The organism is Nocardia aurantia (genome assembly GCF_009604425.1).
Classification (GTDB): Bacteria; Actinomycetota; Actinomycetes; order Mycobacteriales; family Mycobacteriaceae; genus Nocardia; species Nocardia aurantia.
This window is the reverse complement of sequence record NZ_WEGI01000003.1, coordinates 572987-630086: the sequence shown is the minus strand read 5'-3', so window position 1 is coordinate 630086 and position 57100 is coordinate 572987. Positions and strand designations below refer to the sequence as shown.

The 57100-nt window shown below is 70.4% G+C and carries 55 protein-coding genes and 1 riboswitch (2 of these 56 cut by a window edge); of the genes, 28 read left to right on the top strand and 27 right to left on the bottom strand.

What is annotated here, in order from left to right; all coding sequences use genetic code 11:
- Positions 1–215, top strand: partial view of a serine hydrolase gene (locus NRB56_RS09235; protein ID WP_319942757.1) — the end only. 670 nt of this gene lie to the left of the window's left edge; the window shows 215 of its 885 coding nt (coding positions 671–885); its start codon lies beyond the left edge, outside the window; the stop codon is at positions 213–215.
- Here NRB56_RS09235 and NRB56_RS09230 read toward each other — a convergent pair.
- From NRB56_RS09230 to NRB56_RS09210, 5 genes are all read right to left on the bottom strand, one after another.
- Positions 212–994 carry an N-formylglutamate amidohydrolase gene (locus tag NRB56_RS09230; RefSeq protein WP_153340289.1) on the bottom strand — a complete coding sequence of 261 codons (783 nt, stop codon included), beginning with the start codon at positions 992–994 and terminating at the stop codon, positions 212–214. The two genes, NRB56_RS09235 and NRB56_RS09230, sit on opposite strands and share 4 nt — an antisense overlap.
- Before the next feature lie 23 nt (positions 995–1017).
- On the bottom strand, positions 1018–2481 hold the full coding sequence (locus tag NRB56_RS09225; protein WP_153340287.1) for a cytochrome P450: 1464 nt from the start codon (positions 2479–2481) through the stop codon (positions 1018–1020).
- A 127-nt stretch (positions 2482–2608) separates the two neighbouring features.
- Positions 2609–2914, bottom strand: coding sequence for a hypothetical protein (locus tag NRB56_RS09220; RefSeq protein WP_153340285.1), 306 nt, complete (start codon positions 2912–2914; stop codon positions 2609–2611).
- A 61-nt stretch (positions 2915–2975) separates the two neighbouring features.
- Positions 2976–4208, bottom strand: coding sequence for a hypothetical protein (locus tag NRB56_RS09215; RefSeq protein ID WP_227837380.1), 1233 nt, complete (start codon positions 4206–4208; stop codon positions 2976–2978).
- Between the two features lie 11 nt (positions 4209–4219).
- Positions 4220–6100: a hypothetical protein gene (locus tag NRB56_RS09210; RefSeq protein WP_153340281.1), complete on the bottom strand. Its 1881-nt coding sequence runs from the start codon at positions 6098–6100 to the stop codon at positions 4220–4222.
- A 45-nt stretch (positions 6101–6145) separates the two neighbouring features.
- Between NRB56_RS09210 and NRB56_RS09205 the strand changes: the two genes are divergently transcribed.
- The 5 genes from NRB56_RS09205 to NRB56_RS09185 all read left to right on the top strand — a co-directional run bounded on the left by NRB56_RS09205 (position 6146) and on the right by NRB56_RS09185 (position 10741).
- Positions 6146–6445 (top strand): hypothetical protein, encoded by a 300-nt coding sequence (locus tag NRB56_RS09205; RefSeq protein ID WP_153340279.1) that lies wholly within the window; start codon positions 6146–6148, stop codon positions 6443–6445.
- 59 nt (positions 6446–6504) lie between these two features.
- Positions 6505–7200, top strand: coding sequence for a TetR/AcrR family transcriptional regulator (locus NRB56_RS09200; protein ID WP_194290776.1), 696 nt, complete (start codon positions 6505–6507; stop codon positions 7198–7200).
- A 126-nt stretch (positions 7201–7326) separates the two neighbouring features.
- Entirely contained in the window at positions 7327–8730 is a 1404-nt protein-coding gene (locus NRB56_RS09195; RefSeq protein ID WP_153340275.1) for an NAD(P)/FAD-dependent oxidoreductase, read from the top strand.
- Positions 8731–8846: 116 nt separating this feature from the next.
- Entirely contained in the window at positions 8847–9743 is an 897-nt protein-coding gene (locus NRB56_RS09190) for a hypothetical protein (protein ID WP_153340273.1), read from the top strand.
- A 377-nt stretch (positions 9744–10120) separates the two neighbouring features.
- Complete coding sequence (locus NRB56_RS09185; RefSeq protein ID WP_153340271.1) at positions 10121–10741, top strand: hypothetical protein; 621 nt, start codon at positions 10121–10123, stop codon at positions 10739–10741.
- Positions 10742–10990: 249 nt separating this feature from the next.
- Here the strand turns inward: NRB56_RS09185 and NRB56_RS09180 are convergent, their stop codons facing one another.
- From NRB56_RS09180 to NRB56_RS09165, 4 genes are all read right to left on the bottom strand, one after another.
- A complete protein-coding gene (locus NRB56_RS09180) occupies positions 10991–11695 on the bottom strand; it encodes an urease accessory protein UreD (RefSeq protein ID WP_153340269.1) in 705 nt (234 codons plus the stop codon).
- Entirely contained in the window at positions 11685–12386 is a 702-nt protein-coding gene (ureG, locus tag NRB56_RS09175; protein ID WP_153340267.1) for an urease accessory protein UreG, read from the bottom strand. The genes NRB56_RS09180 and ureG overlap by 11 nt, the downstream gene beginning before the upstream one ends.
- Positions 12387–12455: 69 nt before the next feature.
- Positions 12456–13088, bottom strand: a complete 633-nt coding sequence (locus NRB56_RS09170) for an urease accessory protein UreF (protein WP_153340265.1) — start codon at positions 13086–13088, stop codon at positions 12456–12458.
- 256 nt (positions 13089–13344) lie between these two features.
- On the bottom strand, positions 13345–14835 hold the full coding sequence (locus tag NRB56_RS09165) for an MFS transporter (RefSeq protein WP_153340263.1): 1491 nt from the start codon (positions 14833–14835) through the stop codon (positions 13345–13347).
- Between the two features lie 90 nt (positions 14836–14925).
- On the opposite strand from NRB56_RS09165, the gene NRB56_RS09160 reads away from it, so the two are divergent.
- Complete coding sequence (locus NRB56_RS09160) at positions 14926–15609, top strand: TetR/AcrR family transcriptional regulator (protein ID WP_153340261.1); 684 nt, start codon at positions 14926–14928, stop codon at positions 15607–15609.
- On the opposite strand, the gene NRB56_RS09155 is transcribed toward NRB56_RS09160, so the two are convergent.
- The 5 genes from NRB56_RS09155 to NRB56_RS09135 all read right to left on the bottom strand — a co-directional run bounded on the left by NRB56_RS09155 (position 15594) and on the right by NRB56_RS09135 (position 19347).
- The gene (locus NRB56_RS09155; protein ID WP_153340259.1) at positions 15594–17315 is read right to left on the bottom strand and encodes an urease subunit alpha; all 1722 of its coding nucleotides are present in this window, start codon (positions 17313–17315) and stop codon (positions 15594–15596) included. The two genes, NRB56_RS09160 and NRB56_RS09155, sit on opposite strands and share 16 nt — an antisense overlap.
- On the bottom strand, positions 17315–17662 hold the full coding sequence (locus NRB56_RS09150) for an urease subunit beta (RefSeq protein ID WP_153340257.1): 348 nt from the start codon (positions 17660–17662) through the stop codon (positions 17315–17317). The genes NRB56_RS09155 and NRB56_RS09150 overlap by 1 nt, the downstream gene beginning before the upstream one ends.
- Before the next feature lie 8 nt (positions 17663–17670).
- Entirely contained in the window at positions 17671–17973 is a 303-nt protein-coding gene (locus tag NRB56_RS09145; RefSeq protein ID WP_153340255.1) for an urease subunit gamma, read from the bottom strand.
- A gap of 80 nt (positions 17974–18053) precedes the next feature.
- Positions 18054–18494: a PaaI family thioesterase gene (locus NRB56_RS09140; protein WP_194290775.1), complete on the bottom strand. Its 441-nt coding sequence runs from the start codon at positions 18492–18494 to the stop codon at positions 18054–18056.
- Between the two features lie 145 nt (positions 18495–18639).
- Complete coding sequence (locus NRB56_RS09135; protein WP_227837378.1) at positions 18640–19347, bottom strand: hypothetical protein; 708 nt, start codon at positions 19345–19347, stop codon at positions 18640–18642.
- Between the two features lie 119 nt (positions 19348–19466).
- Here NRB56_RS09135 and NRB56_RS09130 point away from each other — a divergent pair, with 119 nt between their 5' ends.
- The 11 genes from NRB56_RS09130 (at position 19467) to NRB56_RS09080 (ending at position 34147) form a co-directional block, all read left to right on the top strand.
- Positions 19467–20519, top strand: coding sequence for a FecCD family ABC transporter permease (locus NRB56_RS09130; RefSeq protein WP_319942756.1), 1053 nt, complete (start codon positions 19467–19469; stop codon positions 20517–20519).
- A gap of 496 nt (positions 20520–21015) precedes the next feature.
- Positions 21016–22128 (top strand): FecCD family ABC transporter permease, encoded by a 1113-nt coding sequence (locus NRB56_RS09125; protein ID WP_153340253.1) that lies wholly within the window; start codon positions 21016–21018, stop codon positions 22126–22128.
- A 500-nt stretch (positions 22129–22628) separates the two neighbouring features.
- Complete coding sequence (locus NRB56_RS09120; RefSeq protein WP_319942755.1) at positions 22629–23504, top strand: ABC transporter ATP-binding protein; 876 nt, start codon at positions 22629–22631, stop codon at positions 23502–23504.
- 78 nt (positions 23505–23582) lie between these two features.
- Positions 23583–24005, top strand: a complete 423-nt coding sequence (locus NRB56_RS09115; protein WP_153340251.1) for a BlaI/MecI/CopY family transcriptional regulator — start codon at positions 23583–23585, stop codon at positions 24003–24005.
- A gap of 53 nt (positions 24006–24058) precedes the next feature.
- The gene (locus tag NRB56_RS09110) at positions 24059–25000 is read left to right on the top strand and encodes a M56 family metallopeptidase (RefSeq protein ID WP_153340249.1); all 942 of its coding nucleotides are present in this window, start codon (positions 24059–24061) and stop codon (positions 24998–25000) included.
- Positions 24993–26579, top strand: a complete 1587-nt coding sequence (locus tag NRB56_RS09105; protein ID WP_319942754.1) for a DEAD/DEAH box helicase — start codon at positions 24993–24995, stop codon at positions 26577–26579. Before NRB56_RS09110 ends, NRB56_RS09105 begins: the two co-directional genes overlap by 8 nt.
- A gap of 266 nt (positions 26580–26845) precedes the next feature.
- Positions 26846–28282 (top strand): GuaB1 family IMP dehydrogenase-related protein, encoded by a 1437-nt coding sequence (locus NRB56_RS09100; RefSeq protein ID WP_319942753.1) that lies wholly within the window; start codon positions 26846–26848, stop codon positions 28280–28282.
- A 244-nt stretch (positions 28283–28526) separates the two neighbouring features.
- Complete coding sequence (locus NRB56_RS09095; RefSeq protein ID WP_153340247.1) at positions 28527–29900, top strand: hemolysin family protein; 1374 nt, start codon at positions 28527–28529, stop codon at positions 29898–29900.
- Positions 29893–30957, top strand: coding sequence for a hemolysin family protein (locus NRB56_RS09090; RefSeq protein WP_153340246.1), 1065 nt, complete (start codon positions 29893–29895; stop codon positions 30955–30957). The genes NRB56_RS09095 and NRB56_RS09090 overlap by 8 nt, the downstream gene beginning before the upstream one ends.
- On the top strand, positions 30954–31850 hold the full coding sequence (locus NRB56_RS09085) for a 3-methyladenine DNA glycosylase (protein WP_153340245.1): 897 nt from the start codon (positions 30954–30956) through the stop codon (positions 31848–31850). Before NRB56_RS09090 ends, NRB56_RS09085 begins: the two co-directional genes overlap by 4 nt.
- A 113-nt stretch (positions 31851–31963) precedes the next feature.
- On the top strand, positions 31964–34147 hold the full coding sequence (locus NRB56_RS09080) for a malate synthase G (RefSeq protein WP_153340244.1): 2184 nt from the start codon (positions 31964–31966) through the stop codon (positions 34145–34147).
- A gap of 154 nt (positions 34148–34301) precedes the next feature.
- Here the strand turns inward: NRB56_RS09080 and NRB56_RS09075 are convergent, their stop codons facing one another.
- Genes NRB56_RS09075 through NRB56_RS09065 form a run of 3 tightly spaced genes read right to left on the bottom strand, consistent with a single transcriptional unit; the run spans position 34302 to position 36119 of the window.
- Positions 34302–34607, bottom strand: coding sequence for a DUF3349 domain-containing protein (locus NRB56_RS09075; protein ID WP_153340243.1), 306 nt, complete (start codon positions 34605–34607; stop codon positions 34302–34304).
- A 10-nt stretch (positions 34608–34617) separates the two neighbouring features.
- A complete protein-coding gene (locus NRB56_RS09070) occupies positions 34618–34926 on the bottom strand; it encodes a hypothetical protein (protein ID WP_153340240.1) in 309 nt (102 codons plus the stop codon).
- An 11-nt stretch (positions 34927–34937) separates the two neighbouring features.
- Positions 34938–36119, bottom strand: coding sequence for an inorganic phosphate transporter (locus tag NRB56_RS09065; RefSeq protein WP_319942752.1), 1182 nt, complete (start codon positions 36117–36119; stop codon positions 34938–34940).
- A gap of 692 nt (positions 36120–36811) precedes the next feature.
- On the opposite strand from NRB56_RS09065, the gene NRB56_RS09060 reads away from it, so the two are divergent.
- From NRB56_RS09060 to NRB56_RS09050, 3 genes are all read left to right on the top strand, one after another.
- Positions 36812–37381 carry an HNH endonuclease gene (locus tag NRB56_RS09060; protein ID WP_153340236.1) on the top strand — a complete coding sequence of 190 codons (570 nt, stop codon included), beginning with the start codon at positions 36812–36814 and terminating at the stop codon, positions 37379–37381.
- Positions 37378–37638 carry a WhiB family transcriptional regulator gene (locus NRB56_RS09055; protein WP_153340234.1) on the top strand — a complete coding sequence of 87 codons (261 nt, stop codon included), beginning with the start codon at positions 37378–37380 and terminating at the stop codon, positions 37636–37638. The genes NRB56_RS09060 and NRB56_RS09055 overlap by 4 nt, the downstream gene beginning before the upstream one ends.
- Before the next feature lie 102 nt (positions 37639–37740).
- Positions 37741–39429: a substrate-binding domain-containing protein gene (locus NRB56_RS09050; RefSeq protein WP_319942751.1), complete on the top strand. Its 1689-nt coding sequence runs from the start codon at positions 37741–37743 to the stop codon at positions 39427–39429.
- A gap of 7 nt (positions 39430–39436) precedes the next feature.
- Here NRB56_RS09050 and gcvP read toward each other — a convergent pair whose 3' ends face one another.
- The 7 genes from gcvP to NRB56_RS09015 form a co-directional block, all read right to left on the bottom strand.
- Positions 39437–42292: an aminomethyl-transferring glycine dehydrogenase gene (gene gcvP, locus NRB56_RS09045; RefSeq protein ID WP_319942750.1), complete on the bottom strand. Its 2856-nt coding sequence runs from the start codon at positions 42290–42292 to the stop codon at positions 39437–39439.
- Between the two features lie 189 nt (positions 42293–42481).
- Positions 42482–42574, bottom strand: a riboswitch (glycine riboswitch).
- A gap of 59 nt (positions 42575–42633) precedes the next feature.
- Positions 42634–43227 (bottom strand): MerR family transcriptional regulator, encoded by a 594-nt coding sequence (locus tag NRB56_RS09040; protein WP_319942749.1) that lies wholly within the window; start codon positions 43225–43227, stop codon positions 42634–42636.
- 230 nt (positions 43228–43457) lie between these two features.
- Positions 43458–43931 carry a bifunctional nuclease family protein gene (locus tag NRB56_RS09035; RefSeq protein WP_153340232.1) on the bottom strand — a complete coding sequence of 158 codons (474 nt, stop codon included), beginning with the start codon at positions 43929–43931 and terminating at the stop codon, positions 43458–43460.
- A 72-nt stretch (positions 43932–44003) separates the two neighbouring features.
- A complete protein-coding gene (ftsR, locus tag NRB56_RS09030) occupies positions 44004–44810 on the bottom strand; it encodes a transcriptional regulator FtsR (protein ID WP_153340230.1) in 807 nt (268 codons plus the stop codon).
- A gap of 12 nt (positions 44811–44822) precedes the next feature.
- Entirely contained in the window at positions 44823–45302 is a 480-nt protein-coding gene (gene odhI, locus NRB56_RS09025; protein WP_319942748.1) for an oxoglutarate dehydrogenase inhibitor Odhl, read from the bottom strand.
- A 167-nt stretch (positions 45303–45469) separates the two neighbouring features.
- Positions 45470–45868 (bottom strand): glycine cleavage system protein GcvH, encoded by a 399-nt coding sequence (gene gcvH, locus NRB56_RS09020; RefSeq protein ID WP_319942747.1) that lies wholly within the window; start codon positions 45866–45868, stop codon positions 45470–45472.
- Positions 45869–45973: 105 nt separating this feature from the next.
- A complete protein-coding gene (locus tag NRB56_RS09015) occupies positions 45974–46624 on the bottom strand; it encodes a CDP-alcohol phosphatidyltransferase family protein (protein WP_153340228.1) in 651 nt (216 codons plus the stop codon).
- Positions 46625–46731: 107 nt separating this feature from the next.
- On the opposite strand from NRB56_RS09015, the gene NRB56_RS09010 reads away from it, so the two are divergent.
- The gene (locus NRB56_RS09010; protein ID WP_153340225.1) at positions 46732–48408 is read left to right on the top strand and encodes a GMC oxidoreductase; all 1677 of its coding nucleotides are present in this window, start codon (positions 46732–46734) and stop codon (positions 48406–48408) included.
- A gap of 134 nt (positions 48409–48542) precedes the next feature.
- Positions 48543–49421, top strand: coding sequence for a nuclease-related domain-containing protein (locus NRB56_RS09005; protein WP_319942746.1), 879 nt, complete (start codon positions 48543–48545; stop codon positions 49419–49421).
- Between the two features lie 5 nt (positions 49422–49426).
- On the opposite strand, the gene NRB56_RS40075 is transcribed toward NRB56_RS09005, so the two are convergent.
- Entirely contained in the window at positions 49427–50023 is a 597-nt protein-coding gene (locus NRB56_RS40075) for a phosphatase PAP2 family protein (RefSeq protein ID WP_153340221.1), read from the bottom strand.
- Between the two features lie 291 nt (positions 50024–50314).
- Between NRB56_RS40075 and NRB56_RS08995 the strand changes: the two genes are divergently transcribed.
- Both NRB56_RS08995 and NRB56_RS08990 read left to right on the top strand, forming a co-directional pair.
- A complete protein-coding gene (locus tag NRB56_RS08995) occupies positions 50315–51541 on the top strand; it encodes a cytochrome P450 (RefSeq protein WP_319942745.1) in 1227 nt (408 codons plus the stop codon).
- Positions 51542–51611: 70 nt separating this feature from the next.
- Positions 51612–52337, top strand: coding sequence for a TetR/AcrR family transcriptional regulator (locus NRB56_RS08990; RefSeq protein WP_153340217.1), 726 nt, complete (start codon positions 51612–51614; stop codon positions 52335–52337).
- A 4-nt stretch (positions 52338–52341) separates the two neighbouring features.
- Here NRB56_RS08990 and NRB56_RS08985 read toward each other — a convergent pair whose 3' ends face one another.
- Positions 52342–53724: a DHA2 family efflux MFS transporter permease subunit gene (locus tag NRB56_RS08985; protein ID WP_153340215.1), complete on the bottom strand. Its 1383-nt coding sequence runs from the start codon at positions 53722–53724 to the stop codon at positions 52342–52344.
- Positions 53721–54257 carry a PadR family transcriptional regulator gene (locus tag NRB56_RS08980; protein WP_319942744.1) on the bottom strand — a complete coding sequence of 179 codons (537 nt, stop codon included), beginning with the start codon at positions 54255–54257 and terminating at the stop codon, positions 53721–53723. The genes NRB56_RS08985 and NRB56_RS08980 overlap by 4 nt, the downstream gene beginning before the upstream one ends.
- Before the next feature lie 173 nt (positions 54258–54430).
- Between NRB56_RS08980 and NRB56_RS08975 the strand changes: the two genes are divergently transcribed.
- The 3 genes from NRB56_RS08975 to NRB56_RS08965 form a co-directional block, all read left to right on the top strand.
- Complete coding sequence (locus tag NRB56_RS08975) at positions 54431–54853, top strand: SRPBCC domain-containing protein (protein ID WP_153340213.1); 423 nt, start codon at positions 54431–54433, stop codon at positions 54851–54853.
- A gap of 117 nt (positions 54854–54970) precedes the next feature.
- Positions 54971–55642: a biliverdin-producing heme oxygenase gene (locus NRB56_RS08970; RefSeq protein ID WP_153340211.1), complete on the top strand. Its 672-nt coding sequence runs from the start codon at positions 54971–54973 to the stop codon at positions 55640–55642.
- Between the two features lie 86 nt (positions 55643–55728).
- Positions 55729–57100, top strand: partial view of a bifunctional metallophosphatase/5'-nucleotidase gene (locus tag NRB56_RS08965; RefSeq protein ID WP_153340209.1) — the 5' portion only. It continues 323 nt past the right edge of the window; 1372 of the gene's 1695 nt are visible here — the first part of the coding sequence; its start codon is at positions 55729–55731; its stop codon lies beyond the right edge, outside the window.

Sequence of the window (57100 nt, the reverse complement as noted above, 5' to 3'; positions counted from 1 at the left end):
GGGGCGTCTGGGGCGCGGGCGCCTCGATGCGGCCCGGGCTGAAGAACGGCTGGTCCGACGAGCAGGGCGGCTGGGTGGTCAACTCGGTCGGTTTCGCCGGTCCGGGTGAGCGCTACACGCTGGCGATCATGAGCGACCTCGGCGACCAGGGCGGCTACACCGAGGGTGCGGAGACCACCACCCACGTCGCCCAGCTGTTGCTGGCCGGGCGTTAACAGGCGTCGATCAGCCGGGCCAGCGCCGCGACCAGGCTGTCCAGGCCCGGCGTCGGCGGCCCGGCCGGTTCCGTGAGGTAGGTGTCGCGGCGGATCTCGATCATGAGCGCCGCGACAGCCGGATTCGAACCGTAATGCCGTAGCGGCACATAGCATCCCGCGAACGGCGTGTTCAGCGCGAGATCACCGCAGGCCGCGAACGCTTTCCACGCCGCGGCCCGCAGCGGGTCCGGGGTGTGCACCGCGTCGGTGCCCAGGCACACCGCCGGACGCGGCCCGTCGCCGTGTAGTTCGTAGGGCAGCGGCACACGCGGATACGAGTGCACGTCCAGCACGATCGCGGTACCGGTCGCCGCGAGCCGCTCGTCCACGACCCGCGCCACGGTTTCGGCGTAGGGACGAAAGTAGTTCGCCAGCAACGCTTCCTCGGCAGCGGCGTCCGGATGTCGCAGCGGCGCACCGTGTGACGTCCGGGTGTAGACCGCGCCCATGCCGACCGCGCGCATCTCCTCGCGCTCGTCGGGGAACCGCTCCGGGTCGGTCACGAGACGCGACACCGTGTTCTCGACGATCCACGGGGGCAGGGCGGCCCGCCGCGCCGCGCGGTGGGCCAGCGGCCCGGTGCCGCTGTCGGTCATCCGGTCCAGCTCCGCGGCCAGTTCGGCGTCGGTGAGCAGGATTCCGGCCCGCACCGCCGCCGGAATGTGCCGGGAACCGTGCGGTACGTGCAACACGACCGGACTGTGCGGTGAACCGGGGACCACCCGTGCGACGGACATCACCGCACGCTAGCCGATCGGAACTACAACCGCCGCAACCGCATCGGCGCTCCGTCGCGCGGGAACGGGATGGTGGTGAAACCCCAGGGCATCGCGTACTCGTCCGGGATGCGCCATTCGTGATCGCGCACCATGGCCGCGATCAGCGCCTTCACCTCGAACACGCCGAAGTGCATGCCGATGCACTTGTGCGCGCCGGCGCCGAACGGCATCCAGGCCAGCCGGTGGCTGCGGTCCTCGCGGCGCGGCTCGTCGAACCGGGACGGATCGAAAACCAAAGGGTCGGTCCACAATTCGGGCGACATGTGGTTGGTGATGTAGGCGAGATCGACGTTGGTCCCGGCCGGGATGTAGTGACCGGCGACCTCGGTGTCGCGCACCGCCCGGCGCACCAGGCCGGGCACCGGCGGCACCAGCCGCAGGCTTTCCTTGATGACCAGGTCCAGGCTGTGCAGCCGATCGAGATCCGCGATGGTCGGCGGCCGGCCGGCGAGATCGGCGTGCAGCGCCCGCGCCTCCTCGCGCACCCGCTGCTGCCAGTCCGGGTGGTGGCCGAGGTAGTACGCGACCGTGGTGGCGGTGGTGGTCGTGGTGTCGTGCGCGGCCATGATCAGGAAGATCATGTGGTTCACCACGTCCTCGTCCGAGAACTGTTCGCCGTCCTCGGATTTCGCGTGGCACAGCGCGGCGAAGAAATCCGGTGCGTCCGTGCGCCGTTTCTCCGGGAGCATGCGGAAGAAGTACTCCTCCAGCACCTTCCGGCCGCGCAGGCCGCGCCACCAGGCGCCGCCGGGCACCGCGTGCCGCACGATCGCCAGCGCCGCGTGGGTGCTGTCCACGAACGCGGAGCCGAGCCGCTGCCGTTGCGGTCCGGCGTCGGCGCCCATGAAGATCGCGGTGGCGATCTCCAGGGTCAGATCCTTCACAGTCGGGTAGAGCTTCACCTCGCGGGCGCCGCCGGGACCGGCGGGCACCCAGCGGGCGATCGCCTCGTCGACCACCGGCGTGACCTCCGCCAGATGCGCCTCCAGCCGGGGGCGGGTGAACGCCTGCTGCATGATCCGGCGGTGGTACATGTGCTCGGAGAATTCCAGCAGCAGCAGTCCGCGGCCGAAGAACGGGCCGATGAAGGTGTCCCAGCCCTGCCCGAAGTCGTTGCGGCGCTTGCCCAGTACCTCGTCGATCGCGTCCGGGCCACCGACCAGCACCCGGTCCACGCCGAGCGACCGGTTGTAGCTGACCGGCCCGTACTGCTCGTAGCGGGCCAGCGCTTCGGCGGGGCCCCAGCGCAGGTATTGCAGCGCGCGGCCCAGGTACGGCAGCCCGATGTCGCCGCGCACCGGGAGCTGCCCGGCGGCGCGCGGGGTGGCCAGCACCCGTTCCCGCGCCGGTAGCCGGTTCAGCAGCCGGTCGATCGGATGCTGATCCGAGATCCGGAACAGCGCGGTGTTCTCGCGCTCCAACGCGCTCGTGTCGATGCCGACCATGGCCCCGCCTTCGCAAAAAGTACGCTCCGTACATTAGTAGCACGGATCACTGCCGCGCGGAGCCGGAATCGGCGGGCACACGGATCGGCCCGCTCCCGGAAGCCGGGAGCGGGCCGATCCGGCCGCCTCAGTGCGAGGTCGCGCGGCCGTGCTGGTGTGACATCGCACGGCCCTGCGGGACCGTGGTCCCGCGCCCGCGCCGCATCAGGCCGATCAGCGCGGTCAGCACCGCGCCCACCGCACCACCGCCACCGATCTGACCGATGATCTGCCCGAGGTCCAGACCGCTGCCGGTCGCCGCCTCGATGATCGCGCCGGTGACACCGCCACCGACCGCGCCGGCCACACTGTTGGCGCCGATTCCCACGCCGGTCCGGGCGCCGGCGAGATTCCCGCCGACCAGTCCGCCCAGCAATCCGAGCAGCCACTCCATGTGACGGCCCTCCTTCCAGACTCACGTCGTCACGGAACGAACTCTGTCTCGAGCGAACCGGTCACCGCCGCCGCGTCCCCGGGCCACCGGGGCCCGGATCGCTCTTGTCGGTGTGACTGCGCTGGCCGGCGCCGACGGCGTTGTTCTCGTACACCACCTCGACACCGCCGACCTCCGACGCCGGACGCTGGTGCACCACGGGTTCCGCGGCGCCGCGGCGGGTCTGCGGCGAGGCCGGGACGTCGCGGGGAGCTCGCCCGGCCGGCGGTGTCGCACCGGCCCGCGGCATATCGAAACCGGTTCGCGGAGTGTCGAATTCGCTACGCGGTGGATATCCGGCGCGCATCCCCGGTGCGGCCGGCCGCGGAGTCTCGAACGCGGAGCGACGCGGCTCCGGTGCCGCGGTGCGGACGGTCGGCTCCATCGCGGTACGCAACGGATGTTCCTCCCGCCGCAGCGGATGTTCCTCCGGCCGGGGCGCGGGACGGCGGCCGAGCAGTCCGAGCAGCGCACCCACCGCGGCGGCGATGGCCAGGCCGATCGGCACACCCCACCAGCGGTTGATGCCCGAATTCCCGGAGCTGTTCACGGCCGGGGGCGGCGCGGCGATCGGCGGCGTCGGCCCGGCGGCCGGCGGCTGCGGCGCCTGCGCGGTCAGCGAGGCCGCCAGGTTCGCGGGCACCGTGCTGATGCCGTCGGCCTGCGACCACCTGATCTCGGTGCCGGTCGGGCCGGCGAACGAGCTCGCCTGCACGCCGTTCTCGTCGGTCATGTCCGTGGTCGGATAACCGAACGGACCCGTGACCCCGCCGCTGGACCGGTAGGCGTCGAGCACCCGATCCTTGATCATGTGCGCGCCGGTGGACGGGCTCCAATAGATCGCGGCGCCACCGGCTTCCGCGAAATTCTCGACCCGGCCGACCCCGTCACCGGCATCGGTCTCGTCGCCGGTCGGGAAACCGAGCTCCCCGGTCGGGCCGCCGAGATCGCGGTAGCGGTTCAGGATGTCGCCGTACACGGCCTGGGCGCCGGTGCCGGGCGAGTAGAAGATGGTGCCGCCCCGGTAGTTTTGCATCGCGCCGTTGGCGACCTGGGCGGCATCGCCGTCCGGCTGACCCAGGATCGACGAGGCGCCGCCGAGTTCGTTGTAGTGGGAGTCGATCGCGCCGGTCGCCTCCGGCGGCGGCCCGGGGGCCGGCACGCCCGGCTGGGCCAGAGCCGTCCCGCCGAGCAGTCCGACGGTGAGCAGGCCGGTAGCGAAGCCGGACAACGCCTTTCGTGACAGTGACGACATCATCGCTCCTCTCAGCGCCGCAACCAGTGCCGCCCGCGCGGGCGGTCCTTGTCGCGGTCGCGTTCGGATTCCGGTTCCCGGGACTCGATATTGGTCAGTTCCTCGTTCGGCAGGACGTCCGATGCCTTGCCGACGATCCGGTCGAACGGGTGCCGGCCCGTGGAGCGTTCGATGAATTCCACGTCGGCGGAACCACTCTCGTGCACCACCGCCTCGACATCGGTGGGCTCGCCGGCGAACTTCCGCACGTTGGTGGACAGGGTCTCCTGCGTCCGCACGACGCGTTCGACCGGCTTCTCCACCACCCGTTGCACGAAGACCGGCTTCTCGACGACGACCTCGACGACCTTCTCGACCTCCTTGTAGACCGGGCGCTCGACGATCTTCTCCACGACCTTCTCGACCGGCTTCTCGACGATGCGCTCCTGGACCATCTCGACCTCGCGCTCGACGGTCCGCTCGACCAGGACCGGGGTCTCGACCATCTTCTCCAGCACCTTCTCGACCGGCTTCGCCACGACCTTCTCGATGATCTGCGGCATCTCGACGATCGCGTCGACGACCTTCTCCACCGGACGTTCGATGCGGTTCTCGACGATGTTCGGCTTCTCGACGATCAATTCGACGGTGTGCTCGACCGGCTTCTCGACGACCTTCTCGGTGACCTTCGGGACCTCGACGACCTTGTCCACGGACCGGGCCACCGGCCGCTCGACGACCTTCTCGGTGATCTCGGGCTTCTCGACGACCTTCTCCACGACCCGGTCGACGGGCTTCTCGACCACCTTCTCGATGATGTTGGGCACCTCGACGATCCGATCCACCGGATGGTCGACGGGCCGCTCGACGACGTTCTCGATGACGTTGGGCTTCTCGACGACGCGTTCGACGGGCCGGTCCACGGGCCGCTCCACCACCTTCTCGACGATGTTCGGCGTCTCCACCACCTTCTCGACGACGCGGTCGACCGCCTTCTCCACCGGCTTGACGACGATGTTCTCCACGATCAGTTCGCGTGGCACCTCGCGCGTCTTGATCACCGGCTTCTCGACGACCAGATCGACGACCCGCTCCACCGGCTTCTCCACGGTCCGGTAGACGATCTTCTCCACCGGGACCTCGATGATCTTCTCGACCACCTTCTCCACCGGTTTCTCGACGATCCGCTCGACGATCTTCTCGACCGGCTTCTCCACCACGCGCTCGACGATGCGCTGGACCGGTACTTCCACGATCTTGTCGACGATCTCGACCACGGGCTGCTCGATGCGGCGCTCGACCCGTACCGGCTTGTCGACCACGTTGTCGTGGATGTCGACGATCAGGTTCTCGACCAGGCGCTGCACCCGGGTGGGCTTGTCCTGGACCCGGTCGACGACCGCGACGACCAGCTTCTCCACCAGCCGCTGGATCTCGACGGGCTTGTTCTGCACCTTGTCGACGATGTTCACGATCGGCTGCTCGATCCGCCGTTCGACGGTCACCGGCTTGTCGACGACCTTGTCGGTGACGGTCACGGTCGGCTGCTCGATCCGGCGCTCGACGGTGACGGGTTTGTCGACCACGTTGTCGGTGATCCGCACATCCGCCCGCTCGACCAGCCGGGAGATGTTCACGGGCTTCTCCCGCACCTCGTCCACGACGGTGACCTCGGGCTTCTCCACCATTCGGGTCACCCGGGCGGGCTTGTCGACCACCTTGTCCACGGTGTCGACGACCAGGCGCTCGACGACCCGTTCGATGGTCACGGGCTTGTCCACGACCGTCTCGACCGGGCGCTCCACCAGCCGCTGCACGGTGAACGGATGATCGCGGACCTGGTCGACGATGTGCGTGGGCGGCATCGGTTGCGCGGGTGCGGACTTCGGATCGCGGTGCTCGGGATTCGGCATGGGTGCCTCCATTGAGACGATCGGGGTCTCGAGAAATATTCGCCTGTGAATTCTTTTTCGGGCGGTGCACCAACAGACCACAATTACACCCCGAAACTCGCATCGGTCAATCTCACCGCCGAATTCATCCCACAACATTCGCCGGGTATCCCGGCGGAAAGCGATCGGGCGCCGAACAATTCACGGCGACGATGTCCGGATTCCGGACCGGCGGGCACCGGAATTCTCCCCGTGAGCGGCATCGAGCGCCGTCACGCAGTTCCCGGTCATTGTATTGCCGGCGCGAATTCGCCGGATAATTCGTTTCCGCTTCGCAACCGCGCGTGGCATCCGGAAATCTCATGAATTTCTCACGAAATCCGGCGCGCGGCCGATCCCGGCGGCACGCGATACCGTGGACCACCATGAGCGCAGAGACGGTGCGAGCGGCGAGCCGCGCCCGTGGCCGGCCGCCGGGCCCGCCCCGGGATCCGGCCGTCCGGCGGGAGGAACTGCTCGACGCCGCCGAGCGGGTGGTGGCCCGCGACGGCGCCGGGGTCACGATCGCCCGGGTCGCGGGCGAGGCGGGTTACGCGCGGACCGCGGTGTACGCGGTGTTCCCGGATCTGCCCGCCCTGGTCGACGGACTGGCCGAGCGCCACATGGAACGGGTGACCGCCGCCGCGGACACCATCCTGGCGCAACCCCTGCCCGGGCAGCGGTTGCTGCGCGCGCTGGTCCAGTTGATGTGCGATTTCGTCGACGGCAACCCGAATCTGCACCACCTGCTGATGCAGCGAATGCAATCCGACGACCCGCCGCCGGCCGCCCGGCCGTTCTTCACCCGCTCCGCCGAATGGGCCACCGCGGTGTTCGACGCCCTGCTGCGGGCCGTCGACGCCGACCCCGCGCCCGCGCGGATCTGGGCGACCGCCACCGTCGGCGCGATCCTGATGTCGGCGGAGGACTGGGGGCGCGATCCGGGCCGGCGCCCGGACGAATTCGTCGACCGGCTCACCGCGTTCCTGTGGCCGCCGCTGGAATCCGCCGGCGCGGGCCGCTTCGTCGGGCCGCTGATCGTGGCGCCGGCCACGCCGGCCGCCGCCCCCGCGGACCGCTGACCGCCCGCACGACCGACCCGTGCGGCGATTGCACCGACACTCCGCACTCGCCGTGACTGCCGGCCGGTTGCCGACTACGGTTGTCACCGTCGCGCGTCGAATTGTCGGGCTTGGAGGGAGTGCCAGATGAGCAACGCAACCGCCGGTGGCCGGCGCCACCGTGTCGTGGTCGTCGGATCCGGGTTCGGCGGCCTGTTCGCCGCCCGGCACCTGCGCCGCGCCGACGTGGACGTGGTGCTGATCTCGAAGACCTCCACCCACCTGTTCCAGCCGCTGCTGTACCAGGTCGCCACCGGCATCCTGTCCACCGGCGAGATCGCGCCCGCCACCCGCCTGGTGGTGCGCAAGTACGCCAACACCCAGGTGCTGCTCGGCGACGTGCAGGACATCGACCTGGTCAACCGCACGGTCACCTCGCGGCTGCTGAGCCAGGACACGGTCACCCCGTTCGACAGCCTCATCGTCGCCACCGGCGCACAGCAGTCCTACTTCGGCAACGACCAGTTCGCCACCTACGCGCCGGGCATGAAGACCATCGACGACGCGCTGGAGTTGCGGGCCCGCATCCTCGGCTCCTTCGAGGAGGCCGAGCTGGCGCAGACCCAGGAGGACCGGGATCGGTTCACCACATTCGTCGTGGTCGGCGCGGGTCCCACCGGTGTCGAACTGGCCGGGCAGATCTCCGAGCTGGCCAATCGCACCCTCGCCGGAGCGTTCCGGAGCATCGACTCGCGCGAGTCCCGGGTGGTGCTGGTCGAGGGTGCCAACGCGGTCCTCGCCCCGATGGGTCCCAAACTCGGCGGCAAGGCGCACGCCCAGCTGGAGAAGATGGGCGTCGAGGTCCAGCTGAACTCGATGGTCACCGGGGTCGACGCGCGCGGCGTCACCATCAAGGACAGCCAGACCGGCGACATCCGGCGCATCGAGGCCGCGTGCAAGGTGTGGTCGGCGGGGGTGCAGGCCAGCCCGCTGGGCAAGATGCTCGCCGAACGGTCCAAGGGCACCGAGACCGACCGGGCCGGGCGCGTCGTCGTCGAACCCGATCTCACGATCAAGGGTTATCCGAACGTCTTCGTCGTCGGCGATCTCATGGCGGTGCCCGGGGTGCCGGGCATGGCCCAGGGCGCGATCCAGGGCGCCACCTATGCCGCCGAACAGATCAAGAAGGAATTGAAGGGGAAGCAGACCCCGGCCGAACGGAAGCCGTTCCACTACCTCAACAAGGGCAGCATGGCGACCATCTCCCGGTTCAACGCCGTGTGCCAGATCGGCAAACTGGAGTTCGGCGGGTTCCTCGCCTGGCTGGCCTGGCTGGCGCTGCACCTCTATTACCTCATCGGCTATCGCAGCCGGATCGTCACCGTGTTCCAATGGTTCGTCTCGTTCTCGGGGCGTAATCGCGGGCAGATGGCCGCCACCGAGCAATGGGTTTTCGCCCGGCTCGCACTCGAGGCCCTCAACGGAAATGACGAGGACGCTCGCGAGGCACTCGAGGAAACCGGTACGGACAGTAAAGAATCCACCGGCTGATCCCGTAACCCGCGCCCGCGCGGCCCTGCTCGCCACCCGGCCCACACCAATCCGGAACGCCGGACGGATCCGAATGTGTTGTTCGGAATACGTTCGCATTCACGAGAAAGGTCATCATGGGCACAAGCCAGCAGGGTGATCCGGCGCCGCGTCGGCGGCCGCTCGGTTCGATCCTCGTCGCCGGAACGATTCCGGTCGCCGTATGCCTCGGAGCCGGCCACGCTGTCGCGGATTCCCCGGCCGCGACGCCGCCGGTGGTGTCGGCCGAGACGCCCGCCGACGCCACTCCCGTCGATCCGGGCGAGGTCGAGGCCTCCGCCGACACCGCCACCGATCCGGAGGCCGCCCCGATCCCGCCGGTGCCGGCGGCCGCGCGGACGCAGGACGCGGGCGAGCAGGCCGACACCGCCGCGGCGACCGACGAGGAGCCGGTGGCCGCCGACGCCCCCGCGCCGAAGGTGTACGTGGGCCGCAACTCCGACACCGGTATGCGGGCCGAACCGGAGAACGCCGGCCTGGCCCCCGTCGATGCCCAGCGCCTGCACCTGCCCAATCCCGGCAGCGTGCCCGATGTGGCGCCGATCCAGGCGCCGGCCGGGAAGTTGCGTTGCGGCGACGCGAAGGTCGACGTCCCGCCGTGGCTGGGCCCGGTCCAGGCCGGCCAGGTGAACGAGGCGTCCGCGCGCACCGAAGCTCAACTGGCCCGCACGCTCGACTCGGCCGGATTCGCGCCGAGCCGCTCGGATCGGATCGCCGCCGGAACCCTGGGCGGAGCCGCGACCGGCGCCGTCGTGGGCGCCATCGCGGGCCTGCCGCCCGTCCTGCCCGGCCTGGTGGTCGGTACCGTCGTCGGCGCGGTCATCGGCGGGGTGAATGCCTACAACGCGCCGGCGATCGAGCCGCCCCTGGTCGACAAGCCGGCCGTGGAGTCCCCGGCCGCCGACGCGTCCGTTGCCGACTCGCCCGCCGCAGCCGAGTCGCCCGCGCAGACGCCCGCGACCGCCGGGCCCTGAGCGCCGGGCACGACACGAACGGCCGGGATTCCGCGCGGATCCCGGCCGTTCGCCGTCCCGGGGCGAATTCGAATGCGTCCGTACGGAATCGATCGGCCACCGCCCGCGCGGGCGACCGGCTCCCGACCGCGCGGCTCGCGGCGTGTCGTGAGCTGCACCAATCCGCCCGGCAACCTGGTCCGAATGTCGAGCGTCGAGATTCCCCGAACGAAAGGTCGTGTATGGCCGCAGGTAAACACAGGGCACCCAACCCGCATCGCAATCGGGTTGGCACGGTGGTGGCAGCAGGTGCCGTCCCACTAGTCCTGGCGGTCGTCGGAGCCGGCACTGCGAACGCAGTCGCCGGTACTCTGCCGGTCGCGCAACAAGATGATGCGATGCAGGAGTGGCCGGCAGCCGGCTCGCCGAACGAGCAGCCCTACGAGGGCCTGCACATTCCGCACAACGAGCTCAGCTCCCTGCAGACGGCTCGGTCGTTGCCGAACCATCACTACCTGGCCCCGGTCGGGACGCTGCACACGCCGGTACCGGTGACCCCGGTGCCGCCGATCGCGCCGCCCCCCGGCAAGTTCCGCTTCGGCGACGTGCAGGTCGACGCGCCGGACTGGATCAACCGCGATCAGGCGATCACGGTCAACGACACCTCGGCCCAGACGGAAGCCAACCTCGCCACCTTCCTGGATTCGATCGGCATGGAGCGCAGCCGCTCCGATCGCGTCGCCGGTCAGACCATGGGCACCGCCGCCATGGGCGCGGTCGCGGGTGCGAGCGCGGCCTTGCCGCTGACGCTGAGCGCGGCGGCCATGGGCGGGCTGTGCGGACTGATCGCGGGGGTGCCGTTCCTGCCGATCGGCCTCGTCGCCGGTCCGATCCTGGGTGCGGCCATGGGCGCCGCGGCGGTCACGATTCCCGCCGCCGCGATCGGCGCCGGCGTCGGTGCCGCCGTCGGTGCGGTGGGTGGCCTCACCGCCCCCTCCCGCGTGCTCGGGGACATCTGATCCGACCGCACCTGCTCGACCAGGGCGGGCGCCGAACCCCGGCGCCCGCCCTTCCCGCGGCATCCACTGGACGTCGGCACCGTCCGCAATGAATCCTGCCGTCCGGCACAATGACTCGCTCACAACCCGCCTCGGCAGCCGTGCGGATCACGAGCGCGGCTCGGGTCGGATCCCGGCATACCGCCTGATGCGACCAGCCGCCTACCGGCCGTTCGCGGCCACCGCCGGACCACCTCGAACTCGGACCGATCAGTGTGACGCCCTCGTGACCACGACCGAGTTGTGTTGCGCCGCAGCCGAATCGGAGTAGGCGGCAAGTGCGGGTCCGGTCCAGGAGAACAGGGTGCCGCCGGCGGCGAGGGGCAGCAGGACGGCCGAACCGCTTGTCCGAGTGGGGGTTTCGTCCGGGACGGCGAGGACGCTCATCAATGCCCGTGGGGCGGTGAGGAGATCGTCGGTGGACGCGCCCGCGCCGAGTTCGAGGCGATGGCGGAGCAGGGGGGAACCGGCGCGGTCGGCGATCAGGTCGCCGCGCCAGCGGCCGGAATCCTCTCCGGTGCGGCCGATCTGGATGTGTTCGGCCAGGTGGAGCACGGCGTCGTCCGCCAGATCGACGGTGGTGACGGTGTGGTGTTCGGCGCCGTCGGCGACCACCGTCGGCTCGGGCGCGAAGTCCAGATGGGCGCCGGCACCGACCGCGAGCCGCCAATACGCCACCGACAGCGGGGTTTCCCGCCCGGGCAGGGCGAGGGTCGCGGCGACCGTGCGCACCCGCAGCCGGGCGCCGGGCGCCACCTCGATCCCGATGTCCAGCTCGTCGCCGCCGACCGGGGTGGCCGCGGTGCCGACCAGGTGGACGGTGTCGGGTGCGGTGGCCCGGGCCGCCATCGCGCCGGTGGCGCGGATGTGCGGCCAGGCCCCGGGCCGCGCGAGGATCCGCAGCTCAGTGCGCAACCGCGGCGTCCGCGTCGGCGGCGGCCCGGACCCGCTCCCGCACCCACTCCAGCACCGGGGTGGCGGCCGGATCACCGGTCAGCGAGGTGAACACGAACGGGCGGCCCTCTCGTACGGCGGTCGAATCCCGGTCCATCACAGCGAGATCCGCGCCCACCAGCGGCGCCAGATCGGTCTTGTTGATCACCAGGAGATCCGAGAAGGTCACGCCCGGACCGCCTTTGCGCGGAACCTTGTCGCCACCGGCCACGTCGACGACGAAGATCTGCACGTCGATCAGGCCGGAAGAGAAAGTGGCGGTGAGGTTGTCGCCGCCGGATTCGACCAGGATCAGATCCAGCGGCGGGTTGGCCTCGATCAGATCGTCGATGGCGTCCAGATTGGCGGTGATGTCGTCGCGGATCGCGGTGTGCGGGCAGCCGCCGGTCTGCACCGCGGCGATCCGCTCGTCCGGCAGCACCGCGTGGCGGCGCAGGAAGTCCGCGTCCTCGGTCGTGTAGATGTCGTTGGTCAGCACGGCCAGCGACAGTTCGTCCCGCAGTTCCCGGCACAGGGCCGCCACCAGCGCCGTCTTCCCGGATCCGACCGGCCCGCCGATCCCGATCCGCACCGGCTCGCCCGGGGTGCGTTCCCGCTTCGGGCGGTCGTGGCCGTGATCGTGCGGTTCGCCGTCGATCAGGTGTGGTGGCATATCGCTCTCCTTCGCTTCCGCGACCATCCTGACGGACGCACGTGAAGGCCGTGTAACCCGGCCCGGCAACTACGAGGCGAACAGCGGCATCCCGCGCTGCAGGTGGCGCTGGGCGAGCACGTCCTGCAACGGATCCGACAACGCCGCGAGCCCCGTGACCGCCTCGTCCGCCGTCCGATCGCACAGGTCGGTGAGCCGCACGGTACAGGCGGCGACGGCGGCCGGATCCAGCGCCAGCAACCGCTGCGCGGCGGTGGCGGCCCCCGTCATGGTCGTGTAGACGACGATCCCGGCGATCTGCGCGGGCGTGAGTCCCGCCGCGATCCCCACGACCCCGAACACCGTCGGCAGGTGCGGCCGTGCCCCGAGTGCACGCCAATCCTGTTCCGGCCACACCTGTTTCGCCAACCGCAGCAGTCCACGCCCCTGTGCGCGGGAGGCGGTCCGCGCGGCGGGCGCCGGCGTCCGGGCATCCGCCTCGGCCTCGGCCCGTCCGGGGTCCAGCTCCCCCGCGCACACCGCGGCCGCCAGCGACGCCGCCACCAGCCCGGAGGTCCGGATCCGCCGCCGCAGATACGCCTCCACCGACGTCACATCCCGTACCAGTCCCGAGACGACCGCCTCCTCGACACCCCCGGAGTGCACATGCCCCCCGATCGGCAGCCGCGAATCCGCCAGCGTCATCACCATCGCCACACTCATCGACACACCTCCGCACCCATCCCGCGATCCTAGGGCCGGTGGCCGGGCCGCGGGGATCGGTGGGCGCGCGACATGATCAGGTCGGCGGTGAGGCCGGGCAACTCGCCGAGGTCGGTGGGAGCGCTCATCAGAGTGTGCACCACCGCACGAGGCCGCCGACGCGCCGAGCAGGCCGGCCGTACCTTTCGCCGGACAGACGCACGAGCCCTTCCGAAGGCACCGGTACCCGGCACCGCGATCGGGGTGGACGGCCCGATCAGCGCGGTGCCGGAGCGGTGTCGTCCCGCCGCCGGGCCGACAGCAATGCGACGACCGCCATGGCCGCGAGCAAGCCGGCCGCGACGACGATCGCGGCGTGCACGCCGCTGACGTAGGCCGCGCGGGCCGCGTGCGCGAGCCCGGCGTCACCGTGGGCGAGGGTTTCGCCGAGGGTGGACTCGAAGTGGCCCTTCGAGCGGAAGACCAGGGTGACCAGGGAACCCAGCAGGGACAGGCCGAGTCCGTTGCCCAGTTCGAAACTGGTCTCCGAGATGCCCGCCGCGGCGCCCGCGCGCTGCGGCGGGACCGCCGAGATCGCGACGTCGGACACCAGGGTGAAGCACAGTCCGTAGCCGAAACCGGCGATCGTGGAACCGGCCACGTACCAGCCGACGCCGCCGTCCACGCCGATGCCGAGCATCAGCAGATTGCCGGCCGCGGCGGTGCCCAGCGCCACCGCGAACGAGACGGGAGCGCCGAGCCGCCGGCCGATCCGGGCCCCGCCCATGGACACGACGAACACCATCGCGGCGGCCGGAATGCTCAGGAACGCGGCCGCGAGCGGGTCGCGGCCGGTCACGGATTGCAGGTAGACGCTGCCGAGATAGCCGAGGCCGGACAGGGCGAGCATGCCGATGGTGCTGGACCCGATCGCGACGGTGAAGCCGGTCCGGCGGAACAGGCTCAGGTCCAGCAGCGGATCGTCGAGGTGCCGCTGCCGCCGCAGGAACGCCCACAGCAGCCCGGCGCCGATCACCGCGAACACACCGTCGGTGATCGCGACGCCGTCGGCCGCGGCGTGCTTCACCGCGTAGATCAGCGGGAGGATGCCGCCGATGGACAGCACCACACTGATCGGGTCGAGCGGGCCGCGTCCGGCGCGGTGCTCGGGCAGCAGCAGCGCGCCCAGGGCCAGGAACACCACCAGTACCGGCAGGTTGACCAGGAAGGCCGAACCCCACCAGAAGTGGTTCAGCAGCAGGCCGCCGATGATGGGCCCGACCGCGGAGCCGCCCGCGAAGAAGGCGGTCCAGACGCCGATGGCGGCGGCGCGGGCCCGCGGTTCCGCGAACAGGGCCGAGATCAGCGCGAGGCTGGACGGCAGCAGGGTCGCGCCGCCGGCGCCCATCAGCGCGCGGGCGGCGATCAGTACCCCGGCGCTGGGGGCGAAGGCGCCCAGGACCGAGCCGATCCCGAAAATGGTCGCGCCGCCGAGCAGGATCCGCCGCCGGCCGAACCGGTCGCCCAGATTGCCCATGGTGATCAGCAGGCCGGCCAGCACGAATCCGTAGACGTCGAGGATCCACAGTTGCTGCATCGCCGACGGGTCCAGCGCGGCGCTCAGCGTGGGCATCGCGAGGAACAACACCGAGACGTCCATCGACACCAGCAGCACCGGCAGCAACAACACGGCCAGTCCCAGCCAGGCGCGACGAGGCGACCCCACCTGCGGGGCCGCGCCGGACACGCGGATATCGGTCGAGGTCATTTCCTCTCCTTCAGAGATGCGTACGTCGTACGCGGGCAGAACTGAGTACAGTGTACGCAAAGGCTTCCAGAAACGAAAGCGAAACATCCCATGACCGAGCCCAAGCTCACCCGCGCCGCCATCGTCGACGCCGCGGTCGCCATGGCCGACGAGACCGGACTGGACGCGTTGTCCATGCGCCGGATCGCCGAGCGCATCGGCGTGGGGGCCATGTCGCTGTACCGGCACGTGCCGAACAAGGACGCGCTGCTGGCCGCGATGACGGACGAGGTCGCCCGCCGCTACCCCTACCCTGAGCCCGAACCGGACTGGACCTGGCGGGACCGGGTCCGGGTGGCCGGTGAGATCGATTGGCAGCTGTACCGGCAACATCCGTGGGTGCTGTTCACCTTCGCCGTGCCGCGCTACAACTTCGGCCCGCACAGCCTCGCCTGCCTGGAGTGGCTGGTCGCCGGATTCGCCGAGCTGACCGATGATCCACGCACCGCGACCCGGATGTCGTTGTCGCTGTGGAGTTATCTGGCCGGCATCGCCGTACAGCAGGTCAGCGTCGGCTTTCTCGCCGAGCACGACGGCGACGAGGAGGAACCGTCGGGCCTGGCCGCATTGCTCGACGGCGAACCGCGCTGGCCCGTGCCCCCGGCGCTGGAGCCGCTGGTCGGTTCCGGCCGCGGCGATCTGCTCGATCCGTACCGGTTGCTGCGCGCCGGCCTGGACGCGCTCTGCGACGGATTCGCCGCCCAGGCCGGTGCGGCGGCTCAGAACAGGAAGTAGCGCTGCGCCATCGGCAGTTCCGTCGCGGGCTGCTCCTCCCACACCTCACCGTCGACACGCACGGTGAAGGTGTCCGGATCCACCTCGATCCGGGGCAGGGCGTCGTTGTTCGGCATATCGGCCTTCGTCCGCGCGCGGACGTTCGCGACCGGGACGAGGGCGCGGGCCACCCGCAGCCGATCGGCGAGGCCGTCCTCGATCGCCTGCTCGGCGACGAAGTGCAGCGACGTCCCCGCCACCACGCCCGGCGCGGCGCCGAACATCGGGCGCGGCAGCACCGGCTGCGGAGTGGGGATCGAGGCGTTGGCGTCGCCCATCGCCGCCCAGGCGATCGTGCCGCCCTTGAGCACCAGATCCGGCCGCACCCCGAAGAACTTGGTGTCCCACAGCACCAGATCGGCCAGCTTGCCGACCTCCACCGAACCGATCTCGTGGTCGAGACCGTGCGCGACCGCCGGGCAGATGGTGTATTTCGCGATGTAGCGGCGCACCCGGTGGTTGTCGGCGCGGCCGTCGCCGGCCAGCGCGCCGCGGCGGCGCTTCATCACGTGCGCGGTCTGCCAGGTGCGCATCACCACCTCGCCGATGCGGCCCATCGCCTGCGAATCCGAGCTCATCATCGAGATCGCGCCCAGATCGTGCAGCAGATCCTCGGCGGCGATCGTGGACGGCCGGATCCGGCTCTCCGCGAAGGCCAGATCCTCCGGGACCGCCGGATTCAGGTGATGGCACACCATGAGCATGTCCAGATGCTCGTCGATGGTGTTGACCGTGTGCGGCCGGGTCGGATTGGTCGAACCGGGCAGTACGTTCGCGACCCCGGCGAGGGTGATGATATCGGGTGCGTGGCCGCCGCCGGCCCCCTCGACGTGATAGGCGTTGATGGCCCGGCCCCGGATCGCGGCGATGGTGTCCTCGACGAAGCCCGCCTCGTTCAGGGTGTCCGAGTGCAGCGCCACCTGGACGCCGGAGGCGTCGGCGACGGTGAGACTGGCGTCGATCGCCGCCGGCGTGGAGCCCCAGTCCTCGTGCAGCTTGAAACCGCCCGCGCCGCCGCGCAATTGCTCCCACAGCGCCTCCTGGCGCACGGTGTTGCCCTTGCCGAGCAGCAGGACGTTCACCGGCCAGGGGTCCATCGCCTCCAGCATCCGGCCCAGATGCCAGGCGCCGGGGGTGACCGTGGTGGCCTTGCTGCCCTCGGCCGGGCCGGTACCGCCGCCGGCCATGGTGGTGATGCCCGCGCCGAGCGCCTCCGGCACCAACTGCGGGCAGATGAAGTGCACATGGGTGTCCAGCGCGCCGGCGGTGAGGATCTTGCCGTTTCCGGCGATGATCTCCGTGGACGGGCCCACCACCAGTTCCGGGTGTACGCCGTCCATCGTGTCGGGGTTACCGGCCTTGCCGATGCCGACGATCCGGCCGTCGCGAATGCCGATGTCGGCCTTGATGATTCCCCAGTAGTCGATGATCACCGCACCGGTGATGACGGTGTCCGGGGCGCCCTCGGCGCGGGTGGCGCGACCCTGGCCCATGGATTCGCGCAGCACCTTGCCGCCGCCGAACACGGCCTCGTCACCGGCGAAACCCGGTCCGCCGCTGCGGTCTTCGGTGATCTCGATCAGAAGATCGGTGTCGGCCAGGCGAATCCGGTCACCGGTGGTCGGGCCGAACAGCGCCGCGTAGCGGGCGCGCGAGATCGATGCCATCAGCGGTCCAGCTTTCCGGGAGCGGTCAGATCGATACCGTGGACCTCGCGGGTGCCACGCAGCGGGACCAGCGTGACCCGTTGTCCCAGACCGGGTTCGAAGCGGACCGCGGTCCCCGCGGGGATGTCGAGGCGGCGGCCGTGCGCGGCCTCCCGGTCGAACCGCAGCGCCGTGTTGGCCTGCGGGAAGTGCACGTGGCTGCCGACCTGGACCGGCCGGTCGCCGGTGTTGAGGACGTCCAGTTCGAGCCGATCGGCGCCCGGGTTGATCTCGATGTCGCCGTCGGCGAAGAGGAATTCGCCGGGAATCGGACCGGACCGCACCGGGTCCGGGATGTCGTGTGCCATGCCGAGCCCTAGTCGATCGGGTGGTGAACGGTGACGAGTTTGGTGCCGTCCGGGAAGGTCGCCTCCACCTGGACGTCGTCGATCATCTCCGGGACGCCGGCCATGACGTCGTCGCGGGTGAGGACCGTGCGGCCGGAGGCCATCAGTTCCGCCACGGTCCGGCCGTCGCGGGCGCCCTCGAGGACGTGATCGGTGAGGATCGCGACCGCCTCCGGATAGTTGAGCTTCAGCCCGCGCGCCTGCCGCCGCCGGGCCAGTTCGGCCGCGTAGCTGAGCATGAGCCGTTCCTGCTCGTGCGGCGACAATCGCATGCGTGCTCCTCGCAAAGTATGTGCGCGACATTGTGGCACGCCCGCGGGACCGCGTCGCGCCGACGAATTGCCGAGCGGTGTCAGCTCTCGACGGTGAGGTTCTGCAGCCGCACCTGACCGCGCGCCACGACCCGGTCCTGATCGTCGGTGAGCACGACCTGCCACAGCTGCTGTGAACGCCCGCGGTGGATCGGCGTCGCCACGCCGCGCAGCGTGCCCTCGCGGGTCGCGCGCAGGAAGTCGGTGTTGTTGTTGACGCCGACGACCCGGCCGCGCTCGCCGAACCAGATCCCGGCGGCGACGCTGGCGAGCGTCTCGATGACCGAGCAGTAGACGCCGCCGTGCACGATCCCGTGCGGCTGGTGCAGCCGCGGCGTGACCACCAGTTCGCCGACCACCCGATCGGGGCTCATCTCGGTGAACTTCAGGCCGATCAGGTCGCTGAAGGAGTCGCCGCTGAGCGCGGTGAGCTGCTCGGGCGTCATACCGGTGAGGGAAACGGGACGATCTTGCTCGGTCATGAATCCAGCGTTACACACCGCCGGGAAGGCGAAACGGCGGGTCCCACCCGGGAGGTGGGACCCGCCGCGGCAGGGATCGGGAAGTCGACCGCAGCCCTCGGGACTCGCACTCGATCCTTACGCCGAATTCGATTGTAGGGCAGCCTTACCTAACAAGGCAAGCCCGGCGCACCGGGAGCCGCCGTTCCTCGAGTGCCGCCACGAAACCCTGCCCGCGCGCACTGCCCGCCGCCGACGAGGTACGCGCCAGCTCTGGCACACAGTTCGCCGCGCCCAGCACGCTCTCCCCCACCAGCGCCCAGTACCGGCGCGGGCTCAGCCCGGCGCAGCGGAACATGGTGTGCTGCACCAGCCGTAGCGCCGGCTCGCAGCGATGCGCGAGCCACAGGTACAGCGCCCGGTCGCACGGCAGCGTGACCACCCCCGGCGAACCGGCGAGCCGATCGCCCGCCACGACTCGTAACGTGGTGTCGTCCAGGCCCGCCCAGTCCAGGCCGCCGTCGTTGTCGGAGTGCATCCAGAGGTTCTCCAGGCCCGGATCCCACGCCCGGCCGTCGGCCACCAGCAGCGCGGCGACCCGGCCGATCACGCCGTGGATCAGCGCGGTGGCCACCACCTCCGCGGCGATCTCGGGACTGGCCATCTCGGCGACGTGCCGCCGGTACATGAGTTCGACCCGGCCCTCCCGGATTCCGTCGGCGAGCCGCCACCAGCGCCGCCGGCCCCGATCGGCCATACCGGCGACGGCGTAGACGCGAGGATGGTCCGGCTGCAGCGCGCGCAACCTGGCACAGACCTGCCCGAACGCGGGCTCGTGGTGCGGTGGGGGGCACACGGGCATGGGTGCGGACATCGAACCTCCTTCAAATGCGGGGTCGTCCGAAGTCGGCGCTGGGGCCGAAAACGAAAGATAGGTTAGGCTTACCAGACTTGTCGAGCAATGGTTGAAACCGTCAGGAGTTATTCGTCACCGTGACCGCTGTAGTCACCCGCCGGCCGCGGCGCGGAAAGCCGCCGCTCGCCGCGGGATTGGCGGGTCTGGCCGGGCTCGTGCTGTGCGCCGCGGCGGTGGGCATCGCGGTGGGCGCGCGGGCCCTGTCTCCCGACGTCGTCTACCACGCGCTCACCTGCCCCGGCGACTGGCCGCTGCACTGCCCCTCGCGCACCCCCGCGGACCAGATCGTGCGCGAACTCCGGCTGCCCCGAACCGGTCTCGCCATCGTCTGCGGTCTCGCGCTGGGTGTCGCGGGCGCGCTGATCCAGGGATACACCCGCAACCCGCTCGCCGACGCGGGCCTGCTGGGTCTCAACTCCGGCGCGGCGTTCGCGGCGGTGCTCGGCATCCACCTGTTCGCGTTGACCGAACCGCGGCAGTACATCTGGTTCGCCTTCGCCGGCGCGCTGGTGGCCGGGCTGGTGGTGTTCGCGGCCTCGGCGGCCGGGGGCGCGCTGGCGAGCCCGCTGAGCCTCGTGCTGGCCGGGGCCGCGGTCAGCGCACTGTTGCAGGCGCTGACGAACGCGGTGATCCTGCTGGATCAGACGGCGCTGGACACCTACCGGTTCTGGGTGGTCGGCTCGGTGGCCGGGCACGACGCCGGAGTGCTGCGGCAGGTGACACCGTTCATCCTGCTCGGCGCGATCCTGGCCGTCGCGGCCGCGCCCGGCCTGAACGCGCTGAACCTCGGCGACGACGTGGCGCGCGGGCTGGGCGTGAACATCGCCCGCAACCGGACGCTGGGCCTGGCGGCGGTGGTGCTGCTCACCGGCGCGGCGACCGCGGCGGTCGGCCCGATCGCCTTCCTCGGGCTGGTCGTCCCGCATCTGGCCCGGATGATCACCGGACCGGATCATCGCTGGCTGCTGCCGTATTCGGGCCTGCTGGGCGCGCTGACGCTGCTGCTGGCCGACATCGCCGGCCGGATCGTCGCCCGGCCCGGCGAGGTGCAGGCCGCGGTCGTACTCGCCCTGGTCGGCGCCCCCTGTTTCGTCGTTCTGGTCCGCCGCCGCCGGACGGTGAACCTGTGAGCGCGCCGAGAACCATTGCGCCGCACGGCCGGCGGTCGCGCCCGCCGGCACCGGCCCGACGAGCGAACATCGAAACTGACCAGCCGCAACGGCATCCGGCACACGGCCCCGGCCCGGGTGCGAGCCCCAGCTCCGGTGCGAGCCCCGGCTCCAGCGTCAGCCCCGCCCACAACGCGAGTCCCCGCTCCAGGGTGAGCCCCGACTCCGGCTCGAACCCTGGCTCCCGCCCCGGTCCCGGCCCCGCCGGTGCGGGCGCCGCCCTCAACGTGGGCCCCGCCCACAACGCGAGTCGCCGCTCCAGGGTGAGCCCCGACTCCGGCTCGGACCCTGGCTCCCGCGTGGGCCCCGGTCCCAGCGCACGCGCCACCCTCAACGCGAGTCCCAGCTCCAGGGTGAGGGTCGACTCCGGCTCGCGCCCTGGCTCCCGTGCGGGTGCGGGTGCGGGTGCGGGTGCGGAAGATCATGGCATGGAACGCAATTCGGCAGTGGGTGCACGATGACAGCGGATGTGGACGCGGCGCGGGTGAGCGGGGAGGCCGGTCCGCTCGCGCGGGTGCGGCCCGCGATCCGGATCGGCCGGTTTTCCGCCGTGCGGCGAATCCCGGTGCTGCTCACGGTGATCGCGCTGGCGGTAGCGGTGTTCGTGCTGTTCGCGATCGATATCTCGGTGGGCGCGTACGCCATTCCGCTCGGGCGGGTGCTGGATGTGCTCGGCGGCGCGGGCACGCGCGCGCAGCGGTTCGTCATCCTGGAGTCGCGGCTGCCGCGCGCGGTGACCGCGGTCGTCGCGGGGGCGGGGCTCGGGCTCGCGGGCGCCGTCAGCCAGTCGATCCTGCGCAATCCGCTGGCCAGTCCGGACGTGCTGGGTATCGGCACGGGCGCGAGTTTCGCGGCCGTCGCGGTGATCGGCACCGCAGGCACGGGATTCGCTGGCACGGCCGGGGTTCCGCTGGCCGCGCTGGCCGGCGGGCTGGTCACCGCCGCCGTCATCTACCTGCTGGCCTGGCGGCGCGACGGCGCCGGCTCCGGCGGGGCCTCCGGAATCCGCCTGGTACTCATCGGCATCGGCGTCAATACGATGTTGACCGCGGGGGTGAGCTGGCTGCTGACGCTGAAATCCCAGACCGACGCCGCACGCTCGACGCTGTGGCTGACCGGATCGCTCGACGGCGCCGACTGGTCGCGGGCCGTACCCGCCGCGATCGGGCTGGCCGTGGTGCTGGTCGGCGCCGCAGCCTCGGCGCGCACACTCGCCGCGCTGCGCTTCGGCGACGAGACCGTGCGCGCGCTCGGAGTCCGGGTGCAGACCGCACAGGCGGGCCTGGTCGGCACCGCCGTGATCGCCGCCGCCCTGGCCACCGCGGCGGTCGGTCCGTTGACCTTCGTCGGCCTCGCCGCACCCCAGATCGCCCGCCGCCTACTGCGCCTGCCCGGCGAACCGGTGCTCGGCTCCGCCCTCTGCGGTGCGCTGATCGTGCTCGCCGCCGACATCGCCGCGCGCACCGTGCTCCCGGTGGACCTGCCCGCCGGCATCGTCACCGCGGCCTGCGGCGCTCCCCTCCTGCTGTTCCTGCTCGTTCGCATCAACCGGAAGGCCGCGCGCTCATGACCGATACCTCCTTGGGCGCAACGGCATCCGATGCGGCCGACGACTCCGGGCAGAGGACCGGCACGCCGAGTGCCGGGCTCGCGGCGCACGAGGGCACCCCCCGATCGCACGGCGCCACACCGACGACCGGCGGTACAACGATTCCCGGCGGCCCGGCAGCCGACACCTCCCCGAGTGCCGAGAGGGCGGAACCCGGCGGCATCCCGGCACCATCCGACGGCATTGCACGTCGAGGCACTAGCGATACGGCGATTCCCGGCGGCCCGGCAGCCGACGTCGCCGCGATCGCCGAGAGCACCGAACCGGGCGGCATCCCGGCGCCGACCGACGGCATTACACCTCGAGGCACTCGTGGCACGGCGTTTCCTGCCGGCCCGGCGGCCAGCGCGGGACCCGGTGGCATCCCGGCAACGTTCGACGGCGGCGCATCCCATGGCCTCCAGCGGTCGATCCCGGTGGCGGGCAGGGCGAGTACCGCCGACGCCTCCTCCCGACAAGCGGTGGCGGCCGGAAGCACCGTCAGGTCCGGCGAACTCGGCGCGGCAGCAGCCCGGCTCGCGGCCGACGGCATCACCGTCGGTTACGGCGGCCGGGTGGTGATCGACGGGCTAACCCTCGACATCGAATCCGGGCTCGTCACTACGATCATCGGGCCCAACGGCTGCGGTAAGTCGACGCTGCTGCGCACGCTGGGGCGGCTGCTGCGGCCGAAGACCGGGCGGGTGCTGCTGGACGGACGGGCGATCGCCACGCTCAGCACCAAGGAGGTGGCCCGGATCGTCGGCATGCTCCCCCAGACGCCGACCGCCCCGGAGGGATTGACGGTCGCCGATCTGGTCGCCCGCGGGCGGCATCCGCATCAATCCTGGCTGCGGCAATGGTCCTCCGACGATCAGGACGAGGTGGCCGACGCCCTGGCCCGGACCGGCGTCGCCGATCTGGCCGACCGCACCCTCGACGAGCTGTCCGGCGGCCAGCGGCAGCGGGCCTGGATCTCGATGGCGCTGGCCCAGGGCACCGACATCCTGCTGCTCGACGAGCCGACCACCTACCTCGATCTCGCGCATTCGCTGGAGGTGCTGGACCTGGTGGACCACCTGCACGCCGACCTCGGTCGCACGGTGGTGATGGTGCTGCACGACCTCAACCTGGCCGCCCGCTACAGCGACCGGCTGATCGTCATGCACGGCGGTCGCGTCGTCGCCCAGGGCGCCCCGAACGCGGTGATCGATCAGCGACTCCTGCTGGAGGTGTTCGGGTTGCGGGCCGAGGTGCACGCCGATCCGGTGTCCGGGCGGCCGCTGATCATCCCGATCGGCACCCGGCATGTGACCGGTACCATCGGCGGTCCCGCATCGCGGCCGGAAGAGCTATGAAAAATACCACACGGTTACCGACTGGTTACGACGACCTGTAGTACGCATTTGCGTCGTTGCCTCCGTAGACTAGGAGGAATGGCAGGTCTTGGTGAACTCGAGAAAGCGGTCATGGACCAGTTGTGGTCGGCCGACGAACCACAGACGGTGCGGCAGGTTCACGAGGCCCTCGCGGCGCGCCGCGAACTCGCGTACACCACGGTGATGACCGTGCTGCAACGGCTGGCGAAGAAGAATCTGGTCGTGCAGCAGCGCGACGATCGCGCGCATCGGTACGCACCCGTGCACACCCGCGACGAACTGGTCGCCAGTCTGATGGTCGACGCGTTGCAGCAGGCCGACGAGGTGGGCAGCCGCCGCGCCGCGCTCGTGCACTTCGTGGAACAGGTCGGCAAGGACGAGGCTGCCGCGCTGCGCGAGGCACTCGCTAAGCTCGAAGCAACCGAGACCGCACGCACCACGACCGACGACGAGGACACCGGAGTTACCCCGCCGCAGTAACGTGTGCCCGCGGACTCGGCCGCCAGGAGCCCCCACAACGCAGTGAGCTGAGCATGAACGCAACCGCGCCGATCTTCGCCGGTCTCGCCTTGTTGCTCGCGGGACCGGTGCCTGCCCTGCTCGGGAGAGCGGCGTGGCCGTACCGGACCCCGCGGGCCGCGTTGGTGTTGTGGCAGTCGGTGGCGCTCGCGGCCGTGCTGAGCGCGTTCGGTTCGGGTCTCGCGATCGCGAGCCTGCTGCTGGTTCCCGGCCCGAACGGCCGGCCCACCACCTCGCCCACCAAGGAGATCGCCGCGCTCGGCCTGCCGCTGTGGCTGATCTACGTCGTCGTCTTCGCGCTCACCCTGCTGGTCGGCGCCCGGCTGATCTGGGCCGTGATCCGGGTCGGCGTGCACACCCGCCGCCGCCGGGCCCGGCACCGCATGCTGGTGGATCTGCTCGACCAGGGCAGCGCCGATCAGCATCGGGCCGCCGACATCCGGGTGCTCGCCGCCGCGGAACCGATCGCCTACTGCCTGCCCGGCCTGCGCCGCCGCGTCGTGCTCAGCCAGGGCACCTTCACCAGCCTGACCGAATCCGAACTGACCGCGATCGTCAGCCACGAACGCTCCCACCTGCGCGCCCGGCACGATCTGGTCCTGGAGGCGTTCACCGCCGCGCACGAGGCGTTCCCCCGCGTGGTCCGCAGCAAATCCGCGCTGGATTCGGTGAAGTTGCTGATCGAACTGCTGGCCGACGACACCGCGGTGAAGGCCACCGGACCCACTCCCCTGGCCCGCGCACTGGTCGCCTGCTCGAATTCCACCGCGCCGCAAGGCGCGATGGCCGTCGGCGGCCCCACCACCCTGATCCGCATCCAGCGCCTGGCCGGCCCGCTCGGCGATCCGCGCATCGCCTCGGTCGCCTATCTGGCGGCGGCCGCGATCCTGGTCGTGCCCACCCTCGCGGTGGCGATCCCCTGGCTGGTCGAACTGAGCCGGTTGTTCCGTGCCTGACGCCCCGGCGAAATTCGCCGATCTCGGCCTGCCCCCGCTGCTGGTGCAGGCGCTGCGCCGGGACGGCCTGGAGAGCGCGTTCCCGATTCAGGCCGCCGTCATCCCCGACATCCTGGCCGGCCACGACGTCCTCGGCCGGGCCGCCACCGGCTCCGGCAAGACCCTCGCCTTCGGCCTGCCGATGCTGGTCCGCCTCACCCGCGGCGCCTCGGCCCCGAAGAAACCCCGCGGCCTGATCCTGGCCCCCACCCGCGAACTGGCCCTGCAGATCGAGCGCGCCCTCGACGAACCCGCCCTCGCCCTCGGCCTGCGCCTGGCCACGGCGGTCGGCGGCGTCCCGATCAAACGACAGATCGACCGCCTCGCCCGCGGCGCCGACATCCTCGTCGCCACCCCCGGCCGCCTCGCCGACCTGATCGCGCAGGCCGCCGTCCGCCTGGACGCGATCCGCGTGGTCACCGTCGACGAGGCCGACCACATGGCCGAACTCGGCTTCCTCGACCAGGTCACCACCCTGCTCGACCACATCCCCGCCGACGCCCAGCACCTCCTCTTCTCCGCCACCCTCGACGCCGCCGTCGACACCCTGACCACCCGCTACCTCCGCACCCCGATCCACCACGCGATCCCCGCGACCCCGGCACCCACACCGAGCACGATCACCGAACCCGCGACCTATTCCCCTGCATCCCAACGATTTTCGTCGACGCAGACCGACTCGGCCATCGACGGCACCGAGCCGCCCATCGGGCGCGGCGAAGCACGGGCAGGCATGTCGGCCGCGTCCGGCGCCGAGGTCACACCAGGCCCCGCGACAGGGCCTGCGGCCCAGGGCAATTCGGCCGGAGACCGCGTCGGCGACGACTCGGATCACATCGATCCACCCACCGCAAGCGCCGGCACCGCGAACAAGGTTGTGGGCGGGCCGAATTCAGCGTCGGCGGCACATTACCTACTGCTGGTGCGCCAGGCCGACAAGCGGACCGTGACGGCCGAGATCGCGGCACGCGCGGGACGCACATTGTTGTTCGCGCGCACGCAATTCGGTGCCGACAAGCTCGCCCGCCAACTACGCGAGGTGGGCATCCCGGCGGCGACCCTGCACGGCGGCCGGACCCAGAACCAGCGCACCCGGGCGCTGACCGCCTTCGCCGACGGCACGACGTCGGTCCTGGTCGCCACCGACGTCGCGGCCCGCGGCCTGCACGTCGACGACATATCCCTTGTGCTGCACGTGGATCCGCCCCAGGACGGCAAGGACTACATCCATCGCGCGGGCCGCACCGCCCGCGCGGGCGCCACCGGCCTGGTCGTAACCCTGGTGACACCGGACGAACAGGCAACCACCGCAACCCTACTCGCGAACGCCGAGATCACCTACGACGAATTACGCACGCGCCCAGGCGATCCCGCACTGGCAGCACTGACCGGCGCCCGCCGCCCACCGGGCACGCCGGTACCAGACCCCACCGCACCCCCGCCGGAGACCACCGAAACCCGCCCCCCGGCCGATCCCGGCACCCGCCGCCCCGGCAAGCGCACCTTCCCCGGCTACCGCCGCACCCGTCCCGGCCGTTGAGTCGTCCGGAGCGATGCCATGCGCCGGCGAACCTCGACCCGCTCGGATTCGACGTGTCCACCACGGATCTGCCGATCTACGGCCGCTGAGGCCGCGATCCGGCCCGGCTGTCGCGATCGTCCGGATTCGGATGCGTCACAACCGGTTTGCCGATCGGTGGCCGCCACTACCGGGAATCGGATGATCCGGTCGGCGTGATGGGATCGCTGAGCGGAGCTCTCCGGAATCGCCGAGAGGCGACCGTTCCGTCCAGTAGCATCGCGGGGGTGCAATTCCTTCCCGGTCACACGCCCCCGTACGACCTCACCTACGACGACCTCTTCCTGGTGCCGAACCATACGGATGTGGCGTCGCGCTTCGATGTCGACCTGTCGACCGACGACGGGACGGGCACGACGATCCCGATCGTGGTGGCGAACATGACCGCGGTGGCGGGGCGGCGGATGGCCGAGACGGTCGCGCGGCGCGGCGGAATCGTGGTGCTGCCGCAGGATCTGCCGATCAGCGCGGCGTCGGACACCATCTCCTATGTCAAGAGCCGGTCGCTGACGGCCGATACCCCGGTGACGCTCGGGCCCGACCACTCGGTGTCCGAGGCGCTGGCGCTGATCCACAAGCGGGCGCACGGAGCGGTCGTGGTGGTCGAGGACGGGCGGCCGGTCGGGGTCGTCACCGAGGCCGGATGCGCCGACGTCGACCGGTTCGCGCGGGTGGGCGCGGTCGCGGTCACCGATTTCGTGAGCGCGCCCGTGGACACCAGCCCGCGCGACATCTTCGATCTGCTGGAGTCGCGGCGCGCGAAGCTGGCGGTGCTGCACGCCGCGGACGGCACCCTGGCCGGTGTCATGACCCGGACCGGCACCGTCCGCACCGGGATCTACCACCCGGCCGTCGACGCGCACGGCCGGTTGCGGATCGCCGCGGCGGTCGGCATCAACGGCGACATCCCGGCGAAGGCGAAGGCGCTGGTCGACGCGGGCGCCGACGTGCTGGTCATCGATACCGCCCACGGGCATCAGGCGAAGATGCTCGAGGCGCTGCGATCGGTGGCCGATCTGCGGCTGGGGGTGCCGCTGGTGGCGGGCAACGTGGTGTCCGCGGCCGGTACCCGCGATCTGGTCGACGCGGGGGCCGACATCGTGAAGGTCGGGGTCGGGCCCGGCGCGATGTGCACCACCCGCATGATGACCGGCGTCGGCCGCCCGCAGTTCTCCGCGGTGGCCGAGTGCGCGACGGAGGCGGCCAAGCTGGGTGTGCGCATCTGGGCCGACGGCGGCGTCCGGCATCCGCGCGACGTGGCGCTCGCGCTGGCCGCGGGCGCGGCCAACGTGATGATCGGGTCCTGGTTCGCCGGCACCTACGAGTCACCGGGCGACCTGCGCGTCGATCGCGACGGCAACAAGTACAAGGAGAGCTTCGGCATGGCCTCCAAGCGGGCCGTCGCCGCCCGCACCGCCACCGATTCCGGCTTCGACCGGGCGCGCAAGGCGCTGTTCGAGGAGGGCATCTCCTCGTCGCGGATGCGGCTGGATCCGGAGCGTCCGGGTGTCGAGGACCTCATCGATCACATCTGTTCCGGCGTCCGCAGCGCCTGCACCTACGCCGGGGCGCGCACGGTGGCCGAACTGCACGAGAAGGCGGTGCTGGGCGTGCAGTCGGCCGCCGGGTTCGCCGAAGGACGCCCGCTGCCGTCCGGCTGGTGAGCCGGGCGCCGGTGTGCGGCGGCCGAGAACGTGTCGGCCGGTGCCGGTAGCATGGGTGACGCCGGGCGCGGGGGGCGAGATCCTCCTCACCGCCCGGTACATCCGTGGACCAAGCGTGCGAAAGGAACAAGTTGTCACCCGCGTCCGAGGGCGCCACACAGGAGGGCTCCTCTACCGAGCCGGGTGACAAACCCGGCGCCCCCGTCACCGAATCGTTCTCGCCCCCGCTCCGGTGGTGCTGAACATGACGGTTCTGATCACCCTGCTCAGTCTGGTGGGTTTCGTCGCACTCACCCTGGGCACCGCGCTGTTCGTCACCGCGGAATTCTCGCTGACCACCCTGGAACGCAGCACCGTCGAGGCGCACGCGAGGGGCGGCGACCGGCGGGCCCGGCAGGTCCGCCACGCGCATCACACCCTCTCCTTCCAGCTGTCCGGCGCACAACTCGGCATCACCATCACCACGCTGGTCACCGGTTACATCGCCGAACCCGTGCTGGCCCGGCTGTTCGAGCCGCTGTGCACCGCCATCGGGCTGGGTTCCGCTGCGGCGCACGGCATCTCGATCACGCTGGCGCTGGTGCTGGCCACCTCGCTGTCGATGATCTACGGCGAACTGGTCCCGAAGAACATCGCCATCGCCTCCCCGCTGGGCGCCGCCCGGTTCTCCGCCGGCCCGATGATCGCCTTCTCCACCACCTTCTCGTGGCTGATCAAACTGCTCAACGGCGCCGCCAACTGGGCGGTACGCCGAATGGGCGTCGAACCGGCCGAGGAACTGCGCTCGGCCCGCTCCGCCGAGGAGCTCGGTTCACTGGTCCGCACCTCCGCGCAGCGCGGCGTGCTCGATCAGCGCACCGCGCAGGTGGTGGACCGATCGCTGGAATTCGGCGACCGCAGCGCCGAGGAACTGATGACCCCGCGGGTGAAGATCGAGTCGCTGGAACGCGACAGCACCATCACCGACCTCATCGCCGCCGCCGCCCGCACCGGCTACTCCCGGTTCCCGGTGGTCGACGGCGACCTGGACAACACCCTCGGCATCGTGCATATCAAACAGGCCTTCCGCTATCCGATCTCGCAGCGCAACACCATCCGCCTGCAGAATCTGGCCCGCCCGGTGCCGATCGTGCCCGCCAGCCTCGACGGCGACGAGGTGCTCGAACGCGTCCGCGCCGACGGTATGCAGGTGGCGATCGTGGTCGACGAGTACGGCGGCACCGCGGGCCTGGTGACGATGGAGGACATCATCGAGGAGATCCTCGGCGACGTCCGCGACGAGCACGACGAGGAGGAACTCGACGTCCGCCGCGCCGGCGTCGGCTGGAACTGCTCGGGCCTGCTGCGCATCGACGAGGTGGCCCGCGCCACCGGCTACGACGCGCCCGAGGGCGAGTACGAGACCCTCGGCGGCCTGGTGCTGACCCGGCTCGGCCGCATCCCGGTGGTCGGTGACGAGGTGCTGCTGCCCCAGCCCGGCGTCGAACCGCTGGATCCGCACACCGACGGCGGCTGGCTGGCCACCGTGGAGCGGATGGACGGCCGCCGCATCGACCGGGTGCTGCTGTCCCCGGTCGACGCCGCCGCGCTCGCGCTGTGGGAGCTGAGCCATGAGTGAGTTCTTCCCCGTCCTGCTGACGCTGGTGCTGGTCGGCGGCAACGCGCTGTTCGTCGGCGCGGAGTTCGCCCTGATCTCCGCCCGTCGCGACCGGCTGGAATCGCTGGCGGCCCAGGGCAAGCGCGGCGCCAACACGGTCATCCGGGCCGGTGAGCATCTGTCGATGATGCTGGCCGCCGCCCAGCTCGGCGTGACGATCTGCTCGCTGCTGCTGGGCCGGATCGGCGAGCCCGCGGCCGGGCGGCTGCTGCATCCGGTGTTCGAGCTGGTGCGGGTGCCCGAACAGGTGCAGCATCCGGTGTCGTTCGCGGTCGCGCTGGTTCTCGTGGTGGTCCTGCACATGCTGCTGGGCGAGATGATCCCGAAGAACATCGCCCTCGCCGGGCCGGAGCGGGTCGCGCTGCTGCTGGTCCCGGTGCTGCTGTGGTGGCTGCGGGTCGCTCGGCCGCTGATCACGCTGTACAACCTGGCCGCGAACCTGTCGCTGCGGGCGCTGCGGATCGAGCCGAAGGACGAACTCGACGCGACCGTGTCCTCGGTGGAGCTGGCCGAGATGATCGGCGAGTCCCGCTCCGAGGGCCTGCTCGACGAGGAGGAGCACCGCCGACTCACCCAGGCGCTGGGCACCACCGACCGGATCGTCGCCGATGTGATGGTGTCGCTGGCCCGAACCCGGTCGGTACCGCTGCGCGGCGACGGCACCACCCTCGGCGATATCGAATCCGCGGTCGCCGAGACCGGTTTCTCCCGCTACCCGGTCCGCGCCGACGACGGCTCGCTGGTCGGCTACCTGCACGTCAAGGACGTGCTGGACAAGGTCGCCGACGATACCGCCGGTCCGGCCACACCGATCCCGCGGTCCGATATCCGGCCGCTGCCGACGGTCGGCAGCGGCACCACGCTGTTCGAGGCGCTGGCCCGGCTGCGCCGCACCAACAGCCACCTCGGCCGCGTGGTCGACACCCGCGGCAACACGGTGGGCATCGTCGCCCTCGAGGACCTGGTGGAGGAGTTCGTGGGCACCGTCCGCGACGCCACCCACCGGATCGCGGAATGAGCGCCGACCGCGTGCGCGTGCTGCCCGAGCCCGAATGGCGGGCCCGGGCGGCCACGCACCGGCTGCGGGTCGACGCGCTGATCGGCGCGTATCTCGACCGGCGGGCGGCCGGCACGAAGCATCCGGTGATCGACTTCCTGTTCACCTATTACGGGCACAAGCCCGCGCAGTTGCGGCGCTGGCATCCCGGCTACGGCGTCGCGCTGGCGAACGCGCCCGAGTTCGCGGGCGCGCGCGGCTACCACGAGGCGCCGGGTGACGGGTCCGCGCGGACCGCCGATCCCGCCTTCCTGGCGGCCCGCCGCGACACCGTCGCCTTCGTGGCGGATCTGTTGCGCGCCACCGCGTCCCGGCCCGCGCAGCTGTCCTGTTTCGGCCTGCACGAATGGGCGATGGTGTACCGCACCGACGAGGTCCGGCACCGCCAGCTGCCGCTGCGGCTGGGCGGCGCGGGCACCGACGCGGTGGTGGACTCGATGCCGTTGCGCTGCACACATTTCGACGCCTACCGGTTCTTCACCCCGGCGGCCGCGCCGCGCAACGCCGAGCCGCTGACCCGCGCCGACCAGGTGCGCCGCGAACAGCCGGGCTGCCTGCACGCGACCATGGACCTGTACAAGTGGGGCTTCAAGCTGATCCCGCTGATCGACTCCGACCTGCTGCTGGACTGCTTCGAACTCGCTTGCGCCGCACGCGATCTCGATATGCGGGCCAGCCCCTACGACCTGTCCGGACTCGGCTACGCCCCGATCCCGGTCGAGACTCCGGCCGGCCGGGCGGACTATGTGCGGGAACAATCCCGGCTGGCCGAGCGGGCGGGCCCGCTGCGGGAGCGGCTGCTGGCCGCCACCGAGATCCTGCTCGCCGACGCCGGGGCACTCGCCGGGGAGTGAACCGGTCCCGGACGGGAATGCATATGGTCACAGGCCCTGCCGACCGGCATCTACTGCCGGGTAACATGACAGGCGTACTAAATCCATCCGGCTTTCTCGAAATGAGGCAGTAGATGACAGAGCGGATCCAGGTCGGCGGGCTTCAGGTGGCCACGGTTCTCCACGACTTCGTCGAGAACCAGGCGATCCCCGGCACCGGCGTAGATTCCGCCGCGTTCTGGGCCGGTGCCGCGGCGATCATCACCGAACTCGCCCCGCGCAACCGCGCACTGCTCGCCGAGCGCGACGCGATCCAGGGCAAGCTGGACGCCTGGCACGCGGAGAACCCGGGTACCGGCTACGACAAGGCCGCGTACAAGAAATTCCTGGTCGAGATCGGCTACCTGACCGAGGAGCCGGCCGACTTCGCCATCGGCACGGAGAACGTCGACGACGAGATCGCCACCACCGCCGGTCCGCAGCTGGTGGTGCCGGTGATGAACGCCCGGTTCGCGATCAACGCCGCCAACGCCCGCTGGGGCTCGCTGTACGACGCGCTGTACGGCACCGACGCCATCCCGGAGACCGGCGGCGCCGAGAAGGGCTCCGGCTACAACAAGGTCCGCGGCGACAAGGTCATCGAGTGGGCCCGCAACTTCCTCGACGACGCGGTGCCGCTGATCACCGGCTCGCACATCGGCTCGCAGGCGTACAAGATCGTCGACGGTGAGCTCGAGGTCACCCTCGAGGACGGCACCGGCATCGGCCTGGCCGACGCCGCCGCGCTGGTCGGCTACCTGGGCGATCCGGCGTCGCCGAGTTCCGTGCTGCTGCGGCACAACGGCCTGCACATCGAGATCCAGATCGACCCGTCCTCGCCGATCGGCTCCACCGACACCGCCGGCGTCAAGGACGTCGTGCTGGAATCCGCGGTCACCACGATCATGGACTTCGAGGATTCGGTGGCCGCCGTCGACGCCGAGGACAAGGTGCTCGGCTACCACAACTGGCTGGGCCTGATGAAGGGCGAGCTGGCCGAGGAGGTCAGCAAGGGCGGCAAGACCTTCACCCGGACCATGAACCCGGACCGGGTCTACACCGCGCTCGACGGCTCCGACCTCGTGCTGCACGGCCGGTCGCTCCTGTTCGTCCGCAACGTGGGCCACCTGATGACCTCGGACGCGATCCTCGACGCCGAGGGCAACGAGATCCCCGAGGGCATCCTGGACGGCCTGCTCACCTCGCTGACCGCGGTGCACTCGCTGCGCGGCGGCGCCCGGGTGAGCAACTCCCGCACCGGCAGCGTCTACATCGTGAAGCCGAAGATGCACGGCCCGGACGAGGTGGCCTTCGCCAACGACCTGTTCGACCGGATCGAGGACGTGCTCGGCCTGCCGCGCAACACCCTCAAGGTCGGCATCATGGACGAGGAGCGCCGCACCACGGTCAACCTGAAGGCGTGCATCGCCGCCGCGCGCGACCGCGTGGTGTTCATCAACACCGGCTTCCTGGACCGCACCGGCGACGAGATCCACACCTCCATGGTGGCCGGCCCGATGGTCCGCAAGGCCGACATGAAGAAGCAGCAGTGGATCGCCTCGTACGAGGACTGGAATGTCGACAAGGGCCTCGAGGCGGGCCTGCCGCACAAGGCGCAGATCGGCAAGGGCATGTGGGCCATGCCGGACCTGATGGCCGACATGCTGAAGCAGAAGATCGGCCACCCGCGGGCCGGCGCGACCACCGCGTGGGTGCCGTCGCCGACCGCCGCCACCCTGCACGCCACCCATTACCACCTGGTGGACGTGTTCGCACGGCAGGCCGAGATCGCCAAGGGCGGCGCCCGCGCGACCGTCGATCAGATCCTCGAGATCCCGCTGGCGGCGGACCCGAACTGGACCGCCGAGGAGATCCGCACCGAGCTGGACAACAACTCGCAGTCGATCCTGGGCTACGTGGTCCGCTGGATCGACCAGGGCGTCGGCTGCTCCAAGGTGCCCGACATCGAGGACATCGCGCTCATGGAAGACCGTGCGACACTGCGCATCTCGAGCCAGCTGATGGCGAACTGGCTGCGCCACGGCATCATCACCGAGGCCGAGGTGGTGGCGAGCCTGGAGCGGATGGCCCCGGTGGTGGACCGGCAGAACGCGGGCGACCGGCTGTACCGGCCGCTGGCCCCCGACTTCGCCGGCAGTGTCGCGTTCCAGGCGGCCAAGGAGCTGATCCTGGAGGGCGGCACGCAGCCCAACGGCTATACCGAACCGATCCTGCACCGCCGCCGCCGCGAGGCGAAGGCACTGGCCGCGAAGAACTGAGAACACCGCGTGAGCTCCCGGCCGGTCCGGCCGGGAGTTCACGCGCGCATCGGCGACGGTGACACGGGCGGGCTCCGGCCGGTCGGTCCGAGCCCACCCGTGTTCGCGAACCTGCCCGGCCGATCGGAGCCGGGCGGTGCACGCTATCGGTCGGTCAGATCTGCGCCGGATGCGCCAGCGGCCAGCCGCCGGCGGCCAGCTTCGAGGCCACCCGGGCCACATCGTCGGAGCCCGGCTGTTCGTGGGCCAGCTTGGTGATGGCCGCCTCGATCGCGGCCTCGTCGACCTTCTCCGGATCGTTCGCGGTCAGCTGCGCGACGATCTCCTCCACCTCGGTCTCGGTGAGCCGGCGATGCAGGATCGCGAACAGCGCGACGTAGTCCTCCGACGGCACACCGTGCGGGTAGCCCGCCCGGAGCCAGTTCAGGATGGATTCCAGCAGGGAGACGTTCTCGGTCATGCGAATGAGCTCACTTCTTGGGGGGCTTGGCGCCGAACAGCTGGACATCGAAGGTGTGGCTGATGAAATCCTTTGCGATGTACAGGATTCCGAGGACCACCGCGACGATCACGAGTGCGAAGCAGAGGTAGGCGATCGCCTGGGCGACCGGATTGCCGCGCCGTTCGGCGACCGCGCCCGAACCGCCCTCCGCGACGGCGGGCTCCAGCGCCCAGAACCGGATCCCCAGGGCGAAGACCAGCGGGATGCCCGCGCCGAGCAGCAGGCCGATGAGGGTCACCTCGCCCAGGGATTTGGCGATGGCGTAGAAGGTATGCATCAGTGAGTCCCCTAGACGTTCGCCGGCGTGGTGGGAGCGGCGGGCACGTCGCTGCCCTCCCATTCGGCGTTGACATTGCTCGTGTCGACCGGGTTGCGGCGCGAGCGCAGGTAGATGTAACCGGAGGCGACCACCAGGATGGCCAGGTCGATCAGCGCGCCGCCGAGGCCGCCCGCCAGATCCGCGATCCACCAGCAGAAGGCGCCGACGATCGCTGCCAGCGGCAGGGTGAACACCCACGCCAGCGCCATCCGGCCCATCACGCCCCAGCGCACCTCCGCGCCCGGCTTACCGAGTCCGGTGCCGAGGATGGAGCCGGTCGCCGCCTGCGTCGTGGACAGCGGCAGGCCGAACTGCGCCGAGGTGAGAATGATTGCCGCCGAAGAGGATTCGGCCGCGAAGCCCTGCGGGGAGTCGATCTCGACCAGACCCTTGCCGAGCGTGCGGATGATCCGCCAGCCGCCCAGGTAGGTGCCCGAGGCGATCGCCAGCGCACACAACAGCTTCACCCACAGCGGGATGTCGTCCTTGTTGGTGAAGGTGCCGTGCGCGACCAGCGCCATGAAGATCACACCCATGGTCTTCTGCGCGTCGTTGGTGCCGTGCGCCAGCGAGACCAGCGCCGCCGAGCCGATCTGGCCGATCCGGAATCCCTTGCGCACCTTCGTTTCCGCCGAATTCCGGGTGAACCGGTAGACGAGGTAGGTGCCCAGCGCCGCGACCAGGGCCGCGACGAACGGGGCCAGCAGGGCCGGCAGGATGACCTTGTTGATCAGGCCGGTCTTCTGGTCACCGGTCCAGATGACGCCACTGGCGCCCAGCGCCGCCATCGCGGACCCGATCAGGCCGCCGAACAGGGCGTGCGACGAACTCGACGGGATACCGAACAACCAGGTGATCAGGTTCCACAGGATGGCGCCGACCAGACCCGCGAAGACGATGTGCAACAACTGCATGTGGTGCACGTCGTTGATCTTCAGCAAGCCGCCGGACACCGTCTTGGCCACCTCGACGGAGAGGAAGGCACCGACCAGGTTCAGCACCGCCGACATCGCCACCGCGGTGCGCGGACCGAGCGCCCCGGTGGCGATGGAGGTCGCCATGGCGTTCGCCGTGTCGTGGAAGCCGTTCGTGAAGTCGAAGGCCAGCGCGGTGACTATAACGATGAGTAGTACTAGCAATTCTGCGCTCACGCGATCAGTTTCGTACCGCGCGCGAGCAACGGCACAGTAGCCGCACAATAGTTCATACGACGTTCAACGGGACCTCGCCTCCGGCCACACCGGGCCCACCGGCCCGTACGGGTCTGTCCACGGAATAACGTTTCGGTTACGCTGCCGGAGTTCGTAAGTCGACCGAATGTGAGGAAATCCGATGGGCAGTACCGCCATCGACGTCGTAGCCCTGATCGTGCAGCGCGTCGCCACCTGGTTCTCGTGGGCATCCACCGGGTCGTTCGGGCCGATGCCCCTGTGACGACCGACGTCCGGTGACGTCCGCGTCGCCGGCCGGGTTCCGCGCGGGTCGCGGAACAAATTCCCGGGCCCCCTCGTTGTACATCGCGGCGAGGGGGCTCACCTGTGTGTGCCGCCCCCTGGCGGGACGAAAAATCACCCGACAGCGGCGGTACCGCTGTGCCACCATGAAGGCGATGACCGAGCAGCCCGGACGGGCCGCGCACCGAGTTTCCGAGGGGAGGTGGCCGATGCCTTCGAAGTTTCCCGTACCTACGAACGATGTTGCCGGACAGCATCTTCCGGAACAGCGGCGGCAGTCGCCGGAGTATCCGGTATGCGGCCGCCTCGCGATCCGGGCCTGAGATCCACCGGCGCCCTTCCCTTTTCCCTCGACTCGCATTCATCCTTCACGAAACACGGTGGCACCCATGTCCTTTCAGCGCGCTGCGGCGAACATCACACCCGACAACTGGATACACAGCGGCGTACTCGTCCTGAACGCCTCCTACGAGGCGCTCACCGAGATCGGCGCCGAGCGCGCGGTGGTGCTGCTGGTCAGCGGCGCGGCGGAGTCGATCGCGAATCGGGAGCCGCACTTCCCGGTCCGGTCGAAGCACCTGGAGATCGCGCTGCCGGAAACCATCCGGCTGCTGCGCTACGTCCACCTGGAGCACCGGGTGTTCGTCCACGACGAGAGCCGCGCGACCCTCGCGGGTGTGCTCCGGCGCGACCGCAACCGGTGCGGTTACTGCGCCGGCTGGGCCCGGACCGTGGACCACATCCGGCCGCGCAGCCGCGGTGGCCCCAACACCTGGGGCAACCTGATCGCCGCGTGCGCGCCCTGCAACAGCCGCAAGGCCGACCGCACCCCCGAGGAAGCGGGTATGCGCCTGTTGTGGGAGCCCAAAGCACCCAACGACATCGAGAAGAAACAGCGGCGGATCTGGAAGTCCCTGTCCGCCGCCACAACCCCCGGGACAGGAGGGATCCGGACATGACCGACACATTGCAGGAGTTCACCCTCGTGGATCTGCTCCCGCGCTCGGATTCACAGAGCTGGGAGGAGGCCGCCTGCAAGGGTGACCCCAACCACGAGGCATGGTTCCCCTACCCCTCGCAGGACTTCGCGTACGCGCGCGAGGTCTGCGCGGACTGCCCGATCCGCCGCCAGTGCGGCGAGTTCGCGGCGAACACCGGCCAGTCCGGTGTGTGGGGTGGCCACGAATACGACCGAGGCCGGATGATCCGGCGCTGATCCGACCGGCCGGGTGTCTTCCGGGACACCCGGCCGGTCGCGTACCGGTCCGTACCGGACGGGCGCAGCGCCGCAGATCGCACCGCCCTACACTGTGCGGTCGTGGGTACACATCGCAATCGCATGGCCGGTTCCCGGGGCGTGAGCAAGGGGCTCGTGGCCGGCGTGGTCGCGGTGGTGCTGCTGGCCGCCGTCGTGACGGGCTGGTTCTGGCTCCGGCAACATGCCTCCTCGCAGGACAGCAGCGCCCACACGGGCTGTGTGGAGGGTTCCTCCACGCTCGCGGTCACCGTCGATCCCGATATCGCCGCCGAGATCCGGGCCGCCGCCGATCGGTACAACGCCACCAAGCCGACGGTCCGCGACCACTGCGTCACGGTGACGGTCACGCCGCAGCCGTCGGCGGCGGTCGTCGCCGCGTTCGCGGCCGGCTGGGATCAGAAGCTCGGCGCGCAGCCCGCGCTCTGGATTCCGGATTCGTCGCGGTCCATCGAGTCGATGCGGGTGCCCGGCCTGATCCAGGGCACCCCGGCTCCGGTCGCGGTCAGCCCGATCGTGCTGGCGGTGCCCGACCAACTGCGGCAGGCGCTCGAATCGGCGAAGGTCAGTTGGTCGGATCTGCCTCGGCTGCAACAGGGTTCGCTGTCGGAGCTCGGCCTGTCCGGCTGGGGTGGACTGCGGATGGCGATGCCCGCCGGCGACGGCAGCCTCGCCGCCGCACTCGCGGTCGGGTCCGCGGTGTCCGGCTCCGACCCGCTTACCGACGACACCGCGCGGGCCGGTCAGGTGACCTCCGCCATCGCCCGGCTCGCCGCCGGCGCCCCGCAGACCGCCGACAATTCCGCCGCGCTGACCACCGCCGCCGGCGCGACCGCCGCCAACGCCGCCGTGCACGCCACCGCCGCCACCGAGCAGCAGTTGCCGGGCACCGGCCTCACCGCGTACCACCCCACCGGCGCCGAACCCGTCGCCGACCACCCCGCCGCCCTGCTCACCGGCCCCTGGGTGGACAAGACCCAGAACCTGGTCGCGGGCCTGTTCGTCGACTATCTGCGCGCCCCCGACCAGCAGAAGCTGTTCGCCGACGCCGGATTCCCCGCCCTGCCCGCCGGTCCGCCGCCGGTCACCGCGAAACCGGTGCTGGACCAGGTGCGTGCGGTGCTCGCCAAGCCGGTGCTGGGCGTCCAGTCGACGGTCCTGATCGACACCTCCGCGGCGATGGCCGTCAAGGACGGCGTCCTCACCCGGCTCGGCAACACCCTCGGCGCGCTGCAGTCCACCATGGACGTGATGCCCGCCGACTTCGGGCTCGGCGTGTGGACCTATTCCGACGTCGGCGCCGGTCAGGAGGGCGACGGCGGCGCGGGCACCGCCTACCAGGTCCAGGGCACGACCGCCCCGCTGACCCCGGCCCACCGCACCGAGCTGGCGAAATCGCTGAGCACCGTCAGCCCGGACGAGGTGAAGAACGACCGCGCGTACGCCACCCTGGAGGCCGCGTACAAGAACGCCGTCAAGAACTACGCGGACGGCCACACCAACACGATCCTGCTGATCACCGGCGGCCCGAACGACGACTCGGCGATCAGCGGCACCCAGTTGCTGTCGGATATCGCCGCCCTCACCGACTCCGCCCATCCGATCCGGATCGACGTCATCGTCGTCGGTGGCAAGGGCTCGCCGACCCTGCAAACCCTCGCCCAGCAGTCCAACGGCAGCTACACCAAGCTGACCAGCTCCGACGACCTGAAATTCGGCACCGCCATCTCGCAGGCGCTCACCACCTCCTGAGCCCGGCTCAGTCCGCGTACGCCTCGATCGGCGGGCAGCTGCACACCAGGTTCCGGTCGCCGTAGGCGCCATCGATGCGCCGCACCGGCGGCCAGACCTTGGCCCGCGGGTGGTGCACGCCCTGCGGGTAGACCGCGAGTTCCCGGCTGTACGGATGGTCCCATTCGCCGACCAGGCACTGCGCGGTGTGCGGGGCGCCGCGCAACGGGTTGTCGCCGGCCGGCCACACCCCCGCCGCCACCTGATCGATCTCCGCCTTGATCGCGATCATGGCGTCCGCGAAGGCGTCCAGCTCCGCGAGGTCCTCGCTCTCGGTGGGCTCCACCATCAGCGTGCCGGCCACCGGGAAGCTCATGGTCGGAGCGTGGAAACCGTAGTCCGCCAAGCGTTTCGCCACATCGTCGACGGTGACGCCGGTGCGCTTGGTCAGCTCGCGCAGATCCAGGATGCACTCGTGCGCGACCATCCCGTTCTCGCCTGTGTACAGCACCGGGAAATACGGATCCAGCCGCCGCGCAAGGTAATTCGCGGAGGCGATGGCGGTGAGGGTGGCGCGGCGCAGTCCGTCGGCGCCCATCATCCGGATGTAGGCCCAGGTGATCGGCAGGATCGAGGCGGAGCCGTACTCGGCCGCCGACACCGCGTGCGAACCGGCCTGGAGCGGATCGCCGGGCAGGTACCTCGCCAGATGCTCGCGCACCGCGACCGGCCCGACGCCGGGCCCGCCGCCGCCGTGCGGGATGCAGAAGGTCTTGTGCAGGTTCAGATGGGACACGTCGCCGCCGAACCGGCCCGGCCGGGCGAGGCCGACCAGGGCATTGAGGTTGGCGCCGTCGACGTACACCTGCCCGCCGGCGTCGTGCACCAGCGCGCACAATTCGGCGATCTCGTGCTCGTACACGCCGTGCGTGGACGGATAGGTGATCATGATGCAGGCCAGCCGGTCCGCGTGATCGGCGATCTTCGCGCGCAGATCGTCCAGATCGACGTCGCCGTTGTCCCGGCACCGCACCACCTCGACCCGCAACCCGGCCATGGCCGCCGAGGCGGCGTTGGTGCCGTGCGCGCTGGACGGGATCAGGCAGGTGTCGCGGTGCGCGGCACCGCGGTCCAGGTGGTAGCGGCGGATGGCCAGCAGTCCGGCGTACTCGCCCTGACTGCCCGCGTTGGGCTGCAGGCTCACCCGATCGTATCCGGTGATCGCGGCGAGCCAGCCCTCCAGATCGGCGATCACCCGCAGCAGGCCCGGTACGTCCTCCACCGGCGCGTACGGGTGCAGGCGCGCGAAACCGGGCCAGGTGATCGGTTCCATCTCGGCGGCCGCGTTGAGTTTCATCGTGCACGAGCCGAGCGGGATCATGCTGCGGTCCAGCGCGATGTCCTTGTCGGACAGCCTCCGCAGGTAGCGCAGCATGGCGGTCTCGGTGTGGTAGCGGGTGAAGGCGGGGTGGGTCAGGAACGGCGAGGTGCGGTTCTCGACGTGGGGCCGGCGATGGCTGCCGGGATCGCCCGGATGTCCGTGTGCCACAGCACCTTCCGGCCCGACCGGAATCTCCGCGCCGAAACAGTCGAGCACCGCGACCACATGCACGTCGGTGGTCGCCTCGTCGCAGGCGATCGCGACGTGGTCCGCGTCGACCAGCCGCAGATTGATGCCGCGGCCCTTGGCCTTGGCGACCACGGCCTCCGCGCCGCCGGGCACCCGCGCCAGCACGGTGTCGAAGAAGGACTCGTGCACCACCGCGCCGCCGAGCCCCGCGGCCAGCCACTGCGCGTGCCCGTGCACCCGCCGGGCGATCGCGCGCAGGCCGTCGGCGCCGTGGTAGCTCGCGTACATCGCGGCCACGACGGCCAGCAGCACCTGCGCGGTGCAGATGTTGCTGGTGGCCTTCTCCCGGCGAATGTGCTGCTCGCGGGTCTGCAACGCGAGCCGGTAGGCGGTGTTCCCGTCGGCGTCGACCGACACCCCGACCAGCCGTCCGGGCAGCTGACGGGCGTGCTTCGCATGGACCGCGAGGTATCCGGCGTGCGGGCCGCCGAAGCCGAGCGGCACGCCGAACCGCTGGGTGGTCCCGTAACAGACGTCGGCGCCCTGTTCCCCGGGCGGGACGATCAGCGTCATCGCCAGCAGGTCGGCGCCGACGGCGACCAGCGCGCCGCGCTCGTGGGCGGCGGCGATCATCGCGGTCCGGTCGGCGACCCGGCCGGACGCGCCGGGCGTCTGCGACAGCACGCCGAAGAACTCGCCCGCGGGCAGTTCACCGGCGCTCAGGTCCGCCTCGACGATCTCGATGCCCAGGGGCTCCGCGCGGGTGTACAGCACGGTCCGGGTCTGCGGGAACAGGTCGGTGTCGATCAGCAGCCGGTGCGAGGCGTTGCCCCGGTTGGCCCGCCGCAGCAGGGTCATCGCCTCGGCGGCGGCGGTGGCCTCGTCCAGCATGGACGCGTTGGCGACCGCCATCCCGGTGAGATCGCAGACCATGGTCTGGAAGTTGAGCAGCGCCTCCAGCCGGCCCTGGCTGATCTCGGGCTGGTACGGCGTGTACGCGGTGTACCAGGCCGGATTCTCGAGCAGGCTGCGGACCAGCACCGGCGGGGTCAGCGTGTCGTAGTACCCGAGGCCGATCATCGAGGTGGCGACGGTGTTCGAATGCGCGAGCGCGGCCAGTTCGGCGAGCACCTCGTGCTCGGAGGCGGCCGGCGGCAGCACGTCGAGGCCGTCCTCGCCGGCGGGGTCGAGGATCCCGGCGGGCACCACCCGGCCGGCCAGCTCCGCCAGGCCCGCCACCTCGATGGCGCCGAGAATGTGGGCGAGGGCGTCGGCGTCGGGTCCGATGTGGCGGTCGGCGAAGGGTCGGGTCACGGCAGCTCCTGCGCAGAGGGACGGGCGGGCCACCCTGCTCGCAGGGCGACGGCAACTTCGGCCCTCCCCCTCTGTCGCGGCGCCTGAGAGATTCGGGTCCGCCACACCGCGCGCACGCGGCCGACGGAGCCCTTTCCCCATGGGCGGATGGCCCGCATTGTGTGCGGCCATCACTTTCCAGAGGCGTCGAAACTCCGTACGGTCCCTGGTGCCTGAGAGATTGACGGGGAGGTGCTGCTCCTTCGGCGTCCGGAACTACCGGAACTCTCCCGCACGGCGGCGACGCACCCTCAGTGTAGACACCCGGGCGTGTCGATCATGTTTCCGACTCCGGCCGTGGCCTAGCCGGTCCTGCGGCTCAGGCGGACCTTGCGCCGGAAGGCCAGCTCGTCCTCGGGTCGCTCGGACGCGGTGTGTTCCTCGGCACGTTCGCCCGGGAACGCGGCGATCGCTCCGGTGAGCTCCCGCATCGCGCCGTTGACGGCGATACCGAATACCCCCTGGCCACCCTGCAGTAAATCCACCACCTCTTCCGGCGAGGCGCACTCGTACACGGTGGCGCCGTCGGAGAACAGGGTGATGCCGGCCAGATCCTCCACCCCGCGGCTGCGCAGGTGGTCGACGGCGATGCGGATGTTCTGCAGCGAGATGCCGGCGTTCAGCAACCGCTTCACGATCTTCAGGACCAGAATGTCCTTGAACGAGTAGAGCCGCTGGCTACCGGAACCCGAGGCGCCGCGGATCGAGGGGACCACCAGCCCGGTGCGGGCCCAGTAGTCCAGTTGCCGGTAGGTGATGCCGGCCACCTGACACGCGCTCGGCACGCGATAGCCGACCAGCTCGTCGGGCACCGTGTCGTCGGGGAACAGTCCCGGCTGAACAGCCGCGGCAGGCCGCGTGCCGGATGCAGTCGTCTGCTGCGGTTGGTCTCCCACTGGGCCACTCCCTCACTGCATACCGTAGAACAAACAACCCGATCGGCGGCTGGGGCCGATCGCGATCGGCGGCTGGGCCGCCACGGCCTAACTGTCGAGGCTACTCCCCCGATTGTCCGGGTAGCAGAGGCGCCGACGAAACACCACGCCACGGCGAGTTTTTCAACCTCGAGTCGAGGGTTGGACTTTTGCCCGGATTCCGGTCCGGCCGGAGCTCTCCGGGGGCAACCTCAGCTGTCGGTCGCCTTGAAGTCGTCGGGCGAGACGGACTCGAGGAACTCCTTGAACTTCTCCACCTCGTCCTCCTTCTCGTCCGGCATGACCAGACCGGCCTCCTCCAGCACCGGTTCCTCGGCATGGATCGGGCAACCCACCCGCAACGCGATGGCTACCGAATCGGAGGGCCGCGCCGAGACCCGCAGGCCGTTCTCGAACACCAGATCCGCGTAGAACGTGCCCTCCCGCAGATCCACGATCCGGACCTCGGTGAGGGTGTGCCCGAGGTCGTGGATCAGGATCTTGATCAGGTCGTGGGTGAGCGGACGGATGGGCGTGACGCCCTCCTGTTCGAGGACGATCGCCGTCGCCTCCGCCTGGCCGATCCAGATCGGCAGATAGCGATCACCGGCAACCTCGCGGAGCAACAGCACGGGCTGATTCTGGGGCTGCTCGACCCGAATGCCGATAACACGCATCTCACTCATGCTGTCTCGCCTCCCATGACTCCGCCGACCGCCGAGCAGTGCCGGCCGTATCTCCGAGTCTAGGCGAAGATTTCAGCCGCCGAGGGCGGCCCGCACCGACGTCTTCACGAGGCAGGTGTGCAGCGTCAGCGACAGCGCCGCCAACTCGCGGGCCGTCTCCTCCGCGCGGGCGCGGGCGCCGGCGTCGCGGCTCTTGGCCAGCGGTGCGGCGATCTGCGCGACCATCGCGGCCTCGCGGTCCGCGGCCAGCTTGAACGCGCGCAGATGCCTTGCCTCCAAACCGAATTCGCTCATCGCGCGGGCGGTCCGGGCCAGCGTGACGGCGTCGGTGTCGAAGAAGCCGGCCGGGCCCGGCGTGATCAGCCCGGCGCGCACGAGTTCGGTCAGGAATTTCTCGTCGATCCCGGCCCGGGCGAGCAGATCGCCTCTGGTGACCCGGATCTCGTGGTCGGTTCGCAGCTCGTCCGGGGAGACCTCACCGGACACCACACCCAGCCGCCGCGGAGCCAGGGGTGTGACGTGCGCGTCGGCGGTGCCGGGCGCACGCCCCGGACCACTCGCGCCGGCGCCGGTGGCCCGGGCGCGCGCCTCGCGCACCCCGACCGTCGCGGCGCCGCTGTCGATCGCCTCGAGTTGTTCCTTGATCACTTTCAACGGCAGGTATTGATCCCGTTGCGCCGTCAATACGAACCGGAGTCGTTCGACGTCGGTCACGGAGAACCTGCGATAACCCGAAGGCGTGCGCTCCGGGCAGATCAACCCCTCGGATTCGAGGAAGCGGATCTTCGAAATCGTGATGTCCGGAAAGTCCGGACGCAGCAAATCCAGCACGGAGCCGATCGACATACCTCCGCGTGTCCATTGCGCTGCGCCAGTCATCTGGGCGGCCGTTTACAGAGCGCCCGCCGCCGAATCACTCGCGGCGGCACGCGGACCGGTCAGGAACACCAGACGGAACTTACCGATCTGGACTTCGTCACCGTTCTGCAATTCGGAGGAATCCACCGGCTCCCGATTCACGTAGGTGCCGTTCAAGCTGCCCACATCGACCACCTGGAAGGTGTCGTCGTCCTGACGGAATTCGGCATGACGACGGCTGACGGTGACATCGTCGAGGAAGATGTCACTGTCGGGGTGGCGCCCGGCCGAAGTGGTGGGCTGATCCAACAGGAAGCGCGAGCCCGCGTTGGGGCCACGCTTGACAACCAGGAGGGCAGCACCCGAGGGCAGGCCCTCCACCCCTTGGACCGGCTGCTCGCCGGTCTGCTCACCGGAGCGCGACGCGTCGACCTCGTTGAGGAAGTCAGCACGGAATACCGAAGTCGTCTCGGCCGCGCTCTCCCCGTAACCCGGGTCTTTGTTCTCGCTCACCCTTGCTCTCCTCCTCGAACCGTTATCCGTACAAGCATCCCGAAGCCGTCACCCAACGCGACCGGCTGTCGCGCCCATGAAGATTCCGGCACGGCCGCCGGCACATCTGTTGGCATTGACCGTACCCTGCCACGGCGTACCCGTGCAGGTAGAACTGTGAAGGCGGATCAGCCCCCGATAACTACTTGATAACCTGCGGCATCGAGCAACTTCGAGAGCGCATCGTCCACTTCGGAGGCGTCTTCGAACCGCAACTCGAACATCCAGCCGTCACCATACGGATCGGTGTTGACCGCCTCGGGTTCGGAGTCCAGAAGTTCGTTCACCGCAACGACTTTCCCGCTCAGCGGGGCGTAGATGTCGGAGACGCTCTTGGTGGATTCGACCTCGGCGATGCTCTCCCCCGCGGTGACGTTCGTATCGGCCGCCGGCAGCTGCACGAAGACGACGTCACCGAGCTGTGACTGAGCGAAATCCGTGATACCCACTCGAACCCGGTTCGGATCGACGCGGCGCACCCACTCGTGCTCCTCGGTGTACCGGAGATCCTCGGGAAGGTCGGTCACGGGCGATGTCCTTTCGGGCGATCTCTCGACGGCGTCGTGCCCACTGTATCGGCTCGCCCCGACACCGCGCCCCCGACCACCCCGCTGCCGGGGCGCCGGGACCGATCAGCTGCGTTGCGGCTGTTCACCGGTCGGAATCGGGACGGTCCGGGCCACCGCGACCGCCTTGCCGAGATACAGCAATCCGGTCCACACGTAGACCGCCGTGCCCCACACCAGCAGCGCCCAGCCGAAGGCGTGCCCGAACCCGCGCAGCGGCCAGTCCATGTGGCCGGCCAGCAGCCACGGCAGCGCCGACATCAGCGCGAAGGTGGCGGCCTTGCCGAGATAGATCACCTCCGGTGGCGCCAGCCCGCGGCGCCGGTAGATCGGCAGTGTCGCGGTGAGTACCAGATCGCGCCCGATCAGCACCACCACGAACGGCCACGGCAGGATGTCGCGCAGCAGCAGCCCGACCACCGTGGCCACCAGATAGAGCCGGTCCACGAACGGATCCAGCAGCGCGCCCAGCCGCGAGGACTGGTCGAGCAACCGGGCCAGCTTGCCGTCCAGGAAGTCGGTGACACCGCTGACGATCAGCAGGGCGAACGCCCAGCCGTCGGCGTGCCGGGCCAGCAGCAGCCACAGCAGGACCGGGACCCCGATCAGCCGCAGCACGCTCAACGCGTTCGGCACGGTGAGGATCCGATCGGCGCCGGCCTCCCCCGACTTCTCGGCCAGGGCGTCCGGGGGTTCACTCGTCACAGCCAGTTGCATACCCTAAACCTGCGGTGACCGCCATTTCCCCACGCCGCGGCGGGGACGCGGCATGCGGCTGACACAATGAGGCACGATTTATTTCAGGCAGGGGTGAGAGGACGACAATGCCCTACTTCGACTACGACGTCGTGGTGATCGGCTCCGGATTCGGCGGGAGCGTGAGCGCGCTGCGCCTCACCGAGAAGGGCTACCGGGTGGCGGTCCTGGAATCCGGTCGCCGGTGGGAGGCCGACGACATCCCCGACACCAACTGGAACGTCCGCAAGTCCATCTGGGCTCCGCGGCTCGGCCTCACCGGCCCGCAACGGATCAGCGTGCTCGGCAAGTGCGCCGTGTTCTCCGCCGCCGGGGTGGGCGGCGGCTCGCTGATCTACGGGAACACGCTCTACGAGCCGCTGCCGAACTTCTACCGCGACCCGCAGTGGGCCCACATCACCGACTGGCAGTCCGAGCTCGCACCCTACTACGACCAGGCGAAACGGATGCTCGGGGTCACCCCCAACCCTCGCATGACCCCCGCCGACGAGGTGATCCGCGACATCGCCGAGGACCTCGGCGTGCTGAACACGTTCCACACCACCAATGTCGGCGTCTTCTTCAACGAGGGCAATCGCGGTGTGGAGGTCGACGATCCCTACTTCGGCGGCGCCGGGCCGCGGCGCAGCGGCTGCATCCACTGCGCGCGCTGCTTCACCGGCTGCCCGCACAATGCCAAGAACACCACCCCGACCAACTACCTGTACCTGGCCGAGGCCGGCGGCGCGAAGGTGTTCGAGCTGACCACCGCGACCCGGGTGCGGCCGATGGTCGGCGGCGGCTACGCCATCGAGACCCAGCGCTCCGATGGCCGGATCCGCAAGCACCGCAAGACTTTCACCGCCGAACAGGTGGTGTTCGCCGCGGCCGCGCTGGGCACCCAGAAGCTGCTGCACAAGATGCGTGACGACAAGGTGCTGCCGCGGATCTCGCCACGGCTGGGCGAGCTCACCCGGAGCAATTCCGAGGCGATCCTCAACGTGTTCAGCCGCACCCGCCGCGATTTCGCGGACGGCATCGCCATCACCTCCTCGATCCATCCCGAACCGGACACCCACATCGAGGTCTGCCACTACGGCAAGGGCCAGAACGCGTTGTTCCCGCTGTCGACGCCGATGGTCGACGGCGGCGCGTTCCGGTTCCTGCGCTTCCTGCTGGCGATGTTCACCCACCCGGGTGCCTATCTGCGCAGTCTCAACGCGCGGCACGCCTCGGAGAAGTCGGTGATTCTGCTGGTGATGCAGTCGCTGGACAACTCGCTCACCTCGTTCCGCCGCTGGGGCGGACTGCGGACGAAACAGGGTACGGGACAACCGAATCCGACCTGGATCCCGGCCGCGCACGATATCGCGCGCCGGTTCGCCGAGAAGGTGGACGGCGATGCGCAGGGCCTGGTCACCGACGTGTTCAACATCCCCGCGACCGCGCACTACATCGGCGGCTGCGTGATCGGCGAGAGTCCGGAGACCGGTGTCGTCGACCCGTATCAGCGGGTGTTCGGGCATCCCGGCCTGCACATCGCCGACGGCTCCGCGGTCACCGCGAACCTGGGCGTCAACCCGTCGCTGACCATCACCGCGCAGGCCGAGCGCGCGATGGCGTTCTGGCCCAACAAGGGTGAGCCGGATCCGCGGCCCGAACTCGGCAACCGGTACCGCCGGATCCTGCCGGTCGTCCCGGCGCAACCGGCCGTGCCCGAATTCGCGCCCGGCGCACTGCGGTTGCCGATCACCCCGTTGCGCTGAGATCGGGCGCCCGCGCCGCCGTTCGCGGCGCGGGCGCGCCGGATCGCGGCCGGATCTCGTGGCGAACCCCTGCGGGCACTTATGCTTTCGGGTGACGAGTGTCGAACGAAGGGCGGGTCGCAATGCTCGTGCGCGTGCAGAATGCCGCCGGCACCCAGGCCGAGCGGGTGTTGATCGAGTGGTTGCGGCAGTGGAAGGAGCCCGGGGACCCGAACGGCGTCGCGACGGTGAACTGCAGCCTGTTCCACCAGGACCGGCTGCACCAGTTCGACGCCGTGATCTGGACGCCGACCACCTGTGTGGTGGTCGAGGCGGAGACGCTGCGGGAGCAGATCTCCGGCGATCTCGAGGTGCCGCCGCACGGCCCGTGGCGGGTCAGCGGCCGGCCGGTCACCCTGGAGGGCGACAGCCGCCGCAGTCCCACCGAGGCGTCGCGCGACCACACCTTCGCACTACAGAGTTGGCTGGCCGAGCGCGGTCTCGGTCAGCGCGTGATACTCGGTGTGGTGCTGGTGATCCCGCCCAACGGGTCCCAGCTGCGGCTCCAGCAGTTGTGGAGCGATCCGGCCCTGCAGATCGTGCTCGGCGACACCCCGGATCGGCTGCGCGATCATCTGCAGGCGCAGGCCTCGCTCGGCCGCGCCCAGTGGACCGCCAACGATGTGGCGCTGTCCTTCCGCGGCCTGGGCATCCTGCCCTATCTGCCGGCGCCGCAGGATCTGGTCGCCGAGGGCTTCGGCGGCCCGGTCGACACCACACTGTGGCGCGGCGGCCCGCTCCAGGCGCAGGCGGAGGCGTATCACGAGGAGCAGGCCATGTCCGCGGCCGAGGCCGCCGGCGCGCTGCCGTTCACGATGCCCTGGTACAGCCCCTGGGAGCTGTATCCGCGCCGATCGGACGGCCTCGACCTGGGTCAGACGCTGATGCGGGTGATGCTGGCGCTGGGCATGCTGGTGGCCGTGGCCTGGGTGATCTGGTTCGTGCTGACGGTGGTCGTGCACTCGATGACGTGACCGGTTCAGTGCCGTCGCAGCCGGTCCGCGCCGGCGTACATCGCGGTCACGAGCGCGACGGCGGCGCCCGCTCCGCCCACGATGTCGGTCGGATGATGGTAACCGAGTCCCACCATGCCCGCGCCGACCGGCACCAGCACCACCGCCGCCACGACACCCACCGCGATCCGGGTCCGCCCGTCCGCCGCGACGAGTACGAAAGCCGTTGCGATCGCGACGAATTGGACGGTGTGGCCACTCGGATAAGCGAGATAGTCGTGTAACTGCCGGTGCCACAACGGTTTCAACGCCCACGTGTTGATCGCCACCGCGAGTTCCGGTGCCACCAGCAGGAATCCGGCGGCGAAGAGGTTGCCGCCCCGGGCATACAGCAGCACGCCGAGCAGCAGCAGCGGGATCAGCACGTAGCCGTTGCTCGGGATCACCAGCGCCGCGAACAGTCCCGGATCGCGATCACCGGCCCGTTGCAATCCCTCCTCGAGCACCCGGTCGGTGGCGGCCGGTCCCCCGTCCGCCGGGACCGTGAGCGGCACCAGGACGGTCACCAGCACACCCACGGCAACGACGGCGGTCAGGCGGAGGTCCGGGATCGATCGATACACGGGGCCCGACGATAACCGGTCCGGCGCATCCGGGGCGACGGCGCCGCGCCCGGCCCAGCACCCGCCGCGCCGGGCGCGGCGTGGTCCTCGTTCAGCCGGGCGGTCGCACCCAAGGGCCGGGCCCCCGGCAAGAAGGTTAACGTTATTTATTAATACCCGTTCACAAATAACCTCCGCTGTGGTTCACTAGCGCGAACGTGTTCCACATCGCGGTGACGTGAGGGCTCGCGGGCGATGATCCGCGCACTCCGGGCGGGGTCTCGCTGCGCCGCAATCGAGGCAGGAGACGCCGTGACCACACCGTCCATCTCGCACGATTTCGACTTCACCGATCCCGATCTGCTCGCCGGTCGGCTACCCGTCGAGGAATGGGCCGAACTGCGGCGGACCGCGCCGGTGTGGTGGGTGGACCAGCCCGACGGGGTCTCCGGCTTCGACGACGGCGGCTACTGGGTGGTCAGCAGGCTGGCCGACATCAAGGAGATCTCCAAGAACTCGGAGGTGTTCTCCACCAACGCCAATACCGCGGTGATCCGGTTCTCCGGCGAGATCAGCCGCGCGGAGATCGACATCCAGCGGGCCATGCTGGTCAACACCGACCCGCCGGCGCACGACAAGTTGCGCCGCATCATCTCCCGCGGCTTCACCCCCCGCGCGGTGCAGAGCCTGCGCGCCGCCCTCCAGGACCGCGCCGAGCGAATCGTCCACGAGGCCAGGAAGTCCGGCGGCGGGGACTTCGTGCAGCAGGTCGCCTGCGAGCTTCCGCTGCAGGCCATCGCCGAACTGCTGGGCGTGCCGCAGTCCGACCGCGGCAAGCTGTTCGAGTGGTCGAATCAGATGATGAGCTACGACGATCCGAGCTACGGCGGCAACCACATGACCGCCACGGCCGAGATCATGGGCTACGCCTGGAATCTCGCCGAGGAGCGGCGCAAGTGCCCGGCCGACGACATCGTCAGCCAACTCGTCACCGCCGACATCGACGGCGAGGCACTGGGTTCCGAGGAGTTCGCCTGGTTCGTCATCCTGCTCACGGTGGCGGGCAACGAGACCACCCGCAACGCGACCACCCACGGCATGAAGGCGTTCCTGGACTTCCCCGACCAGTGGGAGCTGTACAAGGAGCAGCGGCCGCGCACCGCACCCGACGAGATCGTGCGCTGGGCCACCCCGGTGATCGTGTTCCAGCGAACCGCGTTGTCCGACACCGAGATCGGCGGTCAGCCGATCCGCGCCGGCCAGCGGGTCGGGTTGTTCTACGGCTCCGCCAACTTCGACGAGGAGCACTTCACCGACCCGTTCCGCTTCGACGTGCTGCGGGACCCGAACCCGCACGTCGGCTTCGGTGGCACCGGTACGCACTACTGCGTCGGCGCCAATCTGGCGCGGCTGCAACTGGACCTGATCTTCAACGCCATCGCCGACACGATGCCGAACCTGCGGCAAACGGCCGATCCGGTGCGGCTACGCTCGGGGTGGTTGAACGGAATCAAGAGCTGGCAGGTTGCCTACGAATGAGCTGCACACCGCCGGGGCCCGGCACGACCACACCGCCGGGGCCCGGCATGACCATACAGATGGGCCCGGCATGACGACGCCCGGGCGCCGGGGCCGGGTGCCCGCCGTCAGCGACGCGGACATCCGGCGGGTCGCGCGTGCCCTGCTGGTGGAACAGGGTCCGGAGGCGGTGACCCTGCGCGCGATCGCGCGCACCCTGGGCATCACCGCGCCCGCCCTGTACCGCTACTACGCCTCGCGCGACGAACTGGTCGGCACGCTGCGCAGCGACATCTGTGTCGATCTCGCCGCGGAACTGGCGGCCGACCTCACCGAACTGCCCGACGACGGCGTGGTGCAACTGTTCGCCATCTGCAAGGGTTTCCGGCAGTGGGCGCTGCGGCACGCGCGGGAGTTCACGCTGGTGTTCGCCTCGCCCGCGGGCGACAACCCCAGTGCCATGCGGCAATTCGACGAACCGTTCGGCCGGGTGTTCCTGGGCGCGGCCGGGCGGCTACTGGCCGCCCACGACATCGTCACGCCGGCGCCGGAGGCGATTCCGCACGGGCTGCGCGAGGATCTGGTGAAGTTCCAGTCCGAACTGCTGGCCGTGCTCGGCGAGGACGGCCCGGACTTCCCAGCGGAGAAGCTGGATCTGGGCGTGACGTACCTGATGATCCAGTTCTGGGCCCGGCTGTACGGGCACGTCACCCTCGAGGTGTTCGGCAATTACCCTATGCCGCTGGGCGATCCGGACGCGTTGTTCGACGCGACCCTGGTCGAACTGGCCCGCAGCATCGGCCTCGCCGGGTCCTGACCGGTCACAGCAGCGCGGTGTTGCGGGTGGCGGGCAGCACGACCGCGGCCGGGACCGCCACCGCGGCCAGCACGATCAGGCCCCACGCGGTCTGATGCAGCGCGGCCACCGGCCCGTGGCGGACCGCCGCGCTCGCGTACCAGCTCGCGATCGCACCGACGCCGAACGATCCGGCGATGCGCTGCCAGATGCTGAACAGTGTGTTGGCGTCGGCCAGTCGCTCGGGTCGCAGCGGTTGCAGCAGCACCGCGAGCAGCGGGGTGATCACCAGGCCCACCGACACCGACCGCGCGGCCAGGATGGCGGCGGTGACCGCGATCGGAGTCTGCGCGTCGATCGCCAGCATCGCGGCGCTGGCCACCGCGAGGACCGTGAATCCAGCGAAGACGGTGGTACGCACCGAGATTCGGGTCAGCACGCGCTGCCCCGCCACCGTGCCGAGCCCGGTGAGGACGCCCTGCGGCAACATCGCCAGACCGGTCACCAGCGCCGAATGCCCTTGGACCGTCTGCAGGAACACCGGGAGCAGGAACACCGCGGCGAAGGTGACGATCGAGGCGGCCGCGCAGAGGCACAGGGCCAGAACGGAACTGCGATACCGCGCGACGGTGAGGTCGAGGGCCGGATGTTCCCGGCGACCCGCCCAGCCGGTGTAGGCGAGCAGCAGCACCGCGCCGAGCGCGATCGGCCCCCAGGTGCCCGGCGCCGACCAGCCGTGCTGCCCACCCTTACCGGTGCCGTAGAGCAGGGCCGTCAGTCCCGTCGCCAGGACCGCCAGCCCGACCGGATCGAACCGGACCCCGGCCGTGCGGCCGGGAGCCAGCGCGGGCGGGATCCGCAGCGCCGCCAGCACCGCGAGCAGGCCCAGCGGCGCGTTGATCAAGAAGATCGCCCGCCAGCCGACGCTACCGATCAGCGCCCCGCCCACGCTGGGCCCGAGCGCGGGGCCGAGGAACAACAGCATCCCGCCGATCGGCGACATCGACCGGGTGGCGCCGCCGTTACCGAGCAGCATGCTCATCGCCAACGGGACCAGCGGCGCTCCCGAAAGCCCTTGGCACACACGGGCTCCCACCAGGAAGCCGATCGCCGGGGCGAGCGCGCACGCCACCGAGGCGAGGGTGAACAGCAACAGCGCCGTCCGGTACACCGGTAGCGTCCCGAAGCGCCGGGCCAGATATGAGGTGGCGGCCAGACCCGCGCCCATGGCCAGCAGATATCCGCTGACCGTCCAGCCCACGGCGGTCAGATCGGTGTGCAGCCGCGCCGCGATCGGCGCCACCGCCACGTTCACGATGCTGGAGTCCAGCATGGACAGCAACGGCCCGGCCAGCAGCGCGTACTGCGTCACCGGCCCGAGGCGCGGCGCGGTCACCGTGGTGGTCATGATTCCCCTTCCGGCAGAACAGGTTCGGTGTGCGCGTGGTGGCGCAGCTCGGCCAGCCACACCAATTCGGCCTCGCCGCGGCGCACCATCTCCTCGGCGATCCGGCGGCCCCACTCCACCGGCGTGGTGCGCGCGGCCTGACCGCGCACCTGATCCAGCTGCCGGCGCACGGCCCGCTCACGGGCGTCCAGCACCCGCATCCGCTCGGGCACCGTCAGCATCGCGAAATGCGCCGCGCGCGTGAGGAATTCCGCCTCGGTGGCCGCCTGATCGGGCGGTAGCTCGGCCAGCAGGTCCTGCAACAGTTCCCGCCCGGTCGGCGTCAGCGTGTACACGTGCCGGACCGGGCGGCCCGGCGACTGCTCGGATTCCTTGGTGACCGCGCCGGCCTCCTCGAACCGCCGCAGCGCCGGATAGAGCGCGTTGTTGTTGAGCACCACCCCGGTGTTCTCCTCCACGTGCTTGCGCAGGTCGTACCCGTGGGCCGGACCGCGCATGAGATGCCGCAGGATCAGCACTTCGACGTAGGACACTAGTCCACCGTAACCTATGTTCGGCTGGAATAGCGAGGTACGCACCGATTTCCCGCGCACGGCACGCCGCGAGGACCGACCCGCCCGACTGCCCGGAACAGCGTCACCGATCGCGGTACGGTTGCGCGGAACAGCGCGGGCGCGCCCCGGCCCGCGGGAGAGGACGGCAACGAGTGGATGCGCCGAAGGTCGTGCACGCCGTCGAGATCGCGAGCCTGCCGGAACTGGTCTGGGTCGCGCTCACCGATGCCGAGGTGACCGCCCGGTACCGGGATCGCCGCACGGTCGCCGAGTGGGAACGCGGCGGAGTCTGGCGGCAGCAGCGCCGCGACGGCACCGCCGACTTCCTCGGCACGATCCTCGAGGTGGACCGGCCGCGCCGATTCGCGCACACCTGGGCCCGCCCCGGCGAGACCGGCGCCGCCGAGCGCACCTCGGTGGTCGAGGTCGACATCGCCTTCAGCGGTCCCCGCGTCCGCGTCACGGTCACCCACCGCGACCTCCCCGACGACCAGCTCGACGAGGCCGCCCGGATCTGGACCCGCCTGCTCACCGATCTACGTGCCTATCTGGAATCCGGCGACCCCCTGGACTGACCGGCCGAAGGTGGCCGAACCATCCGAAAGTTCGATGCCACCCGGTCGGTCGAGCCCGTATCGTCGGATGTGAAGTTAGGTAACCCAAACCCACAGCCGGGCGAGACGAGAGCGACCATGACCGACACCCTCGAGACCGTGCCGTTCTCCACGCAGATCCGCACCGCCACCGCGCAGCAGCACGCCGACGCCGAGAATTCCACCTTCATGGGCGATCTGCTCGGCGGGGCACTGGGAGTGGACGCCTTCTATCGCTACACCGGCCAGCTCTGGCACGTGTACCGGGCGCTGGAGGCGCACGGGGACATCCTCGCCGCCGATCCGGTGGCCGGGCGGTTCGTCCGGCCGGAACTGGCGCGGCTGGCGGCGCTCGAAACGGATCTGGCGCATCTCGGCGGGCCGGACTGGCGCGACGGGATCGACCCGCTGCCGTCCACCGCCGGATACGCCGCGCGGATCGAGGAGTGCGCGCGGACCTGGCCGGCCGGCTACGTCGCCCATCACTACACCCGCTACCTCGGCGATCTGTCCGGCGGACAGGTCATCCGCGGCACCGCGGAGAAGTTGTGGCAGTTGCCGAAACGAGGTGACGGGGTGCGGTTCTACGTCTTCGACCACATCCCGAATCCGGCCGCCTTCAAGCGGAAGTACCGCGTCCTGCTGGACGAGTTGCCCGTCGACGACCTGGAACGGCAGCGGGTGCTCGGGGAGTGCCGCAACGCCTTCACACTGAACACCGCACTGTTCCGGGAGCTGGCCGCCGAGTTCCCGGTGCGCCGCGAGGGGTGAGCACCGGGGCTCGGAGCGGTTGCGGCGGTACGGAGTTCACCTGTCCGTAGCGCGGGGGCCAACGCGGTCTGCCAGAGTCTGTAGACATGAACGTTCGCTGTCGTCTCGTCGCGGCGAGTGCCGCGGTGGCAGGGTTGCTGCTGGTCGCCGGTTGTGGCGGATCCGAGGGTACGGGGGCGTCCACCACTCCCGCCCCGCCGGGAACGGTGCCGCTGATCTCGACCGACAACCTGCCCGCCGCCAAGGCCGGTGAGGTCCACCTGTTCGGGATCAACGACCTGCACGGGAACCTGCAACCGCCCACCGGAACCAACGGGCACGTCGGCACCTACGCCGCGGGCGGGGCGGCGTACCTGGCCGCACATCTGGCGAAGCTGAAGGCGAAATATCCGGACAGCGCGGTACTCTCGGCGGGCGACAACGTCAGCGCCAGCCCGCTGGTCTCGGCGCTGTTCCACGACGAGCCGGCCATCGACTTCCTGAACTCGATCGGCACCGCCGCGTCCTCGGTCGGCAACCACGAATTCGACCACGGCGTACCGGAACTGATCCGGCTGCAGCAGGGCGGGTGCGCGGCCGACGGCTGCTCCCCCGGCGAACCGTTCCGCGGCGCGCGCTTCCCGTACCTGGCCGCGAACGTCACCGACGCGAACGGGCAACTGCCGCCGGGTCTGAAGGCGTCGACCGTGCTCACCCTCGGCGGGCACAAGATCGGGGTCGTCGGGGTGGTCACCCCCGACACCGTGAACATCGTGATGCCGCAGGGCATTCAGGGGTACCGGTTCGGCGACGAGGCCGAGGCGATCGACAAGGCCGTCCCGCAACTGCGCGCCGAGGGCGCCGAGACCGTGGTGGCGTTGCTGCACGACGGCGGCACCCAGCAGACCCACGGCGCCCCGGTCGACTACAACGGATGCGCCGACGTCTCCGGCAACGTCACGAAGCTGGCGCAGCGGGTGGATCCCGCGGTGCGCGTCCTGATCACCGGCCACACCCACCAGGCATACAACTGCACCGTCGCCGGGAAGCTGGTCACCCAGGCTGCCTCCTACGGACGGCTGATCAGCGACATCACGCTGCGTTTCCACGACGGCACGGTGGACGCCACCGCGGTGAATCGCGTTGTCACCCAGACCGTCACCCCCGATCCGGCCGCCGCGAAGCTGGTGGACTTCTTCACCGCCCAGGCCGAGCCGCGGGCCAAGCGGGTGATCGGCGACTCCAGTGGTCCGCTGCCCATGGAACCGGCGCCCGCGGGCGATTCCCCGCTCGGCGACGTGATCGCGGACGCGATGCTGTCGGCGATGGCGCCGGCGCAGGCGGTGGCCGCGTTCATGAATCCCGGTGGGGTGCGCGCGGATCTGACCGGCGGGGCCATCACCTACGAGCAGGCCTATACGGTGCAGCCGTTCGGCAACGCGGTGGTCACCGTGCGGCTGACCGGCGAGCAGATCGTGA

Excerpts from the sequence above, each read along its gene's own strand:
- NRB56_RS09140 (WP_194290775.1), bottom strand. The coding sequence starts at position 18,494 with ATGACCGAGCAAGATCGTCCCGTTTCCCTCACCGGTATGACGCCCGAG.
- NRB56_RS09055 (WP_153340234.1), top strand. The coding sequence starts at position 37,378 with ATGACCGACACATTGCAGGAGTTCACCCTCGTGGATCTGCTCCCGCGC.
- NRB56_RS09070 (WP_153340240.1), bottom strand. The coding sequence starts at position 34,926 with ATGCATACCTTCTACGCCATCGCCAAATCCCTGGGCGAGGTGACCCTC.
- NRB56_RS09190 (WP_153340273.1), top strand. The coding sequence starts at position 8,847 with ATGGGCACAAGCCAGCAGGGTGATCCGGCGCCGCGTCGGCGGCCGCTC.
- ftsR (WP_153340230.1), bottom strand. The coding sequence starts at position 44,810 with ATGACTGGCGCAGCGCAATGGACACGCGGAGGTATGTCGATCGGCTCC.
- NRB56_RS09155 (WP_153340259.1), bottom strand. The coding sequence starts at position 17,315 with ATGGCATCGATCTCGCGCGCCCGCTACGCGGCGCTGTTCGGCCCGACC.
- NRB56_RS09115 (WP_153340251.1), top strand. The coding sequence starts at position 23,583 with ATGGCAGGTCTTGGTGAACTCGAGAAAGCGGTCATGGACCAGTTGTGG.
- NRB56_RS09035 (WP_153340232.1), bottom strand. The coding sequence starts at position 43,931 with ATGAGTGAGATGCGTGTTATCGGCATTCGGGTCGAGCAGCCCCAGAAT.
- NRB56_RS09075 (WP_153340243.1), bottom strand. The coding sequence starts at position 34,607 with ATGACCGAGAACGTCTCCCTGCTGGAATCCATCCTGAACTGGCTCCGG.
- NRB56_RS09230 (WP_153340289.1), bottom strand. The coding sequence starts at position 994 with ATGTCCGTCGCACGGGTGGTCCCCGGTTCACCGCACAGTCCGGTCGTG.
- NRB56_RS09170 (WP_153340265.1), bottom strand. The coding sequence starts at position 13,088 with ATGAGTGTGGCGATGGTGATGACGCTGGCGGATTCGCGGCTGCCGATC.
- NRB56_RS09165 (WP_153340263.1), bottom strand. The coding sequence starts at position 14,835 with ATGACCTCGACCGATATCCGCGTGTCCGGCGCGGCCCCGCAGGTGGGG.
- NRB56_RS09215 (WP_227837380.1), bottom strand. The coding sequence starts at position 4,208 with ATGTCGTCACTGTCACGAAAGGCGTTGTCCGGCTTCGCTACCGGCCTG.
- NRB56_RS09060 (WP_153340236.1), top strand. The coding sequence starts at position 36,812 with ATGTCCTTTCAGCGCGCTGCGGCGAACATCACACCCGACAACTGGATA.
- NRB56_RS09135 (WP_227837378.1), bottom strand. The coding sequence starts at position 19,347 with ATGTCCGCACCCATGCCCGTGTGCCCCCCACCGCACCACGAGCCCGCG.
- NRB56_RS08985 (WP_153340215.1), bottom strand. The coding sequence starts at position 53,724 with ATGACCACCACGGTGACCGCGCCGCGCCTCGGGCCGGTGACGCAGTAC.
- NRB56_RS09090 (WP_153340246.1), top strand. The coding sequence starts at position 29,893 with ATGAGTGAGTTCTTCCCCGTCCTGCTGACGCTGGTGCTGGTCGGCGGC.
- NRB56_RS09195 (WP_153340275.1), top strand. The coding sequence starts at position 7,327 with ATGAGCAACGCAACCGCCGGTGGCCGGCGCCACCGTGTCGTGGTCGTC.
- NRB56_RS09080 (WP_153340244.1), top strand. The coding sequence starts at position 31,964 with ATGACAGAGCGGATCCAGGTCGGCGGGCTTCAGGTGGCCACGGTTCTC.
- NRB56_RS09225 (WP_153340287.1), bottom strand. The coding sequence starts at position 2,481 with ATGGTCGGCATCGACACGAGCGCGTTGGAGCGCGAGAACACCGCGCTG.
- NRB56_RS09110 (WP_153340249.1), top strand. The coding sequence starts at position 24,059 with ATGAACGCAACCGCGCCGATCTTCGCCGGTCTCGCCTTGTTGCTCGCG.
- NRB56_RS09095 (WP_153340247.1), top strand. The coding sequence starts at position 28,527 with ATGACGGTTCTGATCACCCTGCTCAGTCTGGTGGGTTTCGTCGCACTC.
- NRB56_RS09085 (WP_153340245.1), top strand. The coding sequence starts at position 30,954 with ATGAGCGCCGACCGCGTGCGCGTGCTGCCCGAGCCCGAATGGCGGGCC.
- NRB56_RS09150 (WP_153340257.1), bottom strand. The coding sequence starts at position 17,662 with ATGGCACACGACATCCCGGACCCGGTGCGGTCCGGTCCGATTCCCGGC.
- NRB56_RS09015 (WP_153340228.1), bottom strand. The coding sequence starts at position 46,624 with ATGCAACTGGCTGTGACGAGTGAACCCCCGGACGCCCTGGCCGAGAAG.
- NRB56_RS09160 (WP_153340261.1), top strand. The coding sequence starts at position 14,926 with ATGACCGAGCCCAAGCTCACCCGCGCCGCCATCGTCGACGCCGCGGTC.
- NRB56_RS09185 (WP_153340271.1), top strand. The coding sequence starts at position 10,121 with ATGCAGGAGTGGCCGGCAGCCGGCTCGCCGAACGAGCAGCCCTACGAG.
- NRB56_RS08970 (WP_153340211.1), top strand. The coding sequence starts at position 54,971 with ATGACCGACACCCTCGAGACCGTGCCGTTCTCCACGCAGATCCGCACC.
- NRB56_RS09145 (WP_153340255.1), bottom strand. The coding sequence starts at position 17,973 with ATGCGATTGTCGCCGCACGAGCAGGAACGGCTCATGCTCAGCTACGCG.
- NRB56_RS09010 (WP_153340225.1), top strand. The coding sequence starts at position 46,732 with ATGCCCTACTTCGACTACGACGTCGTGGTGATCGGCTCCGGATTCGGC.
- NRB56_RS09220 (WP_153340285.1), bottom strand. The coding sequence starts at position 2,914 with ATGGAGTGGCTGCTCGGATTGCTGGGCGGACTGGTCGGCGGGAATCTC.
- NRB56_RS09125 (WP_153340253.1), top strand. The coding sequence starts at position 21,016 with ATGACAGCGGATGTGGACGCGGCGCGGGTGAGCGGGGAGGCCGGTCCG.
- NRB56_RS09200 (WP_194290776.1), top strand. The coding sequence starts at position 6,505 with ATGAGCGCAGAGACGGTGCGAGCGGCGAGCCGCGCCCGTGGCCGGCCG.
- NRB56_RS09210 (WP_153340281.1), bottom strand. The coding sequence starts at position 6,100 with ATGCCGAATCCCGAGCACCGCGATCCGAAGTCCGCACCCGCGCAACCG.
- ureG (WP_153340267.1), bottom strand. The coding sequence starts at position 12,386 with ATGCCACCACACCTGATCGACGGCGAACCGCACGATCACGGCCACGAC.
- NRB56_RS08990 (WP_153340217.1), top strand. The coding sequence starts at position 51,612 with ATGACGACGCCCGGGCGCCGGGGCCGGGTGCCCGCCGTCAGCGACGCG.